Below are 57,671 nucleotides of genomic sequence, written 5' to 3'. Positions count from 1 at the left end.
TTTTATTGTGATTTAAATCCACGTCATTCGATAAATAGTGGAAATGTGATCGCGGTCGAAACAGCGTTTCAATAAGGTGAGATGGATGGCATTTTTATCGACTTGCGCGGAAAGGCGATGAGAAAAAACCAGCTAAACAGCGGACTTTGCTCACATATTCTGGGAATTTTCGTCGGCAGAGACAAACTACTAATATTTGTAGCAAAAATGTAACATGGGAATTAAGGTAGCGAGGAAATAATTAACTTGTTGAAGGATTATTTTGCTCAGATAAAGCGCGTTGCGCTTAAGCAGAAAAAAGGCGATGCCGGAGCATCGCCTTGTTGTTTATTTCAGGAAGTCTTCACGAACCGGGGTAAAGGTATCCAGCAGGGTGCCCGGCTTCAGGCAAACGCAGCCGTGCATAATGTGCGGCTGCTTATAAAGCGTATCCCCGGCGGTAACGATATGCTTCTCCTCACCGATGGTGAATTCAAATTCGCCGGATAATACGTAGGTCAGCTGCTCGTGCGGGTGGTTATGCATCGGGCCAACGGCACCCTCTTCAAAATTGACCTCTACTGCCATCATTTTGCCGTCGTGCGCCAGAATACGGCGGGTAACGCCGTTGCCCAGATCGTCAAGTTGGGTCTCTTTGTGGAAAATAAACATGCTCATGTCCTGTTATATAGTGAAACATCGTTTCATTTAATTTATCCCAGTACCGGTTAAAAGGAAATGTGGAACCAGAGAACTGGAAACTCGATCACAAGTTTGCTTCACTGGATAAAACCGGAAAGGAGAGCACCATGAAAACGATTGGCCTGTTAGGGGGAATGAGCTGGGAATCCACCATTCCGTATTATCGTCTGATTAACGAGGGGGGTGAAGCAGCGCCTGGGGGGGATTGCACTCGGCCAGCCTGCTGCTGCACAGCGTCGATTTTCATGAGATAGAAGCCTGCCAGTCCAGCGGCGACTGGGAGAAGGCCGGGGAGATCCTCGCCGATGCGGCGCTGGGATTGCAGGGGGCAGGGGCGGAGGCCATTCTGCTCTGCACCAACACCATGCACAAAGTCGCCGCGCAGATTGAATCGCGCTGCTCCCTGCCGTTCCTGCATATCGCCGATGCCACCGGGCGCGCTATCACCGCTGCGGGCATGAACCGCGTGGCGCTGCTCGGTACCCGTTACACCATGGAGCAGGATTTCTACCGCGGGCGGCTGACGGCGCAATACGGCATTGAGAGCCTGATCCCGGACGAGGCGGATCGGGCCCGCATCAATCAGATCATCTTTGAAGAGCTGTGCCTCGGCACCTTTAGCGAGGCCTCACGCCAGTACTACCTGAGCGTGATCCAGACCCTCGCCGATCGAGGCGCGCAGGGGGTGATCTTTGGCTGCACCGAGATTGGCCTGCTGATCCCGACGGATGAAAGCCCGATCCCGGTGTTTGATACCGCCGCGATCCACGCTGCCGATGCGGTAGAGTTTATGCTTTCGTAGCGTGCGAGGATAAAAGCCGCGCCAGTGGATCGATGATGGTGCCCAGCCCCTGCTGCAGATGGGCGCTAAAGGTATCCACCAGCGCCGAGGCCGGGCGGTGCAGCGGCTTAATCAGGCTCACCGTAAAGGGCACCGAAACAGTGAAGCGGCGGATCGCAATTCCGCTGTCGGCATAATCCAGCGCCGTCAGCGGATTCACCACCGAAATCCCCACCCCCGCCCGCACCATGGCGCAGATCGACGCGGCGCTGTGGGTCTCCACCACCATCCGTCGTTTCACCTGATGCTCGGCAAAAAGCGTATCCAGCAGCTGCCGGTAACTGTCGGTGCGCGACAGGCTGATGTAGTTCTCGCCCTGAAAATCCGCCGGGGTCAGCACCGCTTTTTCAGCAAGCCGATGTCCGGCGGGCAGGACGCACACCTCATCTAATGACAGCAGCTCGTGACGGGCAGTACCCGCCGGCGTGGCGAGGGTTTCGGTCAGGCCGAGATCGTGGCGCTGGGCCGAGAGCCACTCCTCCAGCAGGGGCGACTCCTGCGGGACGATGGTCAGGTTCACGTCCGGATAGCGGGCAAGAAACGGCTGCAGCAGGGCGGGCAAAAACGACTGGGAGAAGACCGGCAGGCAGACGATGGACAGCTCGCCCTGTCGAAACTCGCGCAGGCTGTCGGCAGCGCTGACGATGCGGTCCAGCCCGTACCAGGATCGCTGCACCTCCTCGAACAACCGCAGCCCCTGCACCGTGGGGTGCAGCCGCCCGCGCGTGCGCTCGAACAGCGTCAGGCCGATCACCTTCTCGAAGCGCGCCAGCTCGCGGCTCACCGTCGGCTGGGAGGTGTGCAGCAGGCGCGCGGCTTCTGTCAGGTTTCCGGCGGTCATCACCGCGTGGAAAATTTCAATATGGCGCAGGTTTACAGCGGGCATGGGAGGCGACCTGGTTAAACATAATCCATATCATTTTTGCATAGACTGGCGATAAAACGATATTTTTTATTCTCTTCGGGCTGTGGCGTAATCATAAAAAATTGCATCCCCGGAGAACGCCATGCCACGCCCGCTGAACAACACCGATACCGACCTGAACGCCGACAATTTGCTGCGCCTGCCTGCGGAGTTTGGCTGCCCGGTCTGGGTCTATGACGCCCAGATTATTCGCGACAAAATCGCCGCCCTGCATCAGTTCGACGTGGTGCGTTTTGCCCAGAAAGCCTGCTCCAACATCCATATTCTGCGCCTGATGCGCGAGCAGGGCGTTAAGGTCGACTCCGTGTCGCTGGGTGAGATCGAGCGCGCGCTGGCGGCGGGTTACGATCCAAAGGCCGACCGCGACTCCATCGTCTTTACCGCCGATCTGATCGACAGCGCCACCCTGGCCCGGGTGCATGAGCTGCAGATCCCGGTCAACGCCGGTTCGGTGGATATGCTGGAGCAGCTGGGTCAGGTGTCGCCGGGCCATCGCGTCTGGCTGCGCGTTAACCCGGGCTTTGGTCACGGCCACAGCCAGAAGACCAACACCGGCGGCGAAAACAGCAAACACGGCATCTGGTACAGCGATCTGCCTGCGGCCCTGGATGTCCTGCAGCGCTATAACCTGAAGCTGGTGGGCATTCATATGCACATCGGTTCGGGCGTGGACTACGGTCACCTTGAGCAGGTGTGCGGCGCGATGGTGCGCCAGGTGATCGAATTCGGTCAGGATCTGGAGGCGATCTCCGCGGGTGGTGGCTTATCGATCCCGTATCGTGAAGGCGAAGAGGCGATCGACACCGATCACTATTACGGCCTGTGGAACGGCGCGCGTGACAAAATTGCCGCTCATCTGGGCCATCCGGTGAAGCTGGAGATCGAGCCGGGGCGTTTCCTGGTGGCAGAATCCGGCGTGCTGGTGGCGCAGGTGCGCAGCGTGAAGGCAATGGGCAGCCGTCACTTCGTGCTGATCGACGCGGGCTTTAACGATCTGATGCGTCCGTCCATGTACGGCAGCTATCACCACATTACCGCCCTCGCGGCCGACGGCCGGGATTTAACCCAGGCCCCGGTGGTGGAGACGGTGGTGGCCGGGCCGCTGTGTGAATCCGGGGATGTCTTCACCCAGCAGGAGGGCGGGAAAGTGGAAACCCGCGCGCTGCCGCAGGTGGTACCGGGGGATTATCTGGTGCTGCACGATACCGGCGCGTACGGCGCGTCCATGTCCTCGAACTACAACAGCCGCCCGCTGCTGCCGGAAGTGCTGTTTGATCGCGGCGCGGCGCGGCTGATCCGCCGTCGCCAGACCATTCAGGAACTGCTCGCGCTCGAACTGTTCTGATCGAACCAGGGTCCCGTCGCCACCGAATCGCGTAACACCAGCGTGCCGGTAAAGGGCGGGATCGCTTCGATCGGCTCGTTTTTTACCAGCCGGATTGCCTGATCGATGGCGGTGGTGATCATGTTGTCGATCGGCAGATAGACCGTAGACAGCGCCGGCTCCAGCCACTTCGCGCAGGGCGCGTCATCAAAGCCGAACAGCGACACATCCTGCGGAATGCGCAGCCCGGCCTGGTGCAGCGCCTTCGAGGCTCCCAGCGCCATATCGTCGTTACAGGCAAACAGGGCACTGAACGGCACCTTGTCGTGCAGCAACGCCTGGCATAGCTCATATCCGCGGGTCATCCCCGAATCGCCATACTTCACCCGGCTCTCATCCCAGGGGATGCCGTGCTTTTCCAGCGCCTTGCGGTAGCCGGTCAGGCGCGCCTTGCCGGTGGGGGTATGGATCGGCACCGTCATGCAGGCGATCTCCCGGTGCCCCTGGCTTATCAAATACTCTACGGCGCTGAAGGCCGCCGCCTGCTGTTCGAAGAACACGCAGCGCTCCCGGGCCTGGCTGACGTCGCGGTTGATCGCGATAAGCGGCATCTTCACGCTGTTGATGAGCTTCATGATCGCTTTTTCGCTCATGTAGCGGGTGTAGAGCACGATGGCATCGCACTGGCGATCGGCCAGCATCTGCACCGCTTCTTCCTCCCGCTCCGGGGTATCGTGACCGTCGGTGACAATCAGCTGTTTTCCGTGCGTTTCGGTCTGACGGGAGGCCTGCTGCAGCAGCCGACCAAAGTAAAAACCGTCGAAGGTCGAGACCACCAGACCAATGCTGTTGCTGGTCCGGTTCGCCAGCGAGCGCGCCAGAAAATTGGGGCGATAGCCCAGCTCTTCCATCGCGTTAAACACCTGCTGACGGGTACTCTCTTTGACCTGACCTGTGCCGTTCAGTACGCGCGACACCGTGGCTTTCGACACGCCCGCGCGCAGTGAGACATCCAGCATTGTTGCCATTTGCTCTTCCTGCTTCCACGTTATGCACGCAAGTTTATCACAGACGTTCAGGGGCATAAGCCGGGCGGGAGAGGCAAAACCCCCCATCAGGATCACGCTTTCTGGCAACAGGTGGTGGGTGAGGTAAAAGTGGCATACCAAAGTGGTTATAAATCACACTCTGGGATACCTCTTGCCGCGTTGAGAGCTTAATCACAGAACAAATCGTGACTGGAAGCTATTTTTGGTATGCCAATAGAAGACGGCTGTACACCTTATCCCAATAAAGGCCCTTTTACTGAGGTATTACCCCATGGCATTACAGGAAAAACTGATCAACTCTCTGGGCAGTTTCGCCACAAAGTTCAACAGTTATCGCTATATCATGGCGATAAAGTCCGCCTTCATCACCTTAATGCCGGTCATCATCGTGGGCGCATTCTCGGTGCTGATCTCCAACATGGTGTTGGATCCGAAAAACGGCTTAGCCAGCTTTCAGTCGCTCTCGTTTCTCGCCACGCTGAAGCCGATCACCAGCGCCCTGAACTACGCCACGCTGAACTTCCTCAATATCGGGGCCGTGTTCCTGATCGGCATCGAGCTGGGGCGTATCAACGGCATTAAGTCCCTGTTCCCGGGCCTGCTGGCGGTGATCTGCTTTATCTGCGTCACGCCAACGACCGTTGAGATGATGGTCGACGGCGAAATGCACATGGTGAAAGATGTGCTCCTGCGCCAGTTCTCCGATACACGCAGCCTGTTCCTTGGCATGTTTATCGCCATCCTGTCGGTAGAGATCTACTGCTGGCTGGAGGGCCGTCCGGGGCTGAAAATCCGGATGCCGGACACCGTGCCGCCAAACGTGTCGGCCTCATTCTCGGCGCTGATCCCGGCGATCATTACCACCACCCTCATCGCCACCTTCGGCTTTGTGTTCCATCAGGTCACCGGCATGTACCTCTACGATGCGGTGTATCAGGTGGTGCAACAGCCGCTGGAGCGGGTGGTGCAGAGCCTGCCGGGGATCCTGCTGCTAATGTTCGTCGCCCAGCTGTTCTGGGTGATCGGCATCCACGGTAACCAGATGATCAAGCCGATCCGCGAGCCGCTGCTGCTGGGGGCGATCACCGTCAACATGAGCGCCTTTGAGCAGGGGAAAGAGATCCCGAACATCATCACTATGCCGTTCTGGGATGTGTACATGAGCATCGGCGGCTCGGGCCTGACCATCGGCCTGCTGATCGCGGTGATGATCGGCACCAAACGCAAAGAGATGAAGGAGATCGCCAAGCTCTCCATCGGCCCGGGGATCTTTAACATCAACGAGCCGGTAATCTTCGGTATGCCAATCATGCTCAACCCGATTCTGGCGATCCCGTTCATCATCACCCCATTAGTCACCGGCTCCATCGGCTACTTCGCTACCGTCACCGGGTTTGCCGGCAAAGCCGTGGTGATGGTGCCCTGGACCACGCCGCCGCTGATCAACGCCTGGCTCTCTACCGCCGGCTCGATGGGCGCAGTGGTCACCCAGTTTGTCTGCATCATTACGGCCGTTCTTATCTATCTGCCGTTTGTGAAGATCGCTTCACGCCGTGCCGAGCAGGCCGCGATGCAGGCCGCTAACCAGGAGGCGACGAATAACGCATGAGCATTAAACAGATGACTATCCCCGAGGATTTTATTCTCGGGGCCGCGGCCTCCGCCTGGCAGACCGAAGGCTGGAGCGGCAAGAAAGCGGGGCAGGATTCGTGGATCGACCTCTGGTACAAAAACGATCGCCAGGTGTGGCATAACGGCTACGGTCCGGCGATCGCCACCGATTTCATCAACCGTTTCCGCGAAGACGTGGCGCTGATGAAGCAGGCCGGGCTGACCCACTACCGCACCTCTATCAACTGGTCGCGTTTTCTCACCGACTATGAAAACGCCACCGTCGATGAGGAGTACGCCGCGTATTACGACGCCCTGTTTGCCGAGATGCACCGTCAGGGCATTGAGCCGATGATCTGCCTTGAGCACTACGAGCTGCCGGGCACCTTGCTGGAAACCTACGGCGGCTGGGCGTCGAAGCATGTGGTGGAGCTGTTCGTCCGCTATGCCGAGAAAGTCTTTGCCCGCTACCATCACGTGGTGAAGCGCTGGTTTAGCTTCAACGAGCCGATTGTGGTCCAGACCCGGGTTTACCTCGACGCGCTGCGCTGGCCCTATGAACAGAACACCAGCACCTGGATGCAGTGGAATCACCACAAAGTGTTGGCGACGGCGAAGGTGGTGAAGCTATTCCGCGAGAAGAGCTACAGCGGCAGCGTGGGCTGCATTCTCAACCCGGAAGTGACGTATCCCCGCTCACGCGCCGCCCACGATGTGAAGGCCGCGGAGATCTACGACCTGTTCTACAACCGGGTGTTTCTCGATCCGCTGGTGCACGGGCACTACCCGCAGGAACTGTTCACCCTGCTGGAGAAACATCAGGTGCCGTGGGATTACAGCCCCGAAGAGCTGGCGCTGATTGCTGACAACACCGTCGACGAGCTGGGCATCAACCTCTATTACCCGCACCGGGTGAAGGCCCCGTCCCGGGCCTGGCACCCCGAGACGCCGTTCCATCCGGCGTACTACTACGAGCCGTTTGAACTGCCGGGGCGGCGGATGAACCCCTCCCGCGGCTGGGAGATCGCCCCGCGCATCATTTACGACATGGCGATGCGCATCAAAAACGACTACCGCAACATCGACTGGTTCGTGGCCGAAAGCGGGATGGGGGTTGAAAACGAAGGCCAGTACCGTAACCGCGATGGCATTATCGAGGACAACTACCGCATCAACTTTATCAGCGAGCATCTCTATTACACCCTGCTGGCGCGGGAGGAGGGGGCAAACTGCCACGGCTATATGCTGTGGGCTTTCACCGACAACGTCTCGCCGATGAACGCCTTTAAGAACCGCTACGGGCTGATTGAGATCGATCTGGCGGATAACCGCGCCCGACGCCCTAAAAAATCGGCCAGCTGGTTCCGGCAACTGCGCGATGAGCGCGTCCTGACCCTGACCCTCGATGACGAATGGAAGTAGGCGCAGATCGCGACGCTTCTGGTAACATAGTGCGCAAAATGGCCCGCATTAACTCAGAGTACAGGTGATAACGTGGATAAGGCTGTCGTCCCGGCGGAAAAGAAGCAGTACCAGGAGATTGGCGAGGATTTACGCGCCCAGATCATCCAGGGGCACTATCCCGTGGGCTCGCGTCTGCCGCCGGAGCGCAATATTGCGGAAACCTACGGCGTCAGCCGCACCATCGTGCGGGAAGCGCTGCTGATGCTGGAGCTGCAGGGTACCGTGGATATCCGTCAGGGCTCCGGCGTCTACGTGATGCGCATTCCCGAAGAGCATGAGAACGAGGAAGAGCGTCTGTTGAAAAGCGACGTTGGTCCGTTTGAGATTTTGCAGGCACGCCAGCTGCTTGAAAGCAACATCGCCGCTTTTGCCGCCAAAATGGCGACCCGGGCGGACATCGACAACCTGCGCCGCATCATCGAGCAGGAGCAGCGGGCGATTGCCGCCAACGACAACAGCCAGGACAACAGCAAGATGTTCCATCTGGTGCTGGCGGGGGCCACCCAGAATCAGATGCTGCTGGCGACTGTCGAAAGCGTCTGGCACAACATGGACAGCAGCCCGCTGTGGCAGCAATTTAATGCCCATATTGCCAGCCGGGCGTATCGTCTGAAGTGGCTGGGCGACAGGCAGACCATCCTCGCCGCCCTGCGCCGCCGCGACGTGATGGGTGCCTGGCAGGCGATGTTCCAGCATCTCGAGAATGTGAAAAAGAGCCTGCTGGAGCTCTCCGACGAAGATGCTCCGGACTTTGACGGCTATCTGTTTGAGTCGGTGCCCATTTTTCAGGGGAAGCTGGTGTGATTATTCAACCGCTGTACGCCGCCCCGCAGCATGCGGAGCAGGTGATCGACTGGCTGTGGCAGGCCTTTGGTGACGGCCTGCCGCGCGACTTTTTTGCCAGCGTCGTGAATCACAGCCAAACCCCGGGCGCGCTGCCGCTGACCTTTATTGCCACCGAGGGCGAACAGCTACTCGGCACGGTGGGGCTGTGGCGCTGCGACCTGATCGCCCGCCAGGATCTTTATCCCTGGCTGGCGGCGCTGTACGTGGATGAAGCCGCGCGCGGACAGGGGCTGGCGGGGAAATTACAGCAGCACGTACAGAAATATGCCGCAGAGCGCGGGTATCGCGAGCTGCATCTCTGGTCCGCCTGCCGTGATTTCTATGAAGGCTACGGCTGGCACTACATCGGTGACGGTCTGGAGTACCCGGACAAAACCGTGCACCTCTATCGCTATTCGCTGGCAGACTCTGCCGGTGGCGTGACCGAGTGACGGCGCACCAGCGTCGGGCTGAACACATGGGTGATCTCCGGCGGCTGACGTTTATCCGCCAGGGATAGCGCCAGCTCCGCCGCCTGGGTCGCCATGGTGACGATCGGGTAGCGCACCGTGGTCAGCCGCGGCCGGACATAGCGGGAGATCAGAATGTCATCGAAGCCGATCAGCGAAATATCCCCCGGCACGTCAATCCCGTTATCGTTCAGCACTCCCATTGCCCCGGCGGCCATTGAGTCGTTGTAACAGGCGATCGCCGTAAAGTTACGCCCCCGTCCCAGCAGCTCCGTCATCGCCTGCTCGCCGCCGCGCTCATCGGGTTCACCGTAAGTGACCAGACGATCGTTGCAGGGCAGGTCGTTCTCGCGCAGCGCATCGTAGTAGCCCTGCAGCCGATCTTCGGCGTCAGAAATGGCGTGATTTGAGCAGAGATAGCCGATGCGGGTATGCCCCTGCTGGATCAGGTGGCGGGTGGCAAGCCATGCGCCGTAGCGATCGTCCAGCGCCACGCAGCGTTGTTCATAGCCAGGGATAATGCGGTTCACAATCACCATGCCGGGGATCTGCTTCATCAGATGCACTAACTCGTCATCCGACAGCTTTTTGGCATGCACCACCAGCGCCGCGCAGCGGTGGCGGATCAGCTGCTCAATCGCCTGCCGCTCTTTTTGTTCGTTGTGGTAGCCATTGCCAATCAGCAGAAAGTTGCCGGTATGGTAGGCGACCTGCTCGACGGCTTTCACCATCGCGCCGAAAAAGGGATCCGACACATCGCCCACTACCAGCCCGACGGTGTCGGTGGACTGCTGAGCCAGCGCCCGGGCGTTGGCGTTGGGGTGATAGTTGAGCGACTCCATGGCCGTCAGAACCGCCTGGCGGGAGGTTTCGCTGGCTTTGGGGGAGTTGTTGATAACGCGTGAAACCGTGGCAACAGAAACACCCGCCATTCGGGCCACATCCTTAATTGTCGCCATTCTCTACCTTCTTATTGGGGTAAGCGTTTACACACTAAATAGTGTTGCGGAAAAGTCAGGCGTATTCAAGCGCAGGGCGGTGAGGCAATTCACAAACATGAGACACAGCGGTTGAAATCGTGTAATCGTTACACAGCGAAGCGTGACAGACGCGGGTGAATTTGAATCTTTGGTTACACTTTGCCTCAGGCTGTTGCGATTGTCCGCTGGCGAGGATTTGGTCGCCGTTGCTACATTTGAGATCCCAGAGGTATTGATAGGTGAAGTTAACCCGCGGTTAACTGCCACGCTTTACACCAGCCTGCGTTCTTACGCAGGTTTTTTTTGCTTGTTGTTCAATATGTAACAGCCGCCGATAAAATTCACACCTGGTTGCACTTCGGCTCATTCGCTTGCTTTTTTACGCTGGTGAAGTTGATGGCCTGGATCCACAATCAAGATCCCAGAGGTATTGATTGGTGAGAATTCTTAGTACGTACTGCGTACTCATCTCTTGCACCAGCCTGCGCAGATGCGCAGGTTTTTTTTTGTCTTTATCCGGCTGTCGCTCCTGCTGCACTTCTCGTGTAATCTGCCACAATTTACCATAACCCGGCTAATTGAAAGGCAAAGGGAGTTGAAATGCTATTTGGGTTCTTCCGCACGCTGTTCCGTATTCTTTTTCGCGTCCGTCTGACAGGCGATACACAGGCATTGCACGCCGATCGCGTTCTTATTACCCCCAACCACGTCTCCTTTATTGATGGCATTCTGCTGGCGCTGTTTTTACCTGTGCGTCCGGTGTTTGCGGTCTATACCTCCGTCAGCAAGCAGTGGTACATGCGCTGGCTGACGAAGCTGATCGATTTTGTCCCGCTCGACCCGACCAAACCGATGATGATCAAACATCTGGTGCGGCTGATTGAGCAGGGGCGTCCGGTGGTGATCTTCCCGGAAGGGCGCATCTCCATCACCGGCTCGCTGATGAAAATCTATGACGGCGCGGGCTTTGTGGCGGCGAAATCCGGTGCCACCGTGGTGCCGGTGCGTATTGAAGGTGCCGAGCTGACCTTTTTCAGCCGCCTGAAAGGGCTGGTGAAACAGCGCCTGTTCCCGCGCATCACCCTGCATCTGCTGCCGCCGACCTCCCTGCCGATGCCCGACGCGCCGCGCGCCCGCGATCGACGTAAAATCGCCGGTGAGATGCTGCATCAGGTGATGATGGAAGCCCGGATGGCGGTTCGCCCGCGTGAGACCCTGTACGAGTCGCTGCTGACGGCGATGTACCGCTATGGCGCAAAGAAAAACTGCATCGACGACATTAACTTTGCCCCTGACAGCTATCACAAGCTGCTGACCAAGACCCTGTTTGTGGGGCGCATCCTGGAAAAATACAGTAAGCAGGGCGAAAAGATCGGCCTGATGCTGCCCAACGCCGGGATCAGCGCCGCGGTGATCTTTGGTGCCGTCTCCCGCGGGCGCATCCCGGCGATGCTGAACTACACCGCAGGGGTGAAGGGGCTCGGCAGCGCCATCACTGCCGCGCAGATCAACACCGTGTTCACCTCACGCACTTTCCTCGATAAAGGCAAACTCTGGCATCTGCCGGAGCAGCTCACCCAGGTGCGCTGGGTCTTCCTCGAAGATCTGAAAGCGGAAGTGACCACCGGCGACAAGCTGTGGATTTTTGCACACCTGCTGGTGCCGCACCTGGCGCAGGTCAAACAGCAGCCGGAAGATGCCGCCGTGATCCTCTTTACCTCCGGTTCGGAGGGGAACCCGAAAGGGGTGGTTCACAGCCATAAAAGCCTGCTGGCCAACGTCGAGCAGATCAAAACCATCGCCGACTTCACCGCGAAAGATCGCTTTATGTCGGCGCTGCCGCTGTTCCACTCCTTTGGCCTGACGGTGGGGCTGTTCACGCCGCTGCTGACCGGTGCCGAGGTGTTCCTCTACCCGAGCCCGCTGCATTATCGCATCGTGCCCGAGCTGACCTATGACCGTAACTGTACGGTGATCTTCGGCACCTCGACCTTCCTCGGCAACTACGCCCGTTTCGCCAATCCGTATGATTTCCACCGCGTGCGTTATGTGGTGGCCGGGGCGGAGAAGCTGCAGGAGAGCACCCGCCAGCTGTGGCAGGACAAGTTTGGCCTGCGCATTCTGGAAGGCTACGGCGTGACCGAGTGCGCGCCGGTGGTCTCCATTAACGTGCCGATGGCGGCGAAACCCGGCACCGTCGGGCGCATCTTGCCGGGGATGGACGCGCGTCTGCTCGCCGTTCCGGGCATTGAAGAGGGCGGGCGCCTGCAGCTGAAAGGGCCGAACGTGATGAATGGCTACCTTCGGGTGGAAAACCCGGGCGTACTGGAAGCGCCAACGGCGGAAAACGTTAACGGCGAGGTGGAGACCGGCTGGTACGACACCGGTGACATTGTGCGCTTTGACGAGCAGGGCTACGTGCAGATCCAGGGCCGGGCGAAACGCTTTGCCAAAATCGCCGGGGAAATGGTGTCCCTGGAGATGGTGGAACAGCTGGCGCTGACCGTATCGGCCGACAAAATGCACGCCACCGCGGTGAAAGCCGATGCCAGCAAAGGTGAGGCGCTGGTGCTCTTTACCACCGACAGCGAGCTGAAGCGCGAGCAGTTGCTCCAGCATGCGCGTGAACACGGCATCCCGGAGCTGGCCGTGCCGCGCGATATTCGTTATCTGAAGCAGCTCCCGGTGCTGGGCAGCGGCAAACCGGATTTCGTTACTCTCAAAGGCATGGTTGACCAGGCGGAGCCGCATAATGAGTGAGTCAGTACCCACTAACACCTCCATCTGGTCGAAGGGGATGATGGCGGTTACCGCCGCGCAGTTCCTCTCTGCCTTTGGCGATAACGCGCTGCTTTTTGCCACCCTGGCGCTGCTCAAATCCCAGTTTTACCCGGACTGGAGCCAGCCGATCCTGCAGATGGTGTTTGTGGGCGCTTACATCATTTTCGCCCCCTTTGTTGGTCAGGTGGCAGACAGCTTCGCCAAAGGTCGGGTGATGATGTTCGCCAACAGCCTCAAACTGCTGGGCGCCGCCAGCATCTGCTTTGGCGTGAATCCTTTTATTGGCTATACGCTGGTGGGGATCGGGGCAGCTGCCTACTCCCCGGCCAAGTACGGCATCCTCGGTGAACTTACGACCGGCGATAAGCTGGTTAAAGCCAACGGGCTGATGGAGGCCTCGACCATTGCGGCGATCCTGCTGGGCTCGATGGCAGGCGGCGTGCTGGCGGACTGGCACGTGCTGGCGGCGCTGGGGATCTGCGCGGTGATGTATGCCGGGGCAGTGATCGCCAACCTGTTTATCCCGAAACTGCCGGCGGCCCGTCCGGGTCAATCCTGGCGCTTTACCCCGATGACTGCCAGCTTCTTTAACGCCTGCCGCGTGCTGTGGCGAAACGGCGAAACCCGCTTCTCGCTGCTGGGAACCAGCATGTTCTGGGGCGCGGGGGTGACGCTGCGCTTCCTGCTGGTGCTGTGGGTGCCGACGGCGCTGGGCATTACCGATAACGCCACGCCAACCTACCTTAACGCCATGGTGGCGGTGGGGATTGTGCTTGGCGCAGGTGCGGCGGCGAAGCTGGTGACGCTGCAAACCGTCGCGCGCTGCATGCCCGCCGGGATCCTGATTGGCGTGGTGGTACTGCTCTTCGCGCTGCAGCATGCGCTGTTACCGGCCTATGCGCTGCTGTTCCTGATGGGGATCTGCGGTGGCTTCTTCGTGGTGCCGCTGAATGCGCTGCTGCAGGAGCGCGGGAAGCAGACCGTTGGGGCAGGCAATGCGATTGCGGTGCAAAACCTCGGCGAAAACGCCGCTATGCTGCTGATGCTCGGGATTTACTCGCTGGCGGTGAAGGTGGGTGTGCCGGTGGTGGGCATTGGCGTTGGCTTTGGTGGCCTGTTTGCGCTGGCGATTGCGGCGCTGTGGGTGTGGCAGCGTCGGCGGTGATAGGGTTTCGGGTGGCGGAACACTCTGCCCTAGACTTTGTAGGCCCGGCAAGCGAAGCGCCGCCGGGCAATCAGGCGGATGTGCGGCCTGATGCCCTCACCCCGGCCCTCTCCCACGGGGAGAGGGAGCAAACACAAAAAAGGCAACTTACGTTGCCTTTTTGCTTTTATTACGGTGCCGGGTAGGTATACACCTGATGCACCGCTTCAATCTCCGCTAAAACCTCTTCACTCAACTCCAGCTGGAAGCTTTCGATATTAGTTTTCAGCTGCTCCAGGGTGGTTGCGCCCAGCAGGGTGCTGGCAACAAACGGCTGACGACGCACAAAGGCCAGTGCCATCTGTGCCGGATCGAGCCCGTGACGTCGGGCGATATCCACATAGGCCGCTACCGCTTTCTGCGTCTGCTCGCCGCTGTAACGGGTAAAGCGGCTGAACAGCGTATTACGTGCCCCCGCCGGTTTTGCACCGTTGAGATACTTCCCGGTCAGCGTGCCGAAGCCGAGGCAGGAGTATGCCAGCAACTCAACGCCTTCATACTGGCTCACCTCCGCCAGACCCACTTCATAGCTGCGATTCAGCAGGCTGTAGGGGTTCTGGATGGTGACGATGCGCGGCAGGTCGTGCTTATCCGCCAGATGCAGATAGCGCATCACGCCGAAGGCCGTTTCGTTAGAGACGCCGATGTAGCGGATTTTCCCCGCGCGCTGGCACTCGGTTAAGGCTTCCAGAGTTTCCAGCAGCGTGACGACCGGTGCGCTGTCGCTCCAGCTGTAGCCGAGCTTGCCGAAGCAGTTGGTCGGGCGCTGAGGCCAGTGAACCTGATAAAGGTCGAGGTAATCGGTCTGCAAACGCGTCAGGCTGGCGTCCAGCGCCGCGCGGATATTCTTACGATCGAGGATCTGATTCGGGCGAATGCCGCTGTCATTATTGCGCGACGGGCCGCTGACCTTGGAGGCAACAACCAGCTTCTCGCGGTTACCGCGTTTTGCCAGCCAGTTGCCGACGTAGGTTTCGGTTAAACCCTGGGTTTCCGGACGTGGCGGAACCGGGTACATTTCAGCGACGTCAATCAGGTTAATACCCTGGCTGACGGCGTAATCGAGTTGTGCATGGGCATCGGCTTCGCTATTTTGTTCACCAAATGTCATCGTGCCCAACCCCAGTTGGCTTATCTCAAGAGCGCTATGGGGGATACGGTGATAATGCATAGCCGGCTTCCTTAGTAGACATGTTAAACGCGTCAGGAAACTCCCGACAAGGGACTATAAACATGACAGAAGGGAAGCAAAACGGGAAGAGAAAATCAAAAGGCCAGCAAGCTGCTGACCTTCAATACTATCTTTCGATAATCTGCGAAACGTCGTCGCGGTTAATCTGCATATTATTACCCTGCTGATCGCGGTAGCTGACCAGACCGGTATCATCGTCGACTTCGGGTTTGCCGTCGGTCAGGATCATGCGACCATCTTTCGTCGCCATGACGTAATCGCTGCTACAACCTGAAACGGCAAACGCTAAACCAACAGCCGAGATTATCACTGCCCATTTTTTCATTCTTATTACCTCCACCTGGCTCGTATCACATCTTATTGTAGTAATAACCCGGGCAATGGTTTTCACAAAGCGGTGAAATCTGAAAAAACAGGCAAATATGTGATAAACGGCATAATTCTGGCCAAAAAATCAGGTATTCAGCAGAAAGTGACGTGCTAACAGTGCACCCGTGAAGTTCTTTTTCAAATAGAAGCCGCGGGGCAGGGTGAGGATCGGTTCGCCGCGTGCGCCGATGGCCTCGGTGAGAGCTTTGCTGTTTGCCGCTTTGGGCCGCAGCTGGAGCACTTCGCCGTGACGGGCGGTGATACGCTCAACCTGACCCAGCACGATCATGTCCATCAGCTCTTCCCAGTCCAGCCGTAGCTGACGATCTTCTTCTTCATTTGGGCTCCAGATCAAAGGCGCACCGACGCGCCGTGCCGCCAGCGGGATCGCGCGATCTCCTTCCACCGGGATCCACAGCACGCGCTTTAGCTTATGCCGCACGTGGCTGCTCTCCCAGGTGATCCCGGTATTGCCAGTTAACGGTGCCACGCAGACAAAGGTGGTCTCCAGCGGGCGGCCCAGACTGTCGATCGGGATAGTCTTCAGCTCAACCCCCAGCGCGGCAAAATCCTGTTCAGGTTTGCTGCCTGCGCTGGCTCCCAGCCACAGCTCCAGCAGAACGCCCGTCCATCCCTTATCACGCTTAAGATCGGGCGGAATGGGCAAACCGGCCAGGGCAGCGAGTTCTCCCAGCGAGTATCCCGCCAGGCGTTGCGCTTGCTGTAGTAATGCCGCTTCCGTTGCGGGGGGAGAGGACAGGGGGACGAGGGGAAGCATGAATGTTGCCTTCTGGTTAAAAAGTGAACAGCAATTTTCCACTGCACGCAGTGAGTTTATCTTTTTCTTTTTGCTGATGCCAGGTCGATGATTTATCAACGTTTTTATCACCTGAAATTCCGTTTCGCTAAAGGGGATATCCCGGTTGTTCAAATCTGGTCACTGACAATAAACAGGATCTTACACCCTGTTATCCACAGAAAAATGGGATAACTGGGAATAACCCCCACTACTGTTTCCATTTACAGCCTTGACGTGGGACGAAAATCGAAAAATCAGACAAAATGTGCCTAACTTATTGGCACAATCTGTGGATAAAACCGACGTTGTTCGATCTTTCATCAGCGCGAAGATCTTAAAGGTGACCTGTATCACATAACGCTGTGTAATTCAGGTAATTCACAATTTAACTCTATGAATTATAGTGATTTGTAAAAATGACTTATCTCTGTAATATTCAGAGTGATCTGGGTTGTCCATCGGTAATTCCACACTTCTTCACAACTCTATCCACAGAAAAAGTGAATAAAATTGCCTTTCAGACCGGTCATCTGTTTATAACTCCGCTGATAATTGTGAGTTATTCAAATGTTATTAGGCGCCAGGCCAGAAAGAGAGTGGTTTACCGTCTCACTGGAGTGTGAAACAATCATTTATATATAAGGTTTAGTTTGGGGTAGTCCGGTGATTGATGACGATGGCTACCGCCCGAATGTAGGTATCGTAATTTGTAATCGCCAGGGTCAGGTTATGTGGGCCCGGCGATATGGTCAGCACTCCTGGCAATTTCCCCAAGGGGGGATCAATCCTGGAGAGTCCGCAGAGCAAGCGATGTATCGGGAGCTGTTCGAAGAAGTTGGCTTAAGCCGCAAGGATGTTCGCATTCTGGCTTCGACCCGCAACTGGTTGCGTTACAAGTTACCGAAGCGTTTGGTGCGTTGGGACACAAAGCCGGTATGTATCGGCCAGAAACAGAAATGGTTTCTTCTGCAATTGGTGAGCAGCGATGCGGATATCAATATGCAAACCAGCAGCACGCCCGAATTTGATGGCTGGCGCTGGGTCAGCTACTGGTATCCCGTTCGTCAGGTCGTGTCGTTTAAGCGCGACGTTTACCGTAGGGTGATGAAAGAGTTTGCAAGTGCTGTGATGATGCTTCAGGAGACCCCTCCTAAGCCGCAGAGCGCACCTGCCTGGCGACGTAAAAGAGGTTAAGCTACGCACATTATGCTCACCCGCCTGCGCGAAATAGTCGAGAAGGTGGCCAGTGCCCCACGGCTCAACGAGGCGCTGGATATTCTGGTCACGGATATCTGCCTTGCGATGGAAACCGAGGTATGTTCGGTCTATCTGGCCGACCACGACCGCAGGTGTTACTACCTTATGGCCACGCGCGGATTAAAAAAACCGCGTGGTCGTACCGTTGCGCTGGCATTTGATGAAGGCGTAGTGGGTCTGGTCGGGCGACTGGCAGAACCCATCAACCTTGCCGATGCGCAGAAACACCCCAGCTTTAAATACATCCCCTCCGTAAAAGAGGAGCGCTTCCGCGCCTTCCTCGGCGTACCCATTATCCAGCGTCGTCAGCTCCTTGGCGTGCTGGTGGTACAGCAGCGTGAGCTGCGCCAGTACGATGAAAGCGAAGAGTCGTTCCTCGTTACGCTGGCCACGCAAATGGCGGCTATCCTCTCACAGTCTCAGCTGGCGGCGCTGTTTGGTCAGTACCGGCAGACGCGCATTCGCGCCTTACCGGCCTCGCCGGGCGTCGCGATTGCAGAAGGCTGGATGGACGCCACGCTGCCGTTAATGGAGCAGGTTTACGAAGCCTCAACGCTGGACACTGCCCTTGAGCGCGAACGTCTCACCGGCGCGCTGGAAGAGGCCGCCAACGAGTTTCGCCGCTACAGCAAGCGTTTTGCCGCCGGGGCACAGAAAGAGACGGCGGCGATCTTCGATCTTTATTCCCACCTGCTGTCCGATGCGCGACTGCGCCGGGAGCTGTTTGACGAAGTCGACAACGGTTCTGTCGCAGAGTGGGCGGTCAAAAAGATCGTCGAAAAATTCGCCGAGCAGTTCGCCGCCTTAACCGACGGCTATCTGAAAGAGCGTGCCGGGGATCTGCGCACCTTAGGCCAGCGCCTGCTGTTCCATCTTGATGACACCATTCAGGGTGCCAATACCTGGCCGCCGCGCTTTGTGCTGGTGGCGGATGAACTCTCCGCTACCACCCTCGCGGAACTGCCGCAGGACCGCCTTGCCGGGATCGTAGTGCGTGATGGTGCCGCCAACTCCCACGCCGCCATTATGGTGCGCGCGCTGGGGATCCCGACGGTGATGGGCGCGGATATTCAGCCTTCGGCGCTGCACCGACGCACGCTGGTGGTCGACGGCTATCGCGGCGAGCTGCTGGTCGATCCTGAGCCGGTGCTGCTGCAGGAATATCAAAAGCTTATCAGCGAAGAGAACGAGCTTAGCCGTCTCGCCGAAGATGATGTTAATCAACCTGCCGCGCTGAAAAGCGGTGAGCGAATCAAAGTGATGCTCAATGCCGGGTTAAGCCCGGAGCACGAAGAGAAGCTCGGCAGCCGCATTGATGGCATCGGTCTCTATCGCACAGAAATCCCGTTTATGCTGCAAAGCGGCTTCCCCTCTGAGGAGGAGCAGGTCGCGCAGTATCAGGGCATGCTGCAGATGTTCAACGACAAACCGGTGACCTTGCGCACCCTCGACGTTGGCGCGGATAAGCAACTGCCGTATATGCCGATCAGCGAAGAGAACCCCTGCCTGGGCTGGCGTGGGATCCGCATTACCCTCGATCAGCCGGAGATCTTCCTGATCCAGGTGCGCGCCATGCTGCGCGCCAATGCCGCGACCGGCAACCTCAGCATTTTGCTGCCGATGGTCACCAGCATTGACGAGATCGATGAAGCCCGTCGTCTGATCGAACGCGCCGGACGGGAAGTCGAAGAGATGATCGGCTACGAAATCCCTAAACCGCGCATTGGGGTGATGCTCGAAGTTCCCTCGATGGTCTTTATGCTGCCGCAGCTGGCGAGCCGCGTCGATTTCATTTCGGTGGGCACCAACGATCTGACTCAGTACATGCTGGCGGTGGATCGCAACAATACACGGGTGGCGAGCCTCTACGACAGCCTGCATCCCGCGATGCTGCGTGCGCTGGCGATGATTGCCCGCGAGGCACAAGAGCAGGGGCTCGATCTGCGTTTGTGCGGCGAGATGGCTGGTGACTCAATGTGTGTGGCGATCCTGATTGGCCTCGGCTTCCGTCATTTATCCATGAACGGGCGCTCCGTCGCCCGCGTGAAGTATCTCCTGCGCCATATCGACTTCGAAGATGCACAGCTGCTGGCGAAACGCAGCCTTGAAGCACAGCTGGCAACGGAAGTGCGTCATCAGGTAGCGGCCTTTATGGAGCGTCGCGGCATGGGTGGCCTGATCCGCGGCGGGCGTTAAGCATCAGATATCCCTTCCCCCCGGGGAGGGATACAAACTGCGCGAAGTCTCTATACACATCTTTTACATCTCGGGCGCAACCTCCACGCTTGCTTGTGCTATGATTCGCAACTTTGGAGCGCAGGGTAATCCTTTGCGCGCATCTCTGCCGCTGTCCACTTTCAGCGGAATAACAACATCTTGTGGTGACAGATGAACAGTGGCTATCTGCATTTTCCGGAGTTTGATCCGGTCATTTTCTCAGTAGGACCCGTTGCGCTTCACTGGTACGGTCTGATGTATCTGGTCGGTTTCGTCTTTGCCATGTGGCTGGCTGGCCGTCGTGCCAAACGCCCTGGCAGCGGCTGGACCAAAGACGAAGTGGAAAACCTGCTGTATGCCGGTTTCCTCGGCGTTTTCCTCGGTGGACGTATCGGCTATGTGCTGTTCTATAACTTCCCGGTCTTCCTGGCCGATCCGCTCTACCTGTTCCGCGTCTGGGATGGCGGCATGTCCTTCCACGGTGGCCTGATCGGCGTCATCCTGGTAATGGTCATCTTCGCCAAACGTACCAAACGCAGCTTCTTCCAGGTGGCTGACTTCATTGCCCCATTGATCCCGTTTGGGCTGGGCGCAGGTCGTCTCGGTAACTTCATTAACGGCGAGCTGTGGGGCCGCGTCGATCCGAGCGTCTCCTTTACCATGCTGTTCCCGCAGTCGCGTGCCGAAGATATCGCGCTGCTGCCGTCGCATCCGGAGTGGCAGTCGATTTTCGACACCTACGGCGTGCTGCCGCGCCATATGTCCCAGCTGTATGAAATGGCGCTGGAAGGCGTGGTGCTGTTTATCATTCTGAACCTGTTCATCCGTAAACCGCGTCCGACGGGCTCCGTATCGGGCCTGTTCCTGATCGGTTATGGCGCGTTCCGCATCATCGTTGAGTTCTTCCGTCAGCCAGATGCGCAGTTTACCGGGACGTGGGTCCAGTACATCAGCATGGGGCAGATCCTCTCCATTCCGATGATTGTCGCAGGTATCGCGATGATGGTCTGGGCGTACCGCCGTCCACAGCAACAGGTCTCCTGAGGAATCATGAAACAGTATCTTGAACTGATGCAAAAAGTGCTCGATGAGGGCACGCCAAAGAACGATCGCACCGGCACCGGTACGATCTCCATTTTTGGCCACCAGATGCGCTTCAACCTGCAGGAAGGCTTTCCGCTGGTGACGACCAAGCGCTGCCATTTACGCTCAATCATTCATGAACTGCTCTGGTTCCTGCAGGGCGACACCAATATCGCTTATCTGCGTGAAAACAACGTCTCTATCTGGGACGAATGGGCGGATGAAAACGGCGATCTGGGCCCGGTCTACGGCAAGCAGTGGCGCGCCTGGCCAACGCCGGATGGTCGCCATATTGACCAGATCACCACCGTGGTGAACCAGCTGAAAAACGATCCAGACTCGCGCCGTATCATCGTGTCGGCCTGGAACGTGGGCGAACTGGACAAGATGGCGCTGGCCCCGTGCCACGCGTTTTTCCAGTTCTACGTGGCGGATGGCAAGCTCTCCTGCCAGCTCTACCAGCGCTCCTGCGACGTGTTCCTCGGTCTGCCGTTCAACATCGCCAGCTATGCGCTGCTGGTGCATATGATGGCCCAGCAGTGTGACCTGGAAGTGGGTGATTTTGTCTGGACCGGTGGGGATACTCACCTGTACAGCAACCATATGGAGCAGACCCACCTGCAGCTGACCCGTGAGCCGCGTGCGCTGCCGAAGCTGGTGATCAAACGTAAACCGGACTCCATTTTCGACTATCGCTTCGAAGATTTCGAAATTGAAGGTTACGACCCGCATCCGGGAATCAAAGCCCCTGTAGCCATCTGATGCTGCAATCCTGACATAACCGGCGCCCTTCGCGCCGGTTTTTTTATGCCTGCATGATAGTTTTGCGAGCCTGCGTCCGCGCAGATTGCAACGCGCTGTAATTCCTCAAAAAGTGCTGAAACCGCCTCGTAATCTGCCCATCTGCCCCTCGAATGGTTTTTTTTCTCACGGCACACTGCCGCCATGAAAAAGCAAAAGGGCTTTACCCTCATGGAAATGCTGATCGCTATATCGCTGATTGTGACGCTTAGTGCAGCAGGGCTTTACGGCTGGCGGCGCTGGCAGCAGCAACAGCAGCTGTGGCAGACGGCGCGCCAGGTGCGGGATTATCTGGTGGTACTGCGAAACGACGCCTGGCGCAATAACCGGGACCATATTGTGGCGCTGCAACAGGACGGCAAAAAGTGGTGTCTGTTAAAGACCGGCATCCCGGGGTGCCAGGCGGACAACGCTTTTGTCCTTACCCCGCAGTGGCCTGACATTCAACTCACCGAGCTGACGCCTGCGCTGGGTTTCTACGGTTTACGGGATACCGCCTGGGCCGGACGCGTCCGTCTGCAAAGCCAGGCCGGAGAGTGGCTGATCCTCGTTTCCGCATGGGGGCGTATTCGCATGTGCAACGGCAAGGGAGAGTTCGCATGCCGGTGAAGCAGCGGGGATTTTCGCTAACAGAAGTGCTGATCGCCATGGCGATAGGCAGCGTGCTGTTGATGAGTGCGGCGCGATTCTTGCCCGCGCTACAGCGGTCGATAATGGGGCTGACGAAGCAGCAGGAGTTGGAAGAGGAGCTCTGGCTGCGCATCAACGGCATCGGTAAGCATCTGCAACGGGCCGGGTATTGTGCGGGTAAGTGCGAAGGCGAGGCATTGATGATTGGTCAGCGCGGCGAATGCGTCATTGTCCAGTGGGATGAAAACAGCAACGGTCGCTGGGAAACCATGCCATCAGCCGCCGCAGAGCAGACCGGCTTTCGCCTCAACGGCGGCGCACTGGAAACGTTGCGAGGTGCGACGCAGTGCGAGGGGAAGGGTTGGGAGAGAATGACCGATCCTGACAGGCTCAGGGTTCAGCGTTTTCAGGTGCAGCGCATTTCACGTGCGGGCTTTGCGCCGGAGCTGAGCCTGACGCTGGCGGCCTCCGTCAACGGACGGCGCGATGGCGAGGTCGAGGCGTACCACATTGTTACCGGGTTTAATCTGTGAACCGGCAGCAGGGGATGTCGTCGCTGGCGCTGGTGCTTCTGCTGTTAATGCTCGGCAGCCTGATGCTGGCCGGGCTTAACCAGCAGTTGGCTGCCCTGACGCGTATCGTCAGTACGGAACGTCAGGCGATAGAGCATCAGGCCATCGCCCAATCCGCGCTGGAGTGGGGAAGAACGCTCTCCTGGCAAACCCAGGCTGAATTCGCGTGCCGACAACATCTTCAGCAGCCCTGGCGCGTCTGCTTACGCATTCTGGAAGGGCGCGCGCTGCTTATCGCCAGCAGCGGTAGCGTGACGCTGTGGCGGCTGGGCGAGGTCACGGCCGATGGGGTGCATTTCTCGCCGCACGGCTGGAGCGATTTCTGCCCCATAAAGGAGAGGACGTTATGTCAGCAACCGTAGCGAAACAGAAGGGGTTCAGCATCGTCGAAGTCCTGCTGGCGATGATGCTGATGGTGATGGTCGTCACCGGGCTGGCGGGTTACCATCGTGTTTTAGCCAGCCGGTTTGTCACCCTGGAGCAGTATCGCCAGCTCTGGCGTCATGTCTGGTCTCAGTCACAGCTGGCCGCCGGGGAGATCCCTCCGGGCTGGCAGGTAAACAGGGTGCAGACAACACCGGCCGGATGTGTCAGCATCTCGGTCTCACTTATTTCTCCATTGGGTCGGCAGGGTCAAATGACGCGCCTGCACTGCCCGGTTAGCCAGTAGTTGGGAGCAGCAATGTTAAGGGTCTACCACTCAAACCGTCTTGATGTGCTGGAAGCACTGATGGAATTTATCGTCGAGCAGCAGCGGCTCGACGATCCCTTTGAACCGGAGATGATCCTGGTTCAGAGCACCGGTATGGCCCAGTGGCTGCAGATGTCCCTGTCGCAAAAGTTTGGTATTGCCGCCAACATTGATTTCCCGCTGCCCGCCAGCTTTATCTGGGATATGTTTGTTCGCGTTCTGCCGGAGATCCCGAAACAAAGCGCGTTCAACAAGCAGAGCATGAGCTGGAAGCTGATGACGCTGCTGCCGGAGATGCTGACGCATGACGAGTTCGCCATGCTGCGCCACTACCTGAATGACGATACCGACAAACGAAAACTGTTTCAGCTGGCGTCGCGTACTGCCGATCTCTATGACCAGTATCTGGTCTATCGCCCGGAGTGGTTAACGCGTTGGGAAGCGGGTGAACTGATTGACGGCCTTGACCAGGCGCAGGTCTGGCAGGCGCCGCTGTGGAAAGCGCTGGTGGAACACACCGAACAGCTGGGCCAGCCGCAGTGGCACCGAGCCAATCTCTACGAACGTTTTATCGCCACGCTGGAGTCGGCCAATGTGCCGCCTGCCGGACTGCCGTCCCGGGTCTTTATCTGCGGGATCTCCGCCCTGCCGCCGGTTTATCTGAGAGCGCTGAATGCGCTGGGCAGACATATCGACATTCATATTCTTTTCACCAACCCCTGCCGGCATTACTGGGGGGATATTCAGGATGCCCGCTGGCTGGCCCGCATCGTTACGCGCCAGCGTCGTCGCCTGTTTGACGAACACGCGGTGCCGCTGTTCAAAGACAGCGATACGGCGGCTGACCTCTTTGACGAACAGGGTATTCAGAACCTGCCTAATCCGCTGCTGGCCTCCTGGGGCAAACTGGGGCGCGACTATATCTACATGCTCTCCGAACTTACTGCCTCCGGTGAAGGGGATGTCGATGCCTTTGCGGATATCACTCCGGACAGCCTGCTGCATAACGTGCAGCGGGATATTCTGGAGCTGGAAAACTGCGCGGTGGCAGGCGTTACCGCCGCCGAGTTTGCCAACAGCGCCAACAAGCGCCTGCTCGATCCTGACGATCGCAGCGTAACCATCCACCTGTGCCACAGTCCGCAGCGTGAGGTGGAGGTGCTGCATGACAAACTGCTGGCGATGCTGGAGGACGATCCGCAGCTGACGCCGCGCGATATCGTGGTGATGGTGGCCGACATCGACAGCTACAGTCCCTATATCCAGGCGGTGTTTGGCAGCGCAACGGGCGATCGCTACCTGCCGTTTGCCATATCGGACCGCCGTGCACGCCAGTCGCACCCGGCCCTGCAGGCGTTTGTCAGCCTGCTTTCCCTGCCGGACAGCCGCTTCGTGCCGGAGGATGTGCTGGCCCTGCTGGACGTGCCGGTGCTGGCGGCCCGTTTTGATATTGATGAGGACGCGCTGCGCTATTTGCGCCAGTGGGTCAACGAATCCGGCGTCCGCTGGGGAATGGACGATGACAACGTGCAGGAGTTTGAGCTGCCGGTCACCGGTCAGCATACCTGGCAGTTTGGCCTGACGCGTATGCTGCTCGGCTACGCCATGGAGAGCAGCCAGGGGGAGTGGAATGCCGTCCTGCCGTATGACGAATCCAGTGGTTTAATTGCCGAGCTGGTGGGCCATCTCGCTTCGCTGCTGATGCAGCTTAACCGCTGGCGGCGGGAGCTAATGAAGTCGCGCTCGCTCGAGGAGTGGATGCCGGTATGCCGGGAGATGCTCAATGATTTCTTCCTGCCGGATCAGGAAACCGAAGCGGCGATGGCGTTAATCGAGCAGCAGTGGCAGGCCATCATTGATGAGGGGATCGCCTCGCACTACGGCGAAGCGATCCCCCTGTCGCTGTTACGCGATGAACTCACGCTGCGTCTCGACCAGGAACGAATCAGCCAGCGCTTCCTCGCCGGGCCGGTGAACATCTGCACCCTGATGCCGATGCGCTCCATTCCGTTTAAGGTGGTCTGCCTGCTGGGCATGAACGACGGCGTCTACCCGCGCGCGCTGGCACCGCTGGGGTTTGATTTAATGAGCCAGCAGTCCCAGCGCGGCGACCGTAGCCGTCGCGATGACGACCGCTATCTGTTCCTCGAGGCGCTGATCTCTGCCCAACAGCAGCTCTATATCAGCTATATCGGCCGTTCCATCCAGGATAACAGCGAACGGTTCCCGTCGGTGCTGGTTCAGGAGCTGGTGGACTACATCGGACAAAGCCACTACCTGCCGGGGGGATGAGCATCTGAACTGTGATGAGAGCGAACAGCGCGTGAAGGCGCATATCACCTGCTGTCACAGCCGTATGCCGTTTGATGCCGTCAACTACGAGAACAACGAGCAGCAGAGCTATGCCCGGGAATGGCTGCCGGCCGCGAAGCGGGAAGGGATAGCCCACGGCGATTTTATCCAGACCCTGGATCCGCTGCCGCTGGAGACGGTCGCGTTTGAACAGCTCCAGCGTTTCTGGGCCCACCCGGTGCGGGCCTTTTTCCAGATGCGGTTGCAGGTCCATTTCCGCTCCGAAGAGAGCGAGATCCCTGATGCAGAGCCTTTTACCCTGGACGGCCTAAGCCGCTACCAGTTAAACCAGCAGCTGCTTAACGCGCTGGTGGAGCAGGAGGATGCGCAGAAGCTGTTCCGCCGCTATCGCGCGGCGGGTCAGCTGCCGTATGGTGCCTTCGGGGAAATCACCTGGGATGCCCAGTGTGAGGAGATGCAGGTCCTGGCTGGGCGGGTGATTGAGTGTCGCCAGCCCGGAAAGAGCATGGAGATCGATCTTAACTGCAACGGCGTGAATCTGACGGGGTGGCTGCAGCATGTGCAGCCTGACGGGCTGCTGCGCTGGCGGCCGTCGATGCTCAGCGTTTCGCAAGGTTTGCAACTTTGGCTGGAACACCTTGTCTATTGTGCAAGCGGTGGCGAAGGTGAGAGCCGGTTGTTTGTGCGCAAGGACGGTGAATGGCGCTTCCCGGCACTGCCTGCCGCGCAGGCCATGGAGTATCTCTCGCAGCTGGTTGAAGGCTACCGGCAGGGAATGAATACGCCGCTGCTGCTGCTGCCAGAAAGTGGGGGGAGCGTGGATTAAAACCTGTTACGACGCCACAAATGATGCGATGTTAACGGATGAGGCGACCCTGCAAAAAGCCCGCAGCAAGTTTTTGCAGGCCTACGAAGGCAACATGATTGTGCGTGGGGAAGGGGACGACGTCTGGTATCAACGCCTGTGGCGAACCCTCGAGCCAGAGTACTATGAGGCCATCACCGACGAGGCCCGACGCTACCTGTTGCCGCTGTATAAATTTAATTAGTCCTGGCCCTGTATAAAAATTGCGCAGGTTTGGGCATTCATTTATGATGCCCATCTTGTCATGGACTGATGTACACCACAAAGAGATGCTGGCCTGTCCGGCACGAAGCGTGTTAATGATGATGTCCGTGATGAAGAGGTAGTGAATGCCAGGCAGCACCTTGTTGAAATCGTTAGTTTTGTTCGTCGCTCTTTGGGCCCCCCTCAGTCAGGCAAATACCGGTTGGCAACCCGTTCAGGAAACGATCCGCAAAAGCGATAAAGATACCCGCGACTATCAGGCGATCCGCCTTGATAACGGGATGGTCGTGCTGCTGGTTTCCGATCCGCAGGCCGTAAAGTCACTGTCGGCGCTGGTGGTGCCGGTGGGCTCGCTGGAGGATCCTGAATCCCACCCGGGGCTTGCGCACTATCTTGAACATATGACCCTGATGGGCTCAACGAAGTACCCGCAGCCTGACAGCCTCGCCGAATTTTTAAAAATGCACGGTGGTAGCCATAACGCCAGCACCGCGCCGTACCGCACGGCCTTTTATCTGGAAGTCGAAAACGATGCGCTGGAAGGGGCGGTCGATCGCCTTGCGGACGCCATTGCCTCCCCGCTGCTGGATAAAAAATATGCCGATCGCGAGCGTAACGCCGTTAATGCCGAGCTGACGCTGGCCCGCACCCGGGACGGTATGCGCATGGCGCAGGTTAGCGCCGAAACCATCAACCCCGCGCACCCTGGCTCCCGCTTCTCCGGCGGTAACCTTGAAACGCTGAGCGACAAGCCGGACAGCCCGGTGCTCGATGCGCTGCACGCGTTCCGCGACAAATACTACTCCGCCAACCTGATGAAAGCGGTAGTGTACAGCAACAAACCGCTGCCGGAGCTGGCGAAACTCGCCGCCGAAACTTACGGCCGGGTGCCGAATAAAGACATTACCCGCCCGGAAGTCACCGTGCCGGTTGTCACCGATGCGCAGAAAGGGTTAATCATTCACTATGTTCCCGCGATGCCGCGTAAGGTGCTGCGCGTGGAATTCCGCATTGATAACAACACCGCGCAGTTTCGCAGCAAAACCGACGAGCTGGTTAACTACCTGATTGGCAACCGTAGCCCGGACACCCTGTCCGACTGGCTGCAAAACCAGGGCCTGGTGGAGGGCATCCGTGCCGACTCCGATCCGATCGTCAACGGCAACAGCGGTGTGCTGGCTATCTCCGCGACCCTGACCGATAAAGGGCTGGCCCATCGTGATGAGGTGGTTGCCGCGATTTTCAGCTACCTCTCGCTGCTGCGTGACAAAGGCGTCGATAAACGCTACTTCGACGAGCTGGCGCACGTGCTGGATCTCGACTTCCGTTATCCCTCCATTACCCGCGATATGGACTACGTCGAGTGGCTGGCCGACACCATGATCCGTGTGCCGGTTGAGCATACCCTGGATGCGGTTAATATCGCCGATAAGTACGATGCTGACGCCGTCAAAGCCCGCCTGGCCATGATGACGCCGCAGAACGCCCGTATCTGGTACATCAGCCCGGACGAGCCGCATAACAAAACCGCCTACTTTGTAAATGCTGAGTATCAGGTGGACAAAATCAGCGAGCAAACTTTTGCCGACTGGCAGAAGAAATCCGCCGCAATCGCGCTCAAGCTGCCGGAGGTGAACCCCTACATCCCGGACGACTTTACGCTGATCAAACCGACTAAAGAGTACCCGAAACCGCAGCTGATTGTGGATGAACCTGACCTGCGCGTGGTCTACACCCCGAGCCGCTATTTTGCCAGCGAGCCGAAAGCCAACGTCAGTATGGTGCTGCGTAACCCTGCGGCGATGGACAGCGCCAAAAACCAGGTGATGTTTGCTCTGAATGATTATCTCGCCGGGATCGCGCTGGATCAGCTCAGCAACCAGGCCGCCGTGGGCGGGATCGGTTTCTCAACCAACGCCAACAATGGCCTGATGCTCAACGCCAACGGCTATACCCAGCGCCTGCCGCAGCTGTTTAAGGCGTTGCTGGAGGGCTATTTCAGCTACACCGCCACCGAGGAGCAGCTGGCGCAGGCCAAATCCTGGTATGCCCAGATGATGGACTCCGCTGAAAAGGGCAAAGCCTTCGATCAGGCGATTATGCCGGTGCAGATGCTGTCCCAGGTGCCTTATTTCCAGCGTGAAGAGCGCCGGGATCTGCTGCCGTCCATCACCCTCGACGAGGTGATGGCCTACCGTGCAGCGCTGAAAACCAACGCCAGACCGGAGTTTCTGGTGGTCGGCAATATGAGCGAAGTTCAGGCGAAAACCCTGGCGCAGGACGTCCGCACCCAGCTGGGGGCGAAGGGTACCGAATGGTGCCGTAACCAGGACGTGCTGGTGGATAAACAGCAGAACGTGATTTTCGAGAAACCGGGCAGCAGCACCGACTCCGCGCTGGCGGCGGTGTTTGTTCCGACCGGCTATGACGAATATGCCAGCTCGGCCTACAGCGCCATGCTCGGACAGATCGTGCAGCCCTGGTTTTACAGCCAGTTACGTACCGAAGAGCAGCTGGGCTATGCCGTGTTTGCCTTCTCAATGAACGTCGGTCGCCAGTGGGGGATGGGCTTCCTGCTGCAAAGCAGTGATAAACAGCCGGATTACCTCTGGCAGCGTTTCCAGGCTTTCTTCCCGCAGGCGGAAGCGAAGCTGCGCGCCATGAAGCCAGAAGAGTTTGCCCAGATCCAGCAGGCGGTGATCGCCCAGATCACGCAGCCGCCGCAAACCCTGGCCGAAGAGGCCTCAAAGATCAGCAAAGATTTTGATCGGGGTAATATGCGCTTCGATTCGCATGATAAAGTAGTGGCCGAGATAAAACAGCTCACGCCGCAGAAAGTCGCCGACTTCTTCCACCAGGCGGTGGTTGCCCCGCAGGGGATGGCGATCCTGTCCCAGGTTTCGGGGAGTCAGAGTAAAAAAGCTGACGTCACCCCGCCTGCAGACTGGACGGTCTGGAAAAGCGTGAGCGCATTGCAGCAATCTTTGCCCAGGAGTAAGAACGAATGACCGATACCGCCGAGTCCCTTGATCCCCTACGTTTACCGTTACAGGGGGGAGCGACTGATAGAGGCCTCAGCGGGAACCGGAAAAACCTTCACTATCGCGGCACTCTATCTGCGCCTGCTGCTCGGACTGGGCGGCAGCGCAGCCTTCAGCCGCCCGCTCAGCGTGGAAGAGCTGCTGGTGGTGACCTTCACCGAAGCTGCAACGGAAGAGCTGCGCGGCCGTATCCGCGTCAACATTCACGAGCTGCGGATCGCCTGCCTGAGGCAGAGCACGGACAACCCGCTGTATGCCAGCCTGCTCGACGAGATCGACGACCCACAGCAGGCGGCGCAGTGGCTGCTGCTGGCGGAACGCCAGATGGATGAGGCCTCGGTGTTCACCATCCACGGCTTCTGTCAGCGGATGCTCAGCCTGAATGCCTTTGAGTCCGGCATGCTCTTTGAGCAGCAACTCATCGAAGATGAATCCCTGTTGCGCTACCAGGCGTGCGCCGACTTCTGGCGTCGTCACTGCTACCCTTTGCCGCGCGACATTGCTGAAGCGGTACACGGGTTATGGAAAGGGCCGGAAGAGTTACTCCGCTCCATCGACCGTTACCTGCAGGGTGAAGCCCCGGTAATCAAATCTCCCCCGCCTGCGGACGAAACCCTGGCCTCCCGCCATGAGAAGATCGTCGGCTTAATCGCCACCATGAAACAGCAGTGGTCCAGCAGCGTGGCGGAAATCGACGCGGTGATCGAAGGTTCCGGTATCGACCGGCGCAAGTTCAACCGCGGCAACCAGGCAAAATACATCGAACGCATCACGGCCTGGGCCCAGGAAGAGAAGCACAGCTATCAGCTGCCCGACGCGCTGGAAAAGTTCTCCCAGACGTTCCTGGCGGAGCGGACCAAAGCGGGCGGCGAGGTGCCGCAGCATCCTCTGTTTGTTGCCATCGATACCCTGCTGGCCGAGCCGCTGACCCTGAACGATCTGATGATCACCCGGGCGCTGGCCGAGATCCGCGAGGCGGTGGCGCGCGAAAAGCGCCGTCGCGGCGAGCTGGGTTTTGACGATATGCTCAGCCGTCTCGATGAGGCCCTCAACAGCGACAATGGCGACGCGCTGGCTGCGGCCATCCGGGGCCGCTTCCCGGTGGCGATGATCGATGAATTCCAGGACACCGACCCCCAGCAGTACCGCATTTTCCGCCGGATCTGGCGCCAGCAGCCTGACACCGCACTGCTGCTGATTGGTGACCCGAAACAGGCGATCTACGCGTTCCGCGGGGCGGATATCTTCACCTATATGAAAGCGCGTGGCGAAGTCGCCGCGCACTATACGCTGGATACCAACTGGCGCTCGGCGCCCGGCATGGTTGAAAGCGTCAATACCCTCTTTTCACAGATGAACGACGCTTTCATGTTCCGTGAAATCCCCTTCCAGCCGGTCAAGTCCGCCCCGAGAAACGCCGGGCTGCGCTTTGAGCTGCGGGGTGATTTCCAGCCAGCGATGAACGTCTGGCTGATGGACGGCGAAGGCTGCGGCGTCGGGGATTATCAGGCCTTTATGGCCCAGCACTGCGCGGCGCAAATCCGCGACTGGCTGAGCGCCGGAGTGCGGGGTGAAGCCATCCTGCACCGGGGCGACGAGGCCCGGCCGGTGAGGGCCTCGGACATTACGGTGCTGGTGCGCAGCCGGCAGGAAGCGGCGCTGATCCGCGACGCGCTGACGCTACTCACCATTCCCTCGGTCTATCTCTCCAACCGCGACAGCGTGTTTGAAACCCTCGAAGCCCAGGAGATGCTGTGGCTGCTGCAGGCGGTGCTGGCACCCGAGCGTGAAAGCCTCCTGCGCAGCGCGCTGGCAAGCTCGATGCTTGGATTGAACGCCCGCGACATCGACAGGCTGAATAACAGCGAAACCCTGTGGGATGAGGCGGTGGAGGAGTTTACCCACTACCGCGAGCGCTGGCAGAAGCGGGGCGTGATGGCGATGCTGCGCGACGTCATGGCGCAGCGCAATATTGCCGAAAACATGCTGGCCACCGCGGGCGGCGAACGCCGTCTGACCGATATTTTGCACATCAGCGAGCTGCTCCAGGAGGCGGGAACCCAGCTTGAGAGCGAGCACGCCCTGGTGCGCTGGCTGGCGCAGCACATCGCTGAACCCAACAGCAATGCCTCAAGCCAGCAGATGCGCCTCGAAAGCGACAAGCATCTGGTCAAAATCGTCACCATACACAAATCGAAAGGACTGGAATACCCGCTAGTCTGGCTGCCCTTTATTGCCAACTACCGGGTGCAGGATCAGGCCTTTTACCACGATCGTAAAACCTTTGAAGCGGTGCTCGACCTCAGCAAGGCCGAGGACAGCGTCGAGCTGGCCGAAGCCGAGCGGCTGGCGGAAGATTTACGTCTGCTGTATGTGGCCCTGACCCGCTCGGTCTGGCACTGCAGCCTGGGCGTCGCGCCGCTATTCCGGCGTCGGGGCGACAAGTCCGGCGACAGCGACTTCCACCTCAGCGCCCTTGGACGCTTAATCCAACGTGGCGAGCCGAAAGATTCGGCCGGGCTGCGCCAGTGCCTGGAGACCCTGTGCAACGATCATATTGCGCTGCAGGTTGCCGGGATCGCCGACACCGCCCGCTGGAACATGCCGGAGTCGACGATGCCGGATCTGCAGGCCCGGCAGGTGGCACGCGCGCTGTTCGATGACTGGCGGGTTACCAGCTACTCCGGGCTACAGCAGCACGGACACAGTATCGCCCAGGATCTGATGCCGCGCCTCGACGTTGATGCCGCAGGCACCGGCGAGGTGGCACAGGAGCCGGAGCTGACGCCACACCAGTTCCCGCGCGGCGCTTCGCCTGGCACCTTTTTACATAGCCTGTTTGAAGCGCTCGATTTTACCCAACCCGTCTCCCCGGAGTGGGTGCTGGAGATGCTGCAGAAAGGCGGGTACGACGCCCGCTGGCAGCCGGTGCTGACCCACTGGCTTACGCAGATCCTGCAGACGCCGCTCAACGAGGAGGGGATCTCCCTGAGCCAGCTTTCAGCATCCGATAAACAGGTGGAGATGGAGTTTTACCTCCCGGTCGCCGGGCCGCTGACCGCCGATGCGCTGGATGCGCTGATCCGCGAGCACGATCCGCTGTCGCGTGGCTGCCCGCCGCTCGATTTCCGCCAGGTGCGCGGCATGCTAAAAGGTTTTATCGACCTGGTCTTCCGCCATAATGGCCGCTACTACCTGCTCGACTATAAGTCCAACTGGCTTGGGGAGAACGGCGAAGCCTATACCCCGGAGGCGATGGCCCGCGCGATGCAGTCCCACCGCTACGATCTGCAGTACCAGCTCTACACCCTGGCGCTGCACCGTTATCTGCGCCACCGTATTGCCGACTACGACTATCAGCGGCATTTCGGTGGGGTGATCTACCTGTTTTTACGCGGGGTGGACGGGAGCTCTCCGGGGTCCGGTTGCTTCGCCACCCGCCCGGAAGAAATTTTAATAAATCAAATGGATAGCTTGTTTTCTGCAAGCCGAGAGGAGCTTGTGTCATGACGATGCAGGAATTATTGCTGGAGGCCGTAGAACAGCGCGTATTGCGTCGTCTGGATGTACAGTTTGCGATGATGGTGGCGGGGAACGATGAACCCTCGGTGATGCTGGCGACGGCGATCTTAAGCCGGGACGCCGGAGAGGGGCATGTCTGTCTGCCGCTGTCGCGCCTACAGGCAGAGGCGAAAAGCGCCGCGCTGCAGGCCTGTTTTGCTCTGCATGATGAAACCCTGGACTGGTCCGCCACGCTGATGCGTTCGCGCGCAGTGAGCGCAGGGGACGAACCAACGCCGCTGGTGCTGGTGGGAGACCGCCTCTACCTCAACCGGATGTGGCGCTACGAGCGGGCCGTGGCCAGTTTCTTTAGCGAAGCCAACCAGCCGTTGCCCCATGACAGTGCCGACGTTCAGCGTACCCTGAACGCGCTGTTCACCTCTGACGAAGCCGTCAACTGGCAAAAGGTGGCGGCGGCTGTGGCGTTAACGCGGCGTATCTCGGTGATTTCCGGCGGCCCGGGCACCGGTAAAACCACCACCGTTGCCCGCCTGCTGGCGGCGCTGATCCAGATGGCGGGGGGAGGAGAAGTGCCGTATCCGTCTGGCGGCCCCGACCGGTAAGGCCGCGGCGCGTCTCACCGAGTCGCTGGGTGGCGCGCTGCAACAGCTTCCGTTGACCGACATCCAGCGCAAGCGCTTCCCGACCGAAGCCAGTACCCTGCACCGTTTGCTCGGCGCCCAGCCGGGCAGCCAGCGTCTGCGCTACCATGCCGGTAACCCGCTGCATCTGGATGTGCTGGTGGTGGATGAAGCCTCGATGATCGACCTGACCATGATGTCTCGTCTGATTGATGCCCTGCCGCCCCATGCCAGGGTGATCTTCCTCGGCGATCGCGATCAGCTGGCGTCCGTTGAAGCCGGGGCCGTGCTGGGCGATATCTGCACCTGGGCCAGCGCCGGTTTTACCGTGCAGCGTGCTCAGGAGCTTGCGGGCATGACCGGATGCCAGATGGAAGGCAACGTCAGCCCGGTGGCGGGCGCGCTGCGCGACAGCCTGTGCCTGCTGCAAAAAAAGCTACCGTTTCGGCAGCGACTCCGGCATCGGGCAGCTGGCGGCCGCGGTTAACCGTGGCGACCGCCACGCTCTGCGCTCGGTATTTGACGGTACGTTCAGCGATATCGAGAAAAAGCAGCTCCAGAGTGGGGAAGAGTATCTGGTGATGCTGGAGGATGCCCTGCAGGGATATCACCATTTTCTCGATCATGTGCAACGTCAGGCCTCCGAAGGGGAGATTCTGGCGGCATTTAGCCGCTACCAGCTGCTGTGCGCCTTACGGGACGGTCCCTTTGGTGTGGCCGGGCTCAACGAAAGGCTGGAGCAGGTGCTGGTGCAAAAACGCCGCATCAGCCGTCAGCCGCATTCGCGCTGGTATGAAGGCCGCCCGGTGATGATTTCGCGCAACGACAGTGCGCTGGGTCTGTTTAATGGTGATATCGGGATTGCGCTGGATCGGGGGCAGGGGCTGCGCGTCTGGTTCCAGATGCCGGACGGCAGCCTGAAGTCCGTACAGCCGAGCCGCCTGCCGGAGCATGAAACCGCGTGGGCGATGACGGTGCATAAATCTCAGGGCTCTGAGTTCGATCATGCGGCGCTGATTTTGCCTACCCAGATGTCCCCGGTAGTGACCCGCGAGCTGGTCTATACGGCCATTACGCGTGCCCGTCGGCGGTTATCGCTGTATGCGGATGACGGTGTGCTGGTGCAGGCCGTTACCACCCGTACGGAGCGACGCAGCGGGCTGAGTGCGATTTTTGAAGCTTTGTAATTATTTTCTCTCACACTTCTGAGGGAACCCCTCAAATAATCTTCGCACGGACGATTCCCTCTCCCTTGAGGGAGAGGGTTAGGGTGAGGGGGGAACATGCGGCTCAGGTGGTTGTTCCGTTCACCTTACGTTCTGCTTTTCTCTGTCGGCCGCGTCACCCGTGAACGTGTGAAGGGGGGCTCGCCGCCGCCCCCTTCACAATCCCGGCTCCCGGCAAAGAAAATCGCCGCTTCGCGGTGCCCTCAGCTTATTCCTTCAGGCTTTCGGGTCGGGCACCAGCCTGCATCCGTGCAGGCTATGCCCTCTCGGCGCGTCCCTGCGCCTCGCCCCGGCCTTCCGGAAACGCTTCGGCGATTTTCAGCCGGACCAGGGAGCCGCTGTAAGTGTTTTATTATTCTGAAATTATTCCATCGCTTTAAGCGCAAGAAAATTATTGCGGATTTATCAAACTTTGCTGGAAAAGAGATTAACCCAGATCCGCCATCAGCACCTTCGAGCGACGCTGATAGTTATACATCTCTTTCTTGGTTTCCGGCAGGGAATCAATGTCCACCGGCGTGAAGCCGCGCTCCTGGAACCAGTGAATGCTGCGGGTAGTGAGTACAAATAGCTTACTCAGCCCCAGCTGCCGCGCCTGAAGAGCGATCCGCTCCAGCAACACTTCGCCGCGTGATGAGCTGCGGTAGTCAGGGTGCACCGCCACGCAGGCCATCTCCCCAATCTTCTCTTCCGGGAAGGGATAGAGCGCCGCGCAGGCGATGGTGAGGTTGTCGCGCTGAATAATGGTGAACTTGTCGATCTCCATCTCCAGCTGTTCGCGGGAGCGACGCACCAGGATCCCCTGCTGCTCCAGCGGGCGAATCAGCTCCAGAATGCCGCCGATGTCGTTGATGGTGGCGCGGCGGATCTGCTCGGCGCTCTCCATGACGATCTGCGTCCCGATACCGTCGCGGGAGAAGAGCTCCTGCAACAGGGCACCGTCTTCCTGATAGCTGATCAGGTGGCTGCGGCGCACGCCGCTGCGGCAGGCTTTGATGGCGCCGCGCAGGAAACGCACGGTGCCAGAGTAGTAATCGCCCTGTTCCTCAAGCGCTTCGACCCGCGCCTGGGCTTCGTTCGGGAACAGCTCAGAGACGATATTCCCCAGCTCGTTAGTGACCCCCTGCGAGGAGCAGAAGCCGATCATTTTTTCGGCTTTCAGCTTGATTGCCAGCTGGGTGGCAATCTCTTCTGAGGTGAGGTTAAAGCTTTCGCCGGTCACCGAGACGGCAACCGGGCCGGTCAGCACAATCGCGCCGCCGTCGAGCTGGCGGTGGATTGCCTCTTCATCAATACGACGAATACGTCCGCTGTGGCAATAATCCACCCCGTCATCCACCCCAAGCGGCTGAGCGATAATAAAATTGCCGCTCACCACGTTGATGTGCGCCCCCTGCAGCGGGGTATTGTTGAGGCTCATCGACAGACGCGCGGTAATGTCGAGCTGCAGCAGACCGGCGGCCTGCTTTACCAGCTCCAGCGTTTTGGCGTCGGTGACGCGGGTATGTTTGTGGTAAATCGGCTCGTGATGATGCGCGGCCAGATTGGCTTCAATCTGCGGACGGGCACCATAAACGACAACAAGGCGAATACCCAGGCTGTGCAGCAGGCCGATGTCATTGACAATGCTGGAGAAGTTCTCGTGCTCAATGGCTTCGCCGCCGAGCATAATGACGAACGTCTTCCCCCGGTGGGTGTTGATATAGGGAACAGAATGGCGGAATCCCTGGACCAGTTCGATTCTACGTTCCTTCACCACGGCACAACCCCTCATTGAATGTTTATTCGTAATTTTTGTATTTTTATTCGAATATGCACCCGCGCGCAAGCCAAACTTTTCGCCGAAGCAAAGAAAACATTTAGTGAAGTAATCATTAACGCATGATTGTTTACCCTTTTAAGGATGACAGGTTATGCATCATTCGCTAAAGTTTTCGGTCAATTTGGACGTTATGAGAAGTTATTCGATATCTTTGCTCGGGAGAAGCATGTCGGGATCCAGTAAAGCATTAAGTCGCCGCCGCCTGTTACAAGGGGCCGGGGCAATGTGGTTGCTTAGCGTAAGTCAGGTAGGGCTTGCCGCCGTCAGTCAGGTGGTGGCGGTACGTGTCTGGCCAGCGTCGACCTATACACGCGTGACGGTCGAGTCCAACCGGGTGCTGAACTATAAGCAATTCGCCCTGAGTAATCCGGAGCGGGTGGTGGTGGATATCGAAGGGGTGAACCTCAATTCAGTCCTTAAAGGGATGAGCGCCCAGATCCGTGGCGACGATCCTTTTATCAAGTCCGCGCGCGTCGGGCAGTTTGATCCGAAAACCGTGCGCATGGTGTTTGAACTTAAGCAGAACGTGAAGCCGCAGCTGTTTGCCCTGGCACCGGTAGCTGGTTTTAAAGAGCGTCTGGTGATGGATCTCTATCCCGCCAACGCGACGGACATTCAGGATCCTTTGCTGGCGTTGCTGGAAGATTACAACAAAGGCGATCTCGAAAAGCAGGTTCCGCCTGCGCAGAGTGGTCCGCAGCCGGGCAAAGCCGGGCGCGATCGCCCGATTGTGATCATGCTCGATCCGGGTCACGGCGGGGAAGACTCCGGCGCAGTGGGCAAATACCGCACGCGGGAAAAAGACGTGGTGCTGCAGATCGCCCGTCGCCTGAAGGCGCTGATCGACAGAGAAGGCAATATGCGCGCCTATATGACGCGTAACGAAGACGTCTTTATTCCGCTGAAGGTGCGCGTGGCGAAAGCGCAAAAGCAGCGCGCGGATCTGTTCATCTCTATCCATGCGGATGCCTTTACCAGCCGTCAGCCCAGCGGGTCGTCGGTGTTTGCCCTTTCCACCAAAGGGGCAACCAGTACGGCGGCAAAACTGCTGGCAGATTCGCAAAACGCCTCTGACCTGATCGGCGGCGTCAGCAAGAGCGGCGATCGTTACGTTGACCACACGCTGTTTGATATGGTGCAGTCGCTGACCATCACCGACAGCCTGAAGTTTGGTAAAGCCGTACTGGGTAGACTGGGTAGGGTAAACAAGCTGCATAAAAACAGCGTCGAGCAGGCCGGGTTTGCGGTATTAAAAGCGCCGGATATCCCGTCGATCCTGGTGGAGACCGCGTTTATCAGTAACGTGGAAGAGGAGCGCAAGCTTAAGACGGCCGCCTTCCAGCAGGAAGTGGCGGAGTCGATACTGGCGGGGATTAAAGCCTATTTCTCGGATGGGGCGACGCTGGCGAGACGCGGTTAATCAGGATGGCCGGGTTTACGCCCGGCAAAATGACAAACTGCAGATACAAAAAAACACCCGAAAGGGTGTTTATTGTTTTCAGAAGTGTTGGTTGCGGGGGCCGGATTTGAACCGACGACCTTCGGGTTATGAGCCCGACGAGCTACCAGGCTGCTCCACCCCGCGTCCGTCATTCTACTTCGTAGAATCTTACTTCTTTAAATTTGATTGGTTGCGGGGGCCGGATTTGAACCGACGACCTTCGGGTTATGAGCCCGACGAGCTACCAGGCTGCTCCACCCCGCGTCCGTCTTTCTACAGTCGTAGAAGATACTTCATCAAATTTTAATTGGTTGCGGGGGCCGGATTTGAACCGACGACCTTCGGGTTATGAGCCCGACGAGCTACCAGGCTGCTCCACCCCGCGTCCGTGGAAGCGCACTATACTCGGATGACTTTTTGTTGCAACCCTTTTTCGTAAAAATCACCAAATTAGGTGTTGATTGTACGCTCCTCCGACAGTTCGGCTGTTTTTTGCGCAAAATTTGCGTGAGGGGAGGTAATCGCATTTCAATACACTTGCCGGTTTGTTATCTTCATTGCGCAGAATCGGGCAACTTAAAGACGAGATATAATGAAAGGACGTTGGGCGAAGTATCTGATGACGGGCGCGATGGTAGCTATTCTGGCTGCCTGTTCCTCCAAACCGACCGATCGCGGTCAGCAATATAAAGACGGGAAACTGACCCAGCCTTTCTCTTTAGTAAATCAACCTGACGCCGTGGGCGCGCCCATTAATGGTGGCGACTTCGCAGAGCAGGTGAGCCAGATCCGCACCGCGTCGCCGCGGCTGTATGGCTCGCAGAACAGCGTGTATAACGCCGTGCAGGACTGGTTACGCGCCGGGGGGGGATACCCGCACCATGCGCCAGTTCGGCATTGACGCCTGGCAGATGGAAGGCACCGATAACTACGGTAACGTCCAGTTTACCGGCTACTACACCCCGGTGGTGCAGGCGCGCCATACCGCACAGGGTGAGTTCAAATACCCTATTTACCGCATGCCGCCAAAACGTGGCCGCCTGCCATCCCGCGCCGAGATCTACTCCGGTGCGCTGAGCGACAGCTATATCCTGGCCTACAGCAACTCGCTGATGGATAACTTCATCATGGACGTGCAGGGCAGCGGTTATATCGACTTTGGCGACGGCAGCCCGCTTAACTTCTTCAGCTATTCCGGTAAAAACGGCCACGCTTACCGCAGTATCGGTAAGGTGCTGATCGATCGTGGGGAAGTGAAACGCGAAGATATGTCGATGCAGGCGATCCGCGAGTGGGGCGAGAAGCACAGCGAATATGAAGTGCGCGAGCTGCTGGAGCAGAACCCGTCATTTGTCTTCTTTAAGCCGCAAAACTTTGCCCCGGTGAAAGGTGCGAGCGCGGTACCGCTGATTGGCCGCGCATCTGTGGCCTCTGACAAGACGGTGATCCCACCGGGTACCACCCTGCTGGCAGAAGTGCCGACGCTGGATCACAACGGGAAATTCTCCGGTCAGTATGAACTGCGTCTGATGGTGGCGCTGGACGTGGGCGGGGCCATCAAAGGCCAGCACTTCGACATCTATCAGGGGATTGGCCCCGATGCCGGTCACCGCGCAGGCTGGTATAACCACTACGGACGCGTGTGGGTGCTGAAAACCGCAGCAGGCGCGGGCAACGTGTTTAGCGGCTGAGTGTGGTAATATTGTCAGCATGTTTTCCGGGGTGAGGGGCAACTCTCACCCTTTTTACATCTGAGGTTCTATGTCTGTGGTAATGAGCGAAGCCTGGCGCCAGCGTTTTGGTGGCACCGCGCGTTTATATGGTGAAAAAGCCCTGCAACTGTTTGCCGATGCGCACGTCTGCGTGGTCGGGATTGGCGGCGTCGGCTCATGGGCGGCGGAAGCGCTGGCACGAACCGGGATCGGCGCCATTACGCTTATCGACATGGATGATGTCTGCGTTACCAACACCAACCGGCAGATCCATGCCCTGCGCGACAGCGTCGGGCAGGCAAAATCTGAGGTGATGGCGGAAAGGATTCGTCAGATCAACCCGGAATGCCGCGTCACGGTGATCGATGATTTCGTAACGGCCGATAACGTCGCCCAGTATATGGGGGCCGGTTACAGCTACGTGATTGACGCCATAGACAGCGTGCGCCCGAAAGCGGCGCTGATCGCCTGGTGTCGTCGCAATAAAGTGCCGCTGGTGACCACCGGCGGGGCGGGCGGGCAGATCGACCCGACGCAGATCCAGGTCACCGACCTGGCGAAAACCATCCAGGATCCGCTGGCAGCCAAGCTGCGCGAGCGTCTGAAAAGCGATTTTGGGGTGGTGAAAAACAGCAAAGGTAAGCTGGGCATCGACTGCGTATTCTCCACGGAAGCGCTGGTCTATCCGCAGGCCGACGGCTCAGTCTGCGCCATGAAGAGTACTGCGGAAGGGCCAAAACGGATGGACTGTGCCTCCGGGTTTGGTGCGGCCACTATGGTGACCGCGACCTTTGGCTTTATCGCCGTGTCTCACGCCCTGAAAAAGATGATGGCAAAGGCGGAACGTCAGGCCTGACGCGCCGCCTCCAGCACCGCCTCACTCAGCGCAGTCAGCCCCTGGCTGCGCGAGGCGCTCAGCTGACCGCGTAACCCCAGCTCATCAAACAGCGCCAGCGGGCTCTCGCTGAGGATCTGCGCGGCGCTTTTCCCCTCTATCGTTGTCAGCAGTACGGCCAGCAATCCGCGCACAATCCGGCCTTCGCTGTCGCCATAAAAATGCAGCTTATCCCCGACGGGGGTCACTCCAAGCCAGACGCGGTTCTCACAGCCGGGGATCTCTTTCGCCTGTGCTTTCAGCTCATCGGACAGTACGGGCAGCTGTTTGCCCAGCAGGATCAGCTGGCGATACTTGTCTTCCCACTGGGTCAGCGGGGCGAAGGTCTGTTTTAACGTTTCTTCCGTGATGACGGTGCCGAACGGGTGTCCGGCGAGAATTGGGCTTGTCATTCATCCACCAGTAAGGCAAGGGCGCGATCGACGGCGGCAACCAGCGCGTCGACATCGCTTTGGGTGTTATAAGGGGCAAACGAGACGCGCAGGGTGCCGTTGACGCCAAGCGCCGCCAGCAGCGGCTGGGCGCAGTGCTGTCCGGCGCGCAGGGCAATACCGTAACCCGCCAGCAGCGTCACCATGTCGCTGTGATGCACGCCGGCAAAATCGAACGCCAGCAGGCTCGAATCCTGGACGCGGAAAGAGCGAAAGCCGGGGCGTTTTTTCAGCGCTTCTTCGGCCAGCGTCGCCAGCCCGCGGCTCCAGCTCTCCGCCTGCTGCAGATCGATATCCGCCAGCCACTCCAGCGCCGCGCTCAGGCCAATCACCCCGGCGACGTTGGGCGTCCCGGCTTCCAGGCGATACGGCACCGCCTGGGTTTTGAAGCCGTCAAAGCTCACCTCGGCGATCATCTTGCCGCCGCCGAGCCACGGGGTCATCTGTTCCAGCAGCTCGGCTTTGCCGTAGAGCGCGCCGATGCCGGTCGGTCCGTAAAGCTTATGTCCGGAGAAGGCATAGAAGTCGATATCCAGCTGCTGCACGTCAGCCGGAAAATGCACCACCCCCTGCGCGCCATCGACCACCACCACCATACCGCTGGCATGGGCGAGCTGAATGGCGCGGGCCAGATCCGGGCAGCCGCCGGTGACGTTAGACATTTGTCCCAGCGCGAGGATGCGGCTGCGCGGGGTGATAAATTCGGGCAGGCGGGCGACATCCGCCAGCAGATCGGCACCCAGGGGTAACTTCACCACCCGTGCGCCGGTCTGTTCGGCCACCATCAGCCAGGGCACCAGATTGGCGTGATGCTCCGCCTCGCTGACGATAATCTCGTCGCCCGGCTGCAGGCGTGGACGAGCGTAACACTGCGCCACCATGTTGATGGCTTCGGTGGTGCCCCGCGTCCAGACAATATTTTTACCGCTTTCGGCATTAAGCAGCTTCGCGACCTGATCGCGGGCTGCTTCATAGCGCGCGGTTAAGCGTTGCGCCTCGGCATACTGGCTGCGATGCACATTGCCTGCGCTCAGGCTGTAAAACTGGTGCGTGGCCTCGATCACCGCCTGAGGCTTGAGGGCCGTCGCGGCGCTATCAAGATAGACACCGGCATCGGCCAGCGCCGGAAACTGTGCGCGAAAATGGGCAGGGCTGAATGCGTTCATGGAGTTCCTCTTCATCATGAAGAGATCGTCGCGCAAATTCAGCGGCAGGGCAAGGAGGTTGATCTCTATCGGATTTGTCTGTTTATCCTGGCGCAACAGACGAAGCAGGTTATGCTGAAATAGTGTCAGGAAGATGTTTTAGCCTGTTCTGAAACATGGTTTAGATAGCATTAATTGCTAAAGGAGAAGAAAATGAAGAAGACTGTCGCAATTGTTTCTGCCTGTATGCTTACTTTCGCACTGAGCGCCTGTTCCGGTAATAACTACGTTATGCATACCAACGATGGCCGCTCTATCGTCTCAGAAGGTAAGCCGCAAACCGATAATGACACCGGCATGATCTCGTATAAGGATGCGAACGGGAACAAACAGCAGATCAACCGCAGTGATGTGAAAGAGATGGTTGAGCTGGACCACTAACGGAATTGCAGACAAAAAAAAGCACCGCAATTGGGCGGTGCTACATTAATCACTATGGACAGACAGGGTAAATGTACAGGAAGTGAAAAATTGGTAGCGTCGCTACCGAGGTCTGAATCGCAGACCAATTGCAAACACAACAACACAACATCACAACCGTAAGCCAAAAGCCCTTCAGAACACGCATTCCAAAAAAAGCTTTTCGTTCCGGCTCAGGAAGTGCCGCCACTATAGGTATTTGCTGGTAGTTCCTCAACGGACAATTTATAATGGCTCAGATAAAAAAAACTAATAGGTTAAACGTTGTTTCCTGTTTGTTAAAAGCCGTTAACATCTAAGCCAGATAACCATGTCCAAGCGATTACCACCCCTTAATGCATTACGTGTATTTGATGCTGCCGCCCGCCATTTAAGTTTCACGCGCGCGGCCGATGAGCTTTTTGTGACTCAGGCCGCAGTAAGTCATCAAATCAAGTCTCTTGAGGATTTTCTGGGCCTCAAGCTGTTCCGCCGCCGCAACCGTTCCCTGCTTCTGACGGAAGAGGGGCAGAGCTATTTTCAGGATATTAAAGAGATATTTTCCCAGCTGACCGAGGCGACGCGTAAGTTACAGGCGCGCAGTGCCAAAGGGGCGCTGACGGTCAGTTTATTGCCCAGTTTTGCCATTCAGTGGCTGGTGCCGAGACTCTCAAGCTTTAACTCAGCTTATCCGGGAATCGATGTCCGAATCCAGGCCGTCGACCGTCAGGAAGACAAGCTGGCAGACGACGTTGACGTAGCGATTTTCTATGGCCGCGGCAACTGGCCAGGCCTGCGTGTCGAAAAATTGTACGCCGAATATTTGCTGCCGGTCTGCTCGCCACTACTCTTAACAGGCGAAAAAGCGCTAAAAGCGCCGGAAAATCTGGCGCAGCATACGCTTTTACATGATGCTTCTCGCCGCGACTGGCAAACTTATACCCGCCAGCTTGGTCTTAACCATATAAACGTGCAGCAGGGCCCCATCTTCAGCCACAGTGCGATGGTGTTACAGGCTGCCATCCACGGACAGGGCGTGGCGTTGGCTAACAACGTCATGGCGCAGTCCGAAATTGAGGCCGGCCGCCTGGTCTGCCCCTTTAATGATGTTCTGGTCAGCAAGAACGCTTTTTATCTGGTTTGTCATGACAGTCAGGCAGAACTGGGTAAAATAGCCGCGTTTCGCCAGTGGATCCTGGCAAAGGCGGCCAACGAGCAAGAAAAATTCCGCTTTCGGTACGAGTAACACTTTCTTTTGCGCGCAGGACGCGCATAACTTCAGGACAGAAACATGACCAGCCGTTTTATGCTGATTTTTGCCGCGGTGAGTGGCTTTATTTTTGTTGCCCTGGGCGCTTTTGGCGCACATGTTTTACGCAAATCCCTGGGTGTGGTGGAGATGGGCTGGATCCACACCGGTCTGGAATATCAGGCGTTTCATACCCTGGCGATCTTCGGATTAGCCGTGGCCATGCAGCGCCGTATCAGTATCTGGTTTTACTGGAGCAGCGTGTTTATGGCGCTGGGTACCGTGCTCTTCAGCGGTAGCCTGTACTGCCTTGCGCTGTCGCATTTACGCCTGTGGGCGTTTGTTACCCCGGTCGGCGGCGTCAGCTTCCTGGTCGGGTGGGTATTAATGTTAATCGGTTCGTTCCGTCTGAAACGCAAGGGCGTTGTTCATGAATAAAGTTGTCTTATATTGTCGCCCGGGCTTTGAAAAAGAGTGTGCCGCGGAGATCACTGATAAAGCCGCGAAGCGCGAAGTGTTTGGTTTTGCCCGCGTGAAAGAGAATGCGGGCTATGTCGTTTTCGAGTGCTATCAGGCTGATGACGCGGAAAAACTGGTTCGTGACCTGCCGTTCAGCTCGCTGATTTTTGCCCGTCAGATGTTTGTCGCGGGTGAACTGCTGAAAGATCTGCCGCCTGAAGATCGCATTACGCCGATTGTTGGCATGCTGCAGGGCGTGGTGGAGAAGGGTGGCGATCTGCGCGTTGAAGTCGCCGATACCAACGAAAGCAAAGAGCTGATGAAGTTCTGCCGTAAGTTCACCGTGCCGCTGCGCGCGGCTCTGCGTGAAGCGGGCGTGTTGACCAACTACGAGACGCCAAAACGTCCCGTGGTGCATATCTTCTTTATCGCCCCAGGCTGCTGTTATGCCGGTTATTCCTACACCACCAATAACTCACCGTTCTTTATGGGCATCCCACGTCTGCGGTTCCCGGCCGATGCCCCGAGCCGTTCAACGCTGAAGCTTGAAGAGGCGTTTCACGTCTTTATTCCCGCCGATGAGTGGGATGAACGCCTGGCAAACGGCATGTACGCGGTCGATCTGGGTGCCTGTCCCGGCGGCTGGACCTATCAGCTGGTGAAACGCAACATGTGGGTTTCCTCCGTCGACAACGGCCCGATGGCGCAAAGCCTGATGGATACCGGGCAGGTGACCTGGCTACGTGAAGATGGTTTCCGCTATCGCCCAACCCGCAACAACATCTCCTGGATGGTGTGCGACATGGTAGAGAAGCCGGCGAAAGTAGCGGCGCTGATGGCCTCCTGGCTGGTCAACGGCTGGTGTCGTGAGACCATTTTTAACCTCAAGCTGCCGATGAAAAAGCGCTATGAGGAGGTCTCTCAGAACCTGGCCTACATTCAGGAGCAGATGGATGAACACGGTATTAACGTAGTGATTCAGGCTCGCCAGCTGTACCACGATCGCGAAGAAGTCACCGTACACATCCGCCGCTGGTGGGCTGCAGTGGGTGGTCGTCGCGACGAGAGATAGTTATCCCTCACCCTAACCCTCTCCCATAGGGAGAGGGGATCCAGATCGTAGGCCCGGTAAGCGAAGCGCCACCGGGCATGAACTCACACTCGATCTAACCGTAGCTGCTGCAAATTCCCGTCTAACTGTAAATCGGTCTGCAACCGCGCCACGTCCCGGCAGATAAACGCCATCTCTTTATGCGCTTCCAGCTTTTTGCGCCACTTCTCCGGCACCTCATCCAGATGGGCGTAAATCCCCTCCAGATCCTGAAAATCGGTCAGGAGCTGGGCCGCGCTTTTCGGGCCAATCCCGGTAACGCCCGGCACTTTTGAGCTGCTGATCCCCGCCAGCCCCCAGTAATCCGGCAGCTGCTGCGGCGAGACGCCAAACTCACTGGCGATAAAGGGGGCGTCGAGCCAGCGTTTCTGGAAATAGTCGCGGATGCGGATGGTGGGCGAAAGCAGCTGGCAATAGCCCTTATCGGTCGAGACGATGGTAGCCTGATGCCCGGCGCTGGCGACTTTTACCGCCAGGGTAGCGGCCAGATCGTCGGCTTCGTTGCCCTGGGCGCCCCAGCAGGGAACCCCGCGCTGTTCAAAGGCGGCGCGAATGGCGGGCATTTCGGCGTGCAGGTCGTCCGGCATGGGCACGCGCCCGGCTTTGTAATCCGGGAGGCGCTGATGTCGCCAGCCGCTGTTACGGGCTTCATCGTCAAACACGGCGACCACGTGGCTGGGCTGGCTGTGGCGAATAAGCTGCTCCAGCGCGTTAAGGCAGGTATCCTTGCAGGGCGTGCCCTGAACCGCGTGGATGCGCCGGATAAGGTTCAGCGCGTCGACAATAAGCAAATGAACGGCCACAGATTTTCTCCCTTCTGTTCAGTCAAATAAGGGTAACACTGTCGGCGGGGGGGAAACTACGTGTGGCGGGGCGTTCAGGAAGGAGCCTCGCAAAACGAGGCTCCTTTTTGGACTTAGTCGCAGGTGACAATCTTCATCGCCAGACCACCGCGGGAGGTTTCGCGGTATTTGGCGTTCATGTCTTTCCCGGTCTCGTACATGGTTTCGATCACTTTATCGAGGCAGACGCGCGGCTCGCTGGTACGGCGCAGCGCCATACGCGCGGCGTTGACCGCCTTCACGGAGGCAATCGCGTTACGCTCGATACACGGCACCTGCACCTGACCGGCCACCGGATCGCAGGTCAGACCGAGGTTATGCTCCATCCCGATCTCTGCTGCAATGCAGACCTGCGTCGGGCTACCGCCCAGCAGCTCCGCCAGACCCGCTGCCGCCATCGAGCAGGCAACGCCCACTTCGCCCTGGCAGCCCACTTCCGCGCCGGAGATGGAAGCGTTCATCTTATACAGCGAGCCAATGGCACTGGTGACCAGCAGATAGCGGGCTAGCGAGTTAGCATTCACTTCGCGAATAAACTTGTCGTAATAGGCCAGCACCGCCGGAACGATACCGCAGGCACCGTTAGTTGGCGCGGTGACCACGCGGCCACCGGCGGCGTTCTCTTCATTCACCGCCAGTGCGAACATGTTGATCCAGTCCACCACCGCCATCGGGTCGCTGGTGGTTTTGTCGCTGCTGACCAGCATGCGGCGCAGGGCGGCAGCACGACGAGGGACGCGCAGTTTGCCCGGCAGAACGCCCTCGGTAGTGATACCGCGTTCAATACCGCCGCGCATCACTTCCCAGACGTTGGCAAAGTGCTGTTCCAGCTCGGCTTTGCTGTGCAAAGCCAGCTCGTTTTGCATCATCAGGCCGGAGAGTGACAGACCACTTTCCTGGCAATGGCGCTGGAGGTCGGCCGCCGATTTGTACGGATACGGGACCGCCACAGGCGCGCTGTCGCTCTGGCCAAAATGGTCTTCGTCGACGATAAAACCGCCGCCGATGGAGTAATAGGTTTGGCTGTAAATCACCTTGTCGCCTGCCAGCGCGGTGATCCGCATGCCGTTTTCGTGCAGTGACAGGTTGTCGGCATGGAAATTCATGCAGCGATCAACCGGGAATTCAACTTCATGTTCACCCTTCGCCAGCAGCAGGCGGCTGTGGGTGTTAACGTCCTGGATGAACCCCGGGATGGCGTCAATATCGACGCTATCCGGCAGGTTGCCCGCCAGGCCCATAATAATGGCGATATCGGTATGGTGACCTTTGCCGGTCAGCGACAGGGAGCCGTAAACATCCACCACCACGCGGGTCGTGTCGTGCAGCATTCCGCGTGCAATAAGATCGTCCGTGAACTGTTTACCGGCTTTCATCGGCCCGACGGTGTGCGAGCTGGATGGACCAATACCAATTTTGAAAATATCGAAAACGCTAATCATGATGCGTCCGTTGCTTTACGTCTTGGGAGAAGAGTGCGCCGTCCGAAGACGGCGCGGGAGGAATTAAGCGAACAGCGAGAAGAAGATAGCGGAGATAGCAATCAGACCCATAATCACAACGAAGACGTTGCTGATCTGGCCGCTGTATTTACGCATCGCTGGCACTTTCTGAATCGCGTACATCGGCATCAGGAACAGAATCATCGCGATAACCGGGCCGCCCAGGGTTTCGATCATCCCGAGGATGCTCGGGTTCAGGGTAGCAACCGCCCAGGTGGTCAGCAGCATGAACAGCGCAGTGATTTTGTTCAGCTTGTTGATTTCAATGCTCTTACCTTTACCGCGCAGAGATTTAATCACCATGCCGTTAAAGCCTTCACGTGCGCCCAGGTAGTGGCCGAGGAAGGATTTGGTAATCGCGATAATGGCGATGATTGGTGCCATCCAGGCAATAACCGGTGCGTTAAAGTGGTTCGCCAGGTAAGAGAGAATCGAGATGTTCTGTGCTTTTGCTGCTGCCAGATCCGCCGGAGCGAGGCTCAGTACGCAGCTGAAGACGAAGAACATAACGGTGATAACCATCATCACGTGAGCGCGAGCCAGGATGCTGGAACACTTCTTCTCGGCACCCTGACCGTACTCTTCACGCTTCGCTACCGCAAAGGAGGAGATGATCGGGGAGTGGTTGAAGGAGAAGACCATTACCGGGATTGCCAGCCACAGGGTCATCCACAGGCCGTTGCCGGTTGCAGACGCGCTGCTCAGGGACAGCGTTTCCAGCGCCGCGCCGTTCCACTGTGGGATCAGGTAGCAGGCCAGCACCATCAGAGCGATAACAAACGGGAACACCAGCACGCTCATTGCCTTCACAATCATCTGCTCACCGAAGCGCACGATGGTCATCATGCCGACGATCAGGATCAGCGACAGAATGGCGCGTGGCGGCGGGGTCATGCCCAACTGGTGGGTCATGAAGCTGTCTACGGTGTTGGTGATAGCCACGCTATAAACCAGCAGGATTGGGTAGATGGCAAAGAAGTAGAGCAGGGTAATCAGTTTACCTGCGCCAATACCGAAATGCTCTTCAACCACTTCGGTGATGTCTTCGCCCGGGTTTTTACCAGAGAGCACAAAACGGGTCAGGCCGCGGTGAGCAAAGTAGGTCATCGGGAAGGCGATGATCGCCATGATGATCAGCGGAATTAAGCCGCCCACACCTGCGTTAATAGGAAGGAAGAGAACACCAGCGCCGATTGCTGTGCCGTAAAGGCCAAGCATCCACATGGTATCTGTTTTACGCCATCCACTTCGGGTTTCAAGCGAAGCAACGGTGCTGGTTTGAGTGGTTTCCATCTGTGTCTCCAGGAAGTAGCTAATGTCAGGTTTCTGGTCAAATTCAGTGCAAAAAGGGCTATTCGTAATATGAAATTCGCTCAGCGACGGTTTTTATATAATTTTTCTCCGTAACTATCGGCGGGCGGAAAGATACATTTTAGTAATGGATCTATCAGTGATCCCGATCTCAAATGCGATAATCCACTTATGATGTGGGTATCTTTAGACCATTTATCTGCTAAGAAAACGTCACGACGAATTTCTGGGCGCGAAGGCTACCATTAACGATATGAGGCGAGATAGATCCCCCTGAAAGATAGGAGGCATACGCTGTAAAAGCGTCGGTTTAGAGGATTTTTTCGTGCTTTATGGCGTTTGTGGCTAATAAATCACGCTCTGTAAAACAACGTAATCGTTTGCGTTGCGTTATGAAATAGCAAAAAGATAAGTAATAGTGATGTTGCAAGACAGGGCATGTCGCTGAAGGTAATAAAAAAGCCGGGAAGCGAAAGGCCATTCCCGGCGTGAGGGAGCGCCCGGCATGCGTGCCGGGCAGAGCGTTACGCTGAAATCTCGTAACAGGGGATATAGGCAGAGCCGGGAAGCTTCATACGGTGCTGGGCGACAAAGCCCTGCAGGAGATCGTCCATGCGGCGCATCATGTCGCGGTCGCCATGAATTTTATACGGACCAAACTCTTCGATAGCCTGGATACCCACCTCTTTGACGTTACCCGCCACGATGCCCGAGAAGGCGCGACGCAGATCGGCGGCCAGTACTTCAACCGGCTGATCCGGATACAGTTTCAGGTTGGCCATGTTTTCATGCGACGGCTCGAACGGGATCTGCAGATCCGGTGAAATGCGGATTGACCAGTTAAAGCTGTAGGCATCCCCGGTATCGCGACGGTTCTCTTTCACCAGCGGCATGGCTTTTTTCATCAGGCGCGCCACTTCGGCGGCATCATCAATGATGATGCGATAGTGACGGCGTGCCGCCTCACCCAGGGTATGCACGATGAATTCATCCAGCACGCGGAAGTAGTCTGCGCTCTCCTTCGGGCCGGTCAGGATCAGCGGCAGAACCTGATCCTGGTTAGCCGGATGCATCAGAATGCCCAGCAGATAAAGCAGCTCTTCTGCGGTACCTACGCCGCCCGGGAAGATGATTATCCCGTGCGCGATACGGACAAACGCCTCAAGACGTTTCTCGATATCCGGCATGATGATCAGTTCGTTGACCAGCGGATTCGGCGGCTCAGCGGCAATAATCGATGGCTCGGTCATACCGATGAAACGGCCCTCTTTATAGCGCTGCTGGGCATGACCCACCGCCGCGCCCTTCATTGGCGCTTCCATCGCGCCCGGACCACAGCCGGTGCAGATGTTCAGCTCGCGCAGCCCCAGTTGGGTGCCCACGCGACGGGCGTAAAGGTATTCGGTTTCGTTAATGGAGTGACCGCCCCAGCACACTACCATGCTTGGAGCTTCGCCCACGTGCAGGGCGCGGGCGTTACGCAGAATAGAGAACACCAGGTTGGTGATATGCGCCGAGCTTTCCAGATTCAGATGCTGAAAACGACCGGCGTTACTGATCTGCCCATTCACAAACAGGATATCGCGCAGGACGGCAAACAGGTTGGCCTGCAGCGCGCGAATAATTCGCCCGTCAACAAAGGCATCTTCCGGCGGGTTAATCAGCTCCAGCTTCACGCCACGTTCGCGGCGCAGCACGTTAATATCAAAGCTTTCAAAGCGGGACAGCAGCTCTTTGCTGTTGTCGGTGAGGCTACCGGAGTTCAGAACGGCAAGTGAACAGTTGCGAAACAGTTGATAAAGATCGCTGCTGGCCGTGCTCTTGAGCATGTCCACTTCCAGCTGCGACAACATATCCATTGAGCCAAGCGGGCTAATATGTGTAATCAAGTGAGCTCCTTACGGGACGTTTATCGTCTTTCCCTGTTGATTACAATAGCCCTGGCTTATGACCTTTCACAACCTAAAGCGCGGAACGGACCGCGCATATTGTGAATTTATTTATCTTACTGGCGGACTAAACGACCGATTGCCGGAACAAAATCGCTGTTGCTGCGCCACGGATTGATATCCAGCCCGCCGCGGCGGGTATAGCGGGCGTAGACGCTCAGCGTCTCTGGCTGGCAGAAATGCAGAATGTCGTTGAAGATGCGCTCCACGCACTGCTCGTGGAACTCATTGTGGTTACGGAAAGAGACCAGGTAGCGCAACAGCTTCTCGCGATCGATTTTTGCGCCGCGATACTGGATCTGTACCGAACCCCAGTCAGGCTGATGGGTGATAAGACAGTTGGATTTCAGCAGGTGGCTGACCAGCGTTTCCTCCACCACTTTGCCGCTGGCGGCATTTTCCAGCCAGGCGGTATCAAACTGGTAGTTGTCGATCTCAATGTCCTGCTCATCAATGCAGGTGCCGTGGAAGTGGGCGATCGGCTGACCCTCCAGCTCGTCAATCCGGTAGAGGGCAACGGTCACTTTCCCCTGCGCGCAGGCGCTTAAGTCGCGTTCCAGCGTGCGCTGCACCGCTTCCCAGCTGTCGAAGCGGGTCTGGTTAAAGCTGTTGAGGTAGAGCTTAAAGCTTTTGGACTCGACCAGGTTGACGCTGGTGTAATCCAGCTCAACGTGACCCACTGCCACCTGCGGTAATCCGCGGGCGTTAAGCCACGACAGCTCATACAGCGTCCAGATATCGCCGCCGTGGAAGGGCAGGCTATCGGCTTTCAGCCCCAGCGGATCGCGGTTAAGACTGCGCGGCACGCCCTGTAACAGGCTGGCGTCATAGATGTCGCGGTAGGCGGTGCTTTTGCCCAGGGTTAAACCCGATAAGGCATCATGATTTTCGTAAGACATGTTTCGTTGTCACTTTAAAGGTAAACTATGCGGCTGAGTGTATCCTGGCTTATATGAAGAGAGAAACCGGTGGATAAAGAGACTACTGCTGCCTTAACCGCGTTTACGGCGCGTTACTGTGACGCCTGGCATGAACAGAATGGGTCATGGCCTCAAAGCGAGGCGCTGTATGGCGTCCCGTCGCCCTGTATTATCACCTCTTCCGGGGATACCGTTACCTGGCAGCCCCAGCCGTTTACCGCGGAGCAGAATGTAAATGCCATTGAACGCGCAATGGACATTGTGGTACAACCTGCGGTCCACGCGTTCTATACCACACAGTTTGCCGGGGATATGTGCGCTCGCTTTGATAACGAGATGCTGACGCTGCTGCAAACCTGGAGCGAAGACGATCTGCTGCGCGTGCAGGAGAACCTGATTGGGCACCTGGTCACCCAGAAGCGCCTGAAGCTATCACCAACGCTCTTTATCGCCACGCTCGACAGTGAAATGGATATTATCTCTGTCTGCAACCTCACGGGGAACGTGGTAAAAGAGACGTTAGGTACGCAGAAACGCCAGTTCCTCTCCGCTTCCCTTACGGATTTCCTCAAACAACTCCATCCCGTCGTGTAATCCTGAATACTACTGCACGTGTGAGAGATCTCTTACAAAGGTTGTAAGAGATCACCGTAATAACCGGCACGCTCACTCTTTTATGCTAGACAATAATCCATTTATAATCAGCTAGTTGATGGCGTAATCATTAGTAATATGATGTAACATCTGTTTAATTTGGCTTACGGGGTGCCTTGTAAGACGAAGCGGAATAGAGGATCCTATGTTTGTCGACAGGAAGCCGACACGAGAAACGAACATCAGGATGATGGCGTTTCTTAACTTAGGACACGTCAGGAAGGCGTTACAAGGAAGGCTTCAGGACGAAGCAAAAGGATAACGCAGGATGCGTGAAGGACACCTCCAGGACGGAGAATGAGAGCCGGTAAGGATGTCCGGTGGGTCAGGAAGGCCAGGACGTTTCAGGATGAAACAGCCACATCAGGATGATGTGAGCAGGATGCAGCGGTCGAGGGAAGACCAGACCTTCGGGTCAGAGGAAAAGTTGTCACGGATGAGCAGGGAGCACCAAAAGTAGCTGGATTGCTGCGAAACGAACCGGGAGCACTGTTTTTACAGTGCTCCCTTTTTTTATTTCTGCGTGGTCTTTGCTATGCTGCGCGCCGTTCAGATTTTCCGTTGAGGTTTTCATGACGCATCACGACAACGTGCGCGCGCAGCTGCACGCCATCGAAGCTTTATTGCGCGATCATCAACTGTGGCAGGAAACGGCGCCGCAGCCTGACGCGTTTGAGAGCACGCAACCTTTCTGCATGGATACCCTGGAGCCCTTTGAGTGGCTGCAATGGGTACTTATTCCCCGCATGCATGCCCTGATTGAGGGTGGGCATCCGCTGCCGCAAAACTTTGCCGTCGCCCCCTATTATGAAATGGCGCTGGATGCGGCCCATCCGTCACGCGAGGCGGTACTGGCAGCACTGCTGTCGCTGGACGCGCTCTTTGGCGACGAAGCATGATTGAGATCCTTTATCAGGATGAGTGGCTGGTGGCGGTCAATAAACCCTCCGGCTGGCTGGTGCACCGGAGCTGGCTGGATCGCGATGAAAAAGTGGTGGTGATGCAGACGGTGCGCGATCAGATTGGTCAGCACGTTTTTACCGCCCACCGTCTCGACAGACCTACCTCTGGCGTACTGCTGATGGGGCTCTCCAGCGAGGCCGGACGCCGGCTGTCCCAGCAGTTCGAGCAGCATCAGATCCAGAAGCGTTACCATGCGATTGTCCGGGGCTGGCTGACCGAAGCCGCGAGGCTTGATTATCCGCTGATCGAAGAGCTGGATAAAATCGCCGATAAATATGCCCGTGATGATAAAGAGCCGCAGCCCGCGGTGACGGACTATCGCGGCATGGCGACCACCGAAATGCCCGTCGCCACCGGTAAGTTCCCGACCACGCGCTACAGCCTGGTCGAGCTGGAGCCGAAAACCGGGCGTAAGCACCAGCTGCGACGCCACCTTTCGCATCTGCGCCATCCGATTATCGGTGACAGCAAGCACGGCGATCTGAAACAGAACCGCAGTGCCGCTGAACACTTTGGCTGTAACCGCCTGATGCTGCACGCCAGCCAGCTGAACCTGATTCATCCCTTTACCGGTGAGCCGCTGACGATCCGCGCTGGCCTCGATCCGGTGTGGATGCAGGCGCTGTCACACTTTGGCTGGTGCGGGCAACTCCCCGAAAATGAAAGGGTTGAGTTTGATCCCGCCAACGTTCAGGATGTACGGTAATTGCATTCATTGAGGGAGTAAACCATGGCTGTAGTCGGAATTTTTGTCGGTACGATGTACGGCAATTCGCTGCTGGTGGCCGAAGAAGCCGAAGCAATTCTCGCCGGGCAGGGCCATAAAGCCACGGTCTATGAAGATCCCGAACTGGCCGACTGGGAAAAATACCAGGGCCAGTATGCGCTGGTGGTTACCTCGACAACCGGGCAGGGCGATCTGCCGGACAGTATCGTACCGCTGTTCCAGGGCATCAAAGATAAGCTGGGTTATCAGCCGGAGATGCGCTACGGCATCATCGCGCTGGGCGACAGCACCTACGCCAATTTCTGCGGCGGCGGCAAGCAGTTCGACGCCCTGTTGCAGGAGCAAAGCGCGCAGCGCGTGGGTGAAATGCTGACGATCGATGCCTCTGAACACCCCGAGCCGGAAAGCGAATCCAATCCCTGGGTAGAGCACTGGGGCACGCTTCTCGGCTAAGTACATATCCCTCCCGGCCGCGGGAGGGCATTCCACCGCGTCAAGCGACCTGATTCACATTCTTCCCTTTCTCTTCTGCTGTTTTCTCACTCAGCCACGTTTCCGTGAACTACCTTCCATTGAGTTAGGCTTATGCCATAAACAACCTCAAACCCTCCCGCCAATGTTGTGTTGTTGCACGGTGAGAGGGGCCTGGATCCTTTCTTATACTTTTTCCGCCAGTTAATAAAAATGCAGTCAGTGAGGCAAAAGACCTCAGCGTTTGAACTGCAAAAAAACACATACACGTCATTCTGATTACCCTACCGGTTGTGCTGTTCAGAATGAACGTAGCGATAAAAGCTATGATTCAGGAGTGCAAGAATGAGTACATTAAGCCAGGCGGCGAGCAGCGCTGAAAAGCGCACCAACGCTCGCTATTGGATAGTGGTGATGCTGTTTATCGTCACATCCTTTAACTATGGCGACCGCGCCACGCTGTCGATTGCCGGTTCTGAAATGGCAAAAGATATCGGTCTGGATCCGGTCGGTATGGGTTATGTTTTCTCTGCATTTTCATGGGCCTATGTTATCGGCCAAATCCCTGGCGGTTGGTTGCTTGACCGCTTTGGTTCAAAACGCGTCTACTTCTGGTCCATCTTTATCTGGTCCATGTTTACCCTGTTACAGGGCTTTGTTGATGTCTTTAACGGCTTTGGCATTATTGTCGCGCTCTTCACCCTGCGCTTCCTCGTCGGGCTGGCAGAAGCTCCCTCCTTCCCGGGTAACAGCCGCATAGTGGCAGCCTGGTTCCCGGCGCAGGAGAGGGGAACGGCGGTGTCCATTTTTAACTCCGCGCAATACTTCGCGACCGTGATCTTCGCCCCTATCATGGGCTGGCTGACCCACGAGGTGGGCTGGTCACACGTGTTCTTCTTTATGGGCGGTCTGGGCATTGTCATCAGCTTTGTCTGGCTGAAAGTGATCCACGAGCCGAACCAGCATCCGGGCGTGAACCAGAAAGAGCTGGATTACATTGCCGCGGGCGGCGCGCTGATCAATATGGATCAGGCGAAAAACAAAGAGAAAGTGCCGTTCAGCCAGAAATGGGGCCAGATCAAACAGCTGGTGGGCTCCCGCATGATGGTGGGGATCTACCTCGGCCAGTACTGCATCAACGCCTTAACCTACTTCTTTATCACCTGGTTCCCGGTCTATCTGGTGCAGGCCCGCGGCATGTCGATTCTGAAAGCCGGGTTCGTGGCCTCTGTTCCGGCGATCTGCGGCTTTGTGGGCGGCGTGCTGGGTGGGGTGATTTCCGACTGGCTGATGCGTCGTACCGGTTCACTGAATATCGCCCGTAAAACGCCAATTGTGCTGGGGATGCTGCTCTCCATGTCGATGGTGGTGTGTAACTACGTTGACGCTGAGTGGATGATTATCGGCTTCATGGCGATGGCCTTCTTCGGTAAAGGGATCGGGGCGCTGGGCTGGGCGGTGATGGCGGATACCGCGCCGAAAGAGATCAGCGGCCTGAGCGGCGGTCTGTTCAATATGTTCGGCAACATCTCCGGGATCGTCACCCCGATTGCTATCGGTTATATCGTCGGCACCACCGGGTCGTTCAACGGGGCGCTGATCTACGTCGGTGTTCACGCCCTGGTGGCGGTACTGAGCTACCTGGTGCTGGTGGGTGATATCAAACGTATCGAACTGAAACCTGTCGCGGAGCGTTCATCATGAGTATGCAATCGAGCCCTGTTGTCACCGAAATGAAGGTTATCCCGGTTGCCGGCCAGGACAGCATGCTGCTGAACATCGGCGGCGCACATAACGCCTGGTTTACCCGCAACATCGTGGTGCTGACCGATAACGCCGGGAATACCGGCGTCGGGGAAGCCCCGGGCGGAGAGGTGATTTACCAGACCCTGGTGGATGCCATCCCGCAGGTGGTCGGTCAGGAGGTGGCGCGGCTGAACAAGGTGGTCCAGCGCGTGCACAAGGGCAACCAGTCCGCCGATTTCGATACCTTCGGCAAAGGGGCCTGGACATTTGAACTGCGGGTCAATGCCGTGGCAGCGCTGGAAGCG

The 57,671-nt window shown here is 57.8% G+C and carries 43 protein-coding genes, 3 tRNA genes and 5 pseudogenes (1 of these 51 cut by a window edge); 33 read left to right on the top strand and 18 right to left on the bottom strand.

The genetic code is table 11. The features are described 5' to 3' along the window. Positions 1 to 327: 327 nt before the first annotated feature. Entirely contained in the window at positions 328 to 651 is a 324-nt protein-coding gene (locus tag AAHB66_RS18910; RefSeq protein WP_347114066.1) for a cupin domain-containing protein, read from the bottom strand. Positions 652 to 788: 137 nt separating this feature from the next. Between AAHB66_RS18910 and AAHB66_RS18905 the strand changes: the two are divergent. Further along, a pseudogene (locus AAHB66_RS18905) lies at positions 789 to 1,483 on the top strand (aspartate/glutamate racemase). Here the strand turns inward: AAHB66_RS18905 and AAHB66_RS18900 are convergent. Further along, on the bottom strand, positions 1,470 to 2,408 hold the full coding sequence (locus AAHB66_RS18900) for a LysR family transcriptional regulator (protein WP_347114065.1): 939 nt from the start codon (positions 2,406 to 2,408) through the stop codon (positions 1,470 to 1,472). The pseudogene AAHB66_RS18905 and the gene AAHB66_RS18900 overlap by 14 nt on opposite strands. Before the next feature lie 121 nt (positions 2,409 to 2,529). On the opposite strand from AAHB66_RS18900, the gene lysA reads away from it, so the two are divergent. After that, the gene (lysA, locus tag AAHB66_RS18895; RefSeq protein ID WP_347114064.1) at positions 2,530 to 3,792 is read left to right on the top strand and encodes a diaminopimelate decarboxylase; all 1,263 of its coding nucleotides are present in this window, start codon (positions 2,530 to 2,532) and stop codon (positions 3,790 to 3,792) included. On the opposite strand, the gene AAHB66_RS18890 is transcribed toward lysA, so the two are convergent. After that, positions 3,762 to 4,799, bottom strand: a complete 1,038-nt coding sequence (locus AAHB66_RS18890; RefSeq protein ID WP_347114063.1) for a LacI family DNA-binding transcriptional regulator — start codon at positions 4,797 to 4,799, stop codon at positions 3,762 to 3,764. The two genes, lysA and AAHB66_RS18890, sit on opposite strands and share 31 nt — an antisense overlap. 292 nt (positions 4,800 to 5,091) lie before the next feature. On the opposite strand from AAHB66_RS18890, the gene AAHB66_RS18885 reads away from it, so the two are divergent. The 4 genes from AAHB66_RS18885 (at position 5,092) to AAHB66_RS18870 (ending at position 9,172) form a co-directional block, all read left to right on the top strand. After that, positions 5,092 to 6,429, top strand: a complete 1,338-nt coding sequence (locus AAHB66_RS18885; RefSeq protein ID WP_347114061.1) for a PTS transporter subunit EIIC — start codon at positions 5,092 to 5,094, stop codon at positions 6,427 to 6,429. Beyond that, positions 6,426 to 7,853, top strand: coding sequence for a glycoside hydrolase family 1 protein (locus AAHB66_RS18880; RefSeq protein ID WP_347114060.1), 1,428 nt, complete (start codon positions 6,426 to 6,428; stop codon positions 7,851 to 7,853). The genes AAHB66_RS18885 and AAHB66_RS18880 overlap by 4 nt, the downstream gene beginning before the upstream one ends. Before the next feature lie 72 nt (positions 7,854 to 7,925). After that, the gene (locus tag AAHB66_RS18875) at positions 7,926 to 8,699 is read left to right on the top strand and encodes a GntR family transcriptional regulator (RefSeq protein ID WP_333853751.1); all 774 of its coding nucleotides are present in this window, start codon (positions 7,926 to 7,928) and stop codon (positions 8,697 to 8,699) included. Further along, entirely contained in the window at positions 8,696 to 9,172 is a 477-nt protein-coding gene (locus AAHB66_RS18870; protein WP_347114059.1) for a GNAT family N-acetyltransferase, read from the top strand. The genes AAHB66_RS18875 and AAHB66_RS18870 overlap by 4 nt, the downstream gene beginning before the upstream one ends. On the opposite strand, the gene galR is transcribed toward AAHB66_RS18870, so the two are convergent. Continuing rightward, positions 9,133 to 10,149: an HTH-type transcriptional regulator GalR gene (galR, locus tag AAHB66_RS18865; protein WP_347114058.1), complete on the bottom strand. Its 1,017-nt coding sequence runs from the start codon at positions 10,147 to 10,149 to the stop codon at positions 9,133 to 9,135. The two genes, AAHB66_RS18870 and galR, sit on opposite strands and share 40 nt — an antisense overlap. Before the next feature lie 621 nt (positions 10,150 to 10,770). Here galR and aas point away from each other — a divergent pair. Together aas and lplT are read left to right on the top strand one after the other, a co-directional pair. Then, on the top strand, positions 10,771 to 12,930 hold the full coding sequence (gene aas, locus AAHB66_RS18860; RefSeq protein ID WP_347114057.1) for a bifunctional acyl-ACP--phospholipid O-acyltransferase/long-chain-fatty-acid--ACP ligase: 2,160 nt from the start codon (positions 10,771 to 10,773) through the stop codon (positions 12,928 to 12,930). Then, positions 12,923 to 14,116: a lysophospholipid transporter LplT gene (gene lplT, locus AAHB66_RS18855; RefSeq protein ID WP_347114056.1), complete on the top strand. Its 1,194-nt coding sequence runs from the start codon at positions 12,923 to 12,925 to the stop codon at positions 14,114 to 14,116. The genes aas and lplT overlap by 8 nt, the downstream gene beginning before the upstream one ends. Before the next feature lie 169 nt (positions 14,117 to 14,285). On the opposite strand, the gene AAHB66_RS18850 is transcribed toward lplT, so the two are convergent. From AAHB66_RS18850 to mutH, 3 genes are all read right to left on the bottom strand, one after another. Then, positions 14,286 to 15,326, bottom strand: a complete 1,041-nt coding sequence (locus AAHB66_RS18850; protein WP_347114055.1) for an NADP(H)-dependent aldo-keto reductase — start codon at positions 15,324 to 15,326, stop codon at positions 14,286 to 14,288. 127 nt (positions 15,327 to 15,453) lie between these two features. Continuing rightward, positions 15,454 to 15,672 carry a lipoprotein YgdR gene (gene ygdR / locus AAHB66_RS18845; protein WP_032613767.1) on the bottom strand — a complete coding sequence of 73 codons (219 nt, stop codon included), beginning with the start codon at positions 15,670 to 15,672 and terminating at the stop codon, positions 15,454 to 15,456. Positions 15,673 to 15,801: 129 nt separating this feature from the next. Further along, complete coding sequence (gene mutH, locus AAHB66_RS18840; RefSeq protein ID WP_347114054.1) at positions 15,802 to 16,494, bottom strand: DNA mismatch repair endonuclease MutH; 693 nt, start codon at positions 16,492 to 16,494, stop codon at positions 15,802 to 15,804. Between the two features lie 684 nt (positions 16,495 to 17,178). On the opposite strand from mutH, the gene rppH reads away from it, so the two are divergent. The 12 genes and pseudogenes from rppH (at position 17,179) to recD (ending at position 35,518) form a co-directional block, all read left to right on the top strand. Continuing rightward, positions 17,179 to 17,709, top strand: coding sequence for an RNA pyrophosphohydrolase (gene rppH, locus AAHB66_RS18835; protein WP_325932828.1), 531 nt, complete (start codon positions 17,179 to 17,181; stop codon positions 17,707 to 17,709). A gap of 12 nt (positions 17,710 to 17,721) precedes the next feature. After that, entirely contained in the window at positions 17,722 to 19,968 is a 2,247-nt protein-coding gene (gene ptsP / locus AAHB66_RS18830) for a phosphoenolpyruvate--protein phosphotransferase (RefSeq protein ID WP_347114053.1), read from the top strand. Between the two features lie 192 nt (positions 19,969 to 20,160). Next, positions 20,161 to 21,033 (top strand): prolipoprotein diacylglyceryl transferase, encoded by an 873-nt coding sequence (gene lgt / locus AAHB66_RS18825; protein ID WP_347114052.1) that lies wholly within the window; start codon positions 20,161 to 20,163, stop codon positions 21,031 to 21,033. A 6-nt stretch (positions 21,034 to 21,039) separates the two neighbouring features. After that, positions 21,040 to 21,834 (top strand): thymidylate synthase, encoded by a 795-nt coding sequence (thyA, locus tag AAHB66_RS18820; protein WP_142486965.1) that lies wholly within the window; start codon positions 21,040 to 21,042, stop codon positions 21,832 to 21,834. Between the two features lie 183 nt (positions 21,835 to 22,017). Continuing rightward, a complete protein-coding gene (locus tag AAHB66_RS18815) occupies positions 22,018 to 22,482 on the top strand; it encodes a prepilin peptidase-dependent protein (protein WP_347114051.1) in 465 nt (154 codons plus the stop codon). Next, positions 22,473 to 23,036 carry a prepilin peptidase-dependent protein gene (locus AAHB66_RS18810; RefSeq protein ID WP_347114050.1) on the top strand — a complete coding sequence of 188 codons (564 nt, stop codon included), beginning with the start codon at positions 22,473 to 22,475 and terminating at the stop codon, positions 23,034 to 23,036. The genes AAHB66_RS18815 and AAHB66_RS18810 overlap by 10 nt, the downstream gene beginning before the upstream one ends. Beyond that, a complete protein-coding gene (locus tag AAHB66_RS18805; RefSeq protein ID WP_347114048.1) occupies positions 23,033 to 23,437 on the top strand; it encodes a DUF2509 family protein in 405 nt (134 codons plus the stop codon). The genes AAHB66_RS18810 and AAHB66_RS18805 overlap by 4 nt, the downstream gene beginning before the upstream one ends. Then, on the top strand, positions 23,422 to 23,745 hold the full coding sequence (locus AAHB66_RS18800; protein ID WP_142486961.1) for a prepilin-type N-terminal cleavage/methylation domain-containing protein: 324 nt from the start codon (positions 23,422 to 23,424) through the stop codon (positions 23,743 to 23,745). Before AAHB66_RS18805 ends, AAHB66_RS18800 begins: the two co-directional genes overlap by 16 nt. A gap of 12 nt (positions 23,746 to 23,757) precedes the next feature. Beyond that, positions 23,758 to 27,128 (top strand): annotated as a pseudogene (gene recC / locus AAHB66_RS18795) (exodeoxyribonuclease V subunit gamma). A 145-nt stretch (positions 27,129 to 27,273) separates the two neighbouring features. Next, positions 27,274 to 30,156, top strand: coding sequence for a pitrilysin (gene ptrA / locus AAHB66_RS18790; RefSeq protein WP_347114047.1), 2,883 nt, complete (start codon positions 27,274 to 27,276; stop codon positions 30,154 to 30,156). Further along, positions 30,153 to 33,699: pseudogene (gene recB / locus AAHB66_RS18785) on the top strand (exodeoxyribonuclease V subunit beta). Before ptrA ends, recB begins: the two are co-directional and overlap by 4 nt. Continuing rightward, positions 33,696 to 35,518: pseudogene (recD, locus tag AAHB66_RS18780) on the top strand (exodeoxyribonuclease V subunit alpha). The pseudogenes recB and recD overlap by 4 nt, the downstream one beginning before the upstream one ends. A 466-nt stretch (positions 35,519 to 35,984) precedes the next feature. Here recD and argA read toward each other — a convergent pair. Beyond that, entirely contained in the window at positions 35,985 to 37,316 is a 1,332-nt protein-coding gene (argA, locus tag AAHB66_RS18775) for an amino-acid N-acetyltransferase (RefSeq protein ID WP_347114046.1), read from the bottom strand. Positions 37,317 to 37,545: 229 nt separating this feature from the next. Here argA and amiC point away from each other — a divergent pair, with 229 nt between their 5' ends. Continuing rightward, positions 37,546 to 38,799 (top strand): N-acetylmuramoyl-L-alanine amidase AmiC, encoded by a 1,254-nt coding sequence (gene amiC / locus AAHB66_RS18770; RefSeq protein WP_337017186.1) that lies wholly within the window; start codon positions 37,546 to 37,548, stop codon positions 38,797 to 38,799. Between the two features lie 88 nt (positions 38,800 to 38,887). Here the strand turns inward: amiC and AAHB66_RS18765 are convergent. From AAHB66_RS18765 to AAHB66_RS18755, 3 genes are all read right to left on the bottom strand, one after another. Then, a tRNA-Met gene (locus AAHB66_RS18765) sits at positions 38,888 to 38,964 on the bottom strand. 43 nt (positions 38,965 to 39,007) lie between these two features. Next, positions 39,008 to 39,084 (bottom strand) — tRNA-Met (locus tag AAHB66_RS18760). Positions 39,085 to 39,128: 44 nt separating this feature from the next. Then, a tRNA-Met gene (locus AAHB66_RS18755) sits at positions 39,129 to 39,205 on the bottom strand. Between the two features lie 207 nt (positions 39,206 to 39,412). Between AAHB66_RS18755 and mltA the strand changes: the two are divergent. Further along, positions 39,413 to 40,511, top strand: a pseudogene (mltA, locus tag AAHB66_RS18750) (murein transglycosylase A). 70 nt (positions 40,512 to 40,581) lie between these two features. Beyond that, positions 40,582 to 41,388, top strand: a complete 807-nt coding sequence (gene tcdA, locus AAHB66_RS18745; RefSeq protein WP_347114045.1) for a tRNA cyclic N6-threonylcarbamoyladenosine(37) synthase TcdA — start codon at positions 40,582 to 40,584, stop codon at positions 41,386 to 41,388. On the opposite strand, the gene csdE is transcribed toward tcdA, so the two are convergent. Further along, positions 41,379 to 41,819, bottom strand: a complete 441-nt coding sequence (csdE, locus tag AAHB66_RS18740; RefSeq protein ID WP_347114044.1) for a cysteine desulfurase sulfur acceptor subunit CsdE — start codon at positions 41,817 to 41,819, stop codon at positions 41,379 to 41,381. The two genes, tcdA and csdE, sit on opposite strands and share 10 nt — an antisense overlap. Beyond that, complete coding sequence (gene csdA / locus AAHB66_RS18735) at positions 41,816 to 43,024, bottom strand: cysteine desulfurase CsdA (protein ID WP_347114043.1); 1,209 nt, start codon at positions 43,022 to 43,024, stop codon at positions 41,816 to 41,818. The genes csdE and csdA overlap by 4 nt, the downstream gene beginning before the upstream one ends. Positions 43,025 to 43,216: 192 nt before the next feature. Here csdA and AAHB66_RS18730 point away from each other — a divergent pair, with 192 nt between their 5' ends. The 4 genes from AAHB66_RS18730 (at position 43,217) to rlmM (ending at position 46,242) form a co-directional block, all read left to right on the top strand. Next, positions 43,217 to 43,444: a YgdI/YgdR family lipoprotein gene (locus tag AAHB66_RS18730; protein ID WP_337017194.1), complete on the top strand. Its 228-nt coding sequence runs from the start codon at positions 43,217 to 43,219 to the stop codon at positions 43,442 to 43,444. A gap of 349 nt (positions 43,445 to 43,793) precedes the next feature. Beyond that, entirely contained in the window at positions 43,794 to 44,708 is a 915-nt protein-coding gene (gcvA, locus tag AAHB66_RS18725) for a glycine cleavage system transcriptional regulator GcvA (RefSeq protein ID WP_039029917.1), read from the top strand. 45 nt (positions 44,709 to 44,753) lie between these two features. Continuing rightward, positions 44,754 to 45,149: a DUF423 domain-containing protein gene (locus AAHB66_RS18720; protein WP_039029918.1), complete on the top strand. Its 396-nt coding sequence runs from the start codon at positions 44,754 to 44,756 to the stop codon at positions 45,147 to 45,149. Further along, positions 45,142 to 46,242 carry a 23S rRNA (cytidine(2498)-2'-O)-methyltransferase RlmM gene (gene rlmM / locus AAHB66_RS18715; RefSeq protein WP_347114042.1) on the top strand — a complete coding sequence of 367 codons (1,101 nt, stop codon included), beginning with the start codon at positions 45,142 to 45,144 and terminating at the stop codon, positions 46,240 to 46,242. Before AAHB66_RS18720 ends, rlmM begins: the two co-directional genes overlap by 8 nt. 83 nt (positions 46,243 to 46,325) lie before the next feature. On the opposite strand, the gene xni is transcribed toward rlmM, so the two are convergent. From xni to queF, 5 genes are all read right to left on the bottom strand, one after another. After that, positions 46,326 to 47,084, bottom strand: a complete 759-nt coding sequence (xni, locus tag AAHB66_RS18710; RefSeq protein ID WP_347114041.1) for a flap endonuclease Xni — start codon at positions 47,082 to 47,084, stop codon at positions 46,326 to 46,328. 113 nt (positions 47,085 to 47,197) lie between these two features. Beyond that, on the bottom strand, positions 47,198 to 48,565 hold the full coding sequence (locus AAHB66_RS18705) for an L-serine ammonia-lyase (RefSeq protein ID WP_347114040.1): 1,368 nt from the start codon (positions 48,563 to 48,565) through the stop codon (positions 47,198 to 47,200). A 63-nt stretch (positions 48,566 to 48,628) separates the two neighbouring features. Next, positions 48,629 to 49,918 carry an HAAAP family serine/threonine permease gene (locus AAHB66_RS18700; RefSeq protein ID WP_347114039.1) on the bottom strand — a complete coding sequence of 430 codons (1,290 nt, stop codon included), beginning with the start codon at positions 49,916 to 49,918 and terminating at the stop codon, positions 48,629 to 48,631. A gap of 542 nt (positions 49,919 to 50,460) precedes the next feature. Beyond that, positions 50,461 to 51,825: a nucleotide 5'-monophosphate nucleosidase PpnN gene (gene ppnN / locus AAHB66_RS18695; RefSeq protein ID WP_106994446.1), complete on the bottom strand. Its 1,365-nt coding sequence runs from the start codon at positions 51,823 to 51,825 to the stop codon at positions 50,461 to 50,463. Between the two features lie 116 nt (positions 51,826 to 51,941). Beyond that, positions 51,942 to 52,784, bottom strand: coding sequence for an NADPH-dependent 7-cyano-7-deazaguanine reductase QueF (queF, locus tag AAHB66_RS18690; RefSeq protein ID WP_337017203.1), 843 nt, complete (start codon positions 52,782 to 52,784; stop codon positions 51,942 to 51,944). 69 nt (positions 52,785 to 52,853) lie between these two features. Between queF and syd the strand changes: the two genes are divergently transcribed. The 6 genes from syd to AAHB66_RS18660 form a co-directional block, all read left to right on the top strand. After that, the gene (syd, locus tag AAHB66_RS18685; protein WP_347114037.1) at positions 52,854 to 53,399 is read left to right on the top strand and encodes a SecY-interacting protein; all 546 of its coding nucleotides are present in this window, start codon (positions 52,854 to 52,856) and stop codon (positions 53,397 to 53,399) included. Positions 53,400 to 54,031: 632 nt separating this feature from the next. After that, positions 54,032 to 54,358 carry a YqcC family protein gene (locus AAHB66_RS18680; protein WP_347114036.1) on the top strand — a complete coding sequence of 109 codons (327 nt, stop codon included), beginning with the start codon at positions 54,032 to 54,034 and terminating at the stop codon, positions 54,356 to 54,358. After that, complete coding sequence (gene truC / locus AAHB66_RS18675) at positions 54,355 to 55,128, top strand: tRNA pseudouridine(65) synthase TruC (RefSeq protein ID WP_347114035.1); 774 nt, start codon at positions 54,355 to 54,357, stop codon at positions 55,126 to 55,128. The genes AAHB66_RS18680 and truC overlap by 4 nt, the downstream gene beginning before the upstream one ends. 24 nt (positions 55,129 to 55,152) lie before the next feature. Then, the gene (locus tag AAHB66_RS18670; RefSeq protein ID WP_347114034.1) at positions 55,153 to 55,602 is read left to right on the top strand and encodes a flavodoxin; all 450 of its coding nucleotides are present in this window, start codon (positions 55,153 to 55,155) and stop codon (positions 55,600 to 55,602) included. 363 nt (positions 55,603 to 55,965) lie between these two features. Continuing rightward, complete coding sequence (gudP, locus tag AAHB66_RS18665) at positions 55,966 to 57,324, top strand: galactarate/glucarate/glycerate transporter GudP (RefSeq protein ID WP_347114033.1); 1,359 nt, start codon at positions 55,966 to 55,968, stop codon at positions 57,322 to 57,324. Beyond that, a protein-coding gene (locus tag AAHB66_RS18660) for an enolase C-terminal domain-like protein (RefSeq protein ID WP_347114032.1) crosses the window boundary here: on the top strand, positions 57,321 to 57,671 show its 5' end (the start). Its footprint extends 990 nt past the window's final position; only the first 351 of its 1,341 coding nucleotides appear in the window; its start codon is at positions 57,321 to 57,323; its stop codon lies beyond the right edge, outside the window. Before gudP ends, AAHB66_RS18660 begins: the two co-directional genes overlap by 4 nt.

It is taken from the genome of Leclercia sp. S52 (genome assembly GCF_039727615.1).
Lineage (GTDB): Bacteria > Pseudomonadota > Gammaproteobacteria > Enterobacterales > Enterobacteriaceae > Enterobacter > Enterobacter adecarboxylatus_B.
This window is presented reverse-complemented; position numbering and strand designations above follow the sequence as displayed.

Excerpts from the sequence above, each read along its gene's own strand:
- AAHB66_RS18900 (WP_347114065.1), bottom strand. The coding sequence starts at position 2,408 with ATGCCCGCTGTAAACCTGCGCCATATTGAAATTTTCCACGCGGTGATG.
- AAHB66_RS18730 (WP_337017194.1), top strand. The coding sequence starts at position 43,217 with ATGAAGAAGACTGTCGCAATTGTTTCTGCCTGTATGCTTACTTTCGCA.
- thyA (WP_142486965.1), top strand. The coding sequence starts at position 21,040 with ATGAAACAGTATCTTGAACTGATGCAAAAAGTGCTCGATGAGGGCACG.
- truC (WP_347114035.1), top strand. The coding sequence starts at position 54,355 with ATGATTGAGATCCTTTATCAGGATGAGTGGCTGGTGGCGGTCAATAAA.
- AAHB66_RS18885 (WP_347114061.1), top strand. The coding sequence starts at position 5,092 with ATGGCATTACAGGAAAAACTGATCAACTCTCTGGGCAGTTTCGCCACA.
- amiC (WP_337017186.1), top strand. The coding sequence starts at position 37,546 with ATGTCGGGATCCAGTAAAGCATTAAGTCGCCGCCGCCTGTTACAAGGG.
- AAHB66_RS18850 (WP_347114055.1), bottom strand. The coding sequence starts at position 15,326 with ATGCATTATCACCGTATCCCCCATAGCGCTCTTGAGATAAGCCAACTG.
- AAHB66_RS18890 (WP_347114063.1), bottom strand. The coding sequence starts at position 4,799 with ATGGCAACAATGCTGGATGTCTCACTGCGCGCGGGCGTGTCGAAAGCC.
- rlmM (WP_347114042.1), top strand. The coding sequence starts at position 45,142 with ATGAATAAAGTTGTCTTATATTGTCGCCCGGGCTTTGAAAAAGAGTGT.
- AAHB66_RS18700 (WP_347114039.1), bottom strand. The coding sequence starts at position 49,918 with ATGGAAACCACTCAAACCAGCACCGTTGCTTCGCTTGAAACCCGAAGT.
- AAHB66_RS18810 (WP_347114050.1), top strand. The coding sequence starts at position 22,473 with ATGCCGGTGAAGCAGCGGGGATTTTCGCTAACAGAAGTGCTGATCGCC.
- lplT (WP_347114056.1), top strand. The coding sequence starts at position 12,923 with ATGAGTGAGTCAGTACCCACTAACACCTCCATCTGGTCGAAGGGGATG.
- gudP (WP_347114033.1), top strand. The coding sequence starts at position 55,966 with ATGAGTACATTAAGCCAGGCGGCGAGCAGCGCTGAAAAGCGCACCAAC.
- AAHB66_RS18720 (WP_039029918.1), top strand. The coding sequence starts at position 44,754 with ATGACCAGCCGTTTTATGCTGATTTTTGCCGCGGTGAGTGGCTTTATT.
- lgt (WP_347114052.1), top strand. The coding sequence starts at position 20,161 with ATGAACAGTGGCTATCTGCATTTTCCGGAGTTTGATCCGGTCATTTTC.
- mutH (WP_347114054.1), bottom strand. The coding sequence starts at position 16,494 with ATGCTTCCCCTCGTCCCCCTGTCCTCTCCCCCCGCAACGGAAGCGGCA.
- AAHB66_RS18800 (WP_142486961.1), top strand. The coding sequence starts at position 23,422 with ATGTCAGCAACCGTAGCGAAACAGAAGGGGTTCAGCATCGTCGAAGTC.
- AAHB66_RS18670 (WP_347114034.1), top strand. The coding sequence starts at position 55,153 with ATGGCTGTAGTCGGAATTTTTGTCGGTACGATGTACGGCAATTCGCTG.
- ptsP (WP_347114053.1), top strand. The coding sequence starts at position 17,722 with ATGCTCACCCGCCTGCGCGAAATAGTCGAGAAGGTGGCCAGTGCCCCA.
- lysA (WP_347114064.1), top strand. The coding sequence starts at position 2,530 with ATGCCACGCCCGCTGAACAACACCGATACCGACCTGAACGCCGACAAT.
- AAHB66_RS18680 (WP_347114036.1), top strand. The coding sequence starts at position 54,032 with ATGACGCATCACGACAACGTGCGCGCGCAGCTGCACGCCATCGAAGCT.
- aas (WP_347114057.1), top strand. The coding sequence starts at position 10,771 with ATGCTATTTGGGTTCTTCCGCACGCTGTTCCGTATTCTTTTTCGCGTC.
- AAHB66_RS18815 (WP_347114051.1), top strand. The coding sequence starts at position 22,018 with ATGAAAAAGCAAAAGGGCTTTACCCTCATGGAAATGCTGATCGCTATA.
- AAHB66_RS18910 (WP_347114066.1), bottom strand. The coding sequence starts at position 651 with ATGTTTATTTTCCACAAAGAGACCCAACTTGACGATCTGGGCAACGGC.
- AAHB66_RS18705 (WP_347114040.1), bottom strand. The coding sequence starts at position 48,565 with ATGATTAGCGTTTTCGATATTTTCAAAATTGGTATTGGTCCATCCAGC.
- csdA (WP_347114043.1), bottom strand. The coding sequence starts at position 43,024 with ATGAACGCATTCAGCCCTGCCCATTTTCGCGCACAGTTTCCGGCGCTG.
- galR (WP_347114058.1), bottom strand. The coding sequence starts at position 10,149 with ATGGCGACAATTAAGGATGTGGCCCGAATGGCGGGTGTTTCTGTTGCC.
- tcdA (WP_347114045.1), top strand. The coding sequence starts at position 40,582 with ATGTCTGTGGTAATGAGCGAAGCCTGGCGCCAGCGTTTTGGTGGCACC.
- ptrA (WP_347114047.1), top strand. The coding sequence starts at position 27,274 with ATGCCAGGCAGCACCTTGTTGAAATCGTTAGTTTTGTTCGTCGCTCTT.
- AAHB66_RS18880 (WP_347114060.1), top strand. The coding sequence starts at position 6,426 with ATGAGCATTAAACAGATGACTATCCCCGAGGATTTTATTCTCGGGGCC.
- ygdR (WP_032613767.1), bottom strand. The coding sequence starts at position 15,672 with ATGAAAAAATGGGCAGTGATAATCTCGGCTGTTGGTTTAGCGTTTGCC.
- csdE (WP_347114044.1), bottom strand. The coding sequence starts at position 41,819 with ATGACAAGCCCAATTCTCGCCGGACACCCGTTCGGCACCGTCATCACG.
- gcvA (WP_039029917.1), top strand. The coding sequence starts at position 43,794 with ATGTCCAAGCGATTACCACCCCTTAATGCATTACGTGTATTTGATGCT.
- queF (WP_337017203.1), bottom strand. The coding sequence starts at position 52,784 with ATGTCTTACGAAAATCATGATGCCTTATCGGGTTTAACCCTGGGCAAA.